This window comes from Psychrobacillus sp. MER TA 171 (genome assembly GCF_023713305.1).
Lineage (GTDB): Bacteria > Bacillota > Bacilli > Bacillales_A > Planococcaceae > Psychrobacillus.
Genome location: NZ_JAMAWN010000016.1, coordinates 1 through 57671 on the forward strand (window position 1 = coordinate 1; position 57671 = coordinate 57671).

Annotated in this window: 56 protein-coding genes, 1 pseudogene and 1 riboswitch (1 of these 58 running past the window's edge); of the genes and pseudogenes, 17 read left to right on the forward strand and 40 right to left on the reverse strand. The window is 37.4% G+C overall.

The window, feature by feature from the left end:
- Positions 1-226, forward strand: a 226-nt coding sequence (locus M3627_RS14260; protein WP_251556205.1) for a hypothetical protein, incomplete at its 5' end; no start/stop codon positions are given.
- 226 nt (positions 227-452) lie between these two features.
- On the opposite strand, the gene M3627_RS14265 is transcribed toward M3627_RS14260, so the two are convergent.
- The 10 genes from M3627_RS14265 to M3627_RS14310 form a co-directional block, all read right to left on the reverse strand.
- Positions 453-1256, reverse strand: coding sequence for a MetQ/NlpA family ABC transporter substrate-binding protein (locus M3627_RS14265; RefSeq protein ID WP_251556206.1), 804 nt, complete (start codon positions 1254-1256; stop codon positions 453-455).
- 13 nt (positions 1257-1269) lie between these two features.
- Entirely contained in the window at positions 1270-1938 is a 669-nt protein-coding gene (locus M3627_RS14270; protein WP_251556207.1) for a methionine ABC transporter permease, read from the reverse strand.
- Positions 1931-2956: a methionine ABC transporter ATP-binding protein gene (locus M3627_RS14275; protein ID WP_251556208.1), complete on the reverse strand. Its 1026-nt coding sequence runs from the start codon at positions 2954-2956 to the stop codon at positions 1931-1933. The genes M3627_RS14270 and M3627_RS14275 overlap by 8 nt, the downstream gene beginning before the upstream one ends.
- A 91-nt stretch (positions 2957-3047) precedes the next feature.
- Positions 3048-3152: riboswitch (SAM riboswitch) on the reverse strand.
- A 39-nt stretch (positions 3153-3191) separates the two neighbouring features.
- Positions 3192-3512: a thioredoxin family protein gene (locus M3627_RS14280; RefSeq protein ID WP_251556209.1), complete on the reverse strand. Its 321-nt coding sequence runs from the start codon at positions 3510-3512 to the stop codon at positions 3192-3194.
- A 10-nt stretch (positions 3513-3522) separates the two neighbouring features.
- Positions 3523-3873 carry a toprim domain-containing protein gene (locus tag M3627_RS14285; RefSeq protein WP_169359622.1) on the reverse strand — a complete coding sequence of 117 codons (351 nt, stop codon included), beginning with the start codon at positions 3871-3873 and terminating at the stop codon, positions 3523-3525.
- A gap of 74 nt (positions 3874-3947) precedes the next feature.
- On the reverse strand, positions 3948-4328 hold the full coding sequence (gcvH, locus tag M3627_RS14290) for a glycine cleavage system protein GcvH (RefSeq protein WP_169359621.1): 381 nt from the start codon (positions 4326-4328) through the stop codon (positions 3948-3950).
- 73 nt (positions 4329-4401) lie between these two features.
- On the reverse strand, positions 4402-4764 hold the full coding sequence (locus M3627_RS14295; protein ID WP_251556211.1) for an arsenate reductase family protein: 363 nt from the start codon (positions 4762-4764) through the stop codon (positions 4402-4404).
- Between the two features lie 233 nt (positions 4765-4997).
- Positions 4998-6779 carry an acyl-CoA dehydrogenase family protein gene (locus M3627_RS14300; RefSeq protein ID WP_251556213.1) on the reverse strand — a complete coding sequence of 594 codons (1782 nt, stop codon included), beginning with the start codon at positions 6777-6779 and terminating at the stop codon, positions 4998-5000.
- An 85-nt stretch (positions 6780-6864) separates the two neighbouring features.
- Complete coding sequence (locus M3627_RS14305; RefSeq protein WP_169359618.1) at positions 6865-8040, reverse strand: acetyl-CoA C-acetyltransferase; 1176 nt, start codon at positions 8038-8040, stop codon at positions 6865-6867.
- Between the two features lie 28 nt (positions 8041-8068).
- Positions 8069-10408 carry a 3-hydroxyacyl-CoA dehydrogenase/enoyl-CoA hydratase family protein gene (locus tag M3627_RS14310; RefSeq protein WP_285841718.1) on the reverse strand — a complete coding sequence of 780 codons (2340 nt, stop codon included), beginning with the start codon at positions 10406-10408 and terminating at the stop codon, positions 8069-8071.
- 243 nt (positions 10409-10651) lie between these two features.
- Between M3627_RS14310 and M3627_RS14315 the strand changes: the two genes are divergently transcribed.
- Both M3627_RS14315 and M3627_RS14320 read left to right on the forward strand, forming a co-directional pair.
- Complete coding sequence (locus M3627_RS14315; protein ID WP_251556217.1) at positions 10652-10972, forward strand: thioredoxin family protein; 321 nt, start codon at positions 10652-10654, stop codon at positions 10970-10972.
- A gap of 173 nt (positions 10973-11145) precedes the next feature.
- The gene (locus M3627_RS14320; RefSeq protein ID WP_169359615.1) at positions 11146-11610 is read left to right on the forward strand and encodes an STAS domain-containing protein; all 465 of its coding nucleotides are present in this window, start codon (positions 11146-11148) and stop codon (positions 11608-11610) included.
- 97 nt (positions 11611-11707) lie between these two features.
- On the opposite strand, the gene M3627_RS14325 is transcribed toward M3627_RS14320, so the two are convergent.
- On the reverse strand, positions 11708-12964 hold the full coding sequence (locus M3627_RS14325; RefSeq protein ID WP_251556219.1) for a GNAT family N-acetyltransferase: 1257 nt from the start codon (positions 12962-12964) through the stop codon (positions 11708-11710).
- A 273-nt stretch (positions 12965-13237) separates the two neighbouring features.
- Here M3627_RS14325 and M3627_RS14330 point away from each other — a divergent pair, with 273 nt between their 5' ends.
- Positions 13238-13777, forward strand: coding sequence for a C39 family peptidase (locus tag M3627_RS14330; protein WP_251556221.1), 540 nt, complete (start codon positions 13238-13240; stop codon positions 13775-13777).
- Here M3627_RS14330 and M3627_RS14335 read toward each other — a convergent pair.
- Positions 13725-14624: a 5'-3' exonuclease gene (locus M3627_RS14335; RefSeq protein ID WP_251556222.1), complete on the reverse strand. Its 900-nt coding sequence runs from the start codon at positions 14622-14624 to the stop codon at positions 13725-13727. The genes M3627_RS14330 and M3627_RS14335 overlap by 53 nt on opposite strands.
- Positions 14625-14754: 130 nt before the next feature.
- Here M3627_RS14335 and M3627_RS14340 point away from each other — a divergent pair, with 130 nt between their 5' ends.
- On the forward strand, positions 14755-15981 hold the full coding sequence (locus tag M3627_RS14340) for an NAD(P)/FAD-dependent oxidoreductase (protein ID WP_251556223.1): 1227 nt from the start codon (positions 14755-14757) through the stop codon (positions 15979-15981).
- 212 nt (positions 15982-16193) lie between these two features.
- Here M3627_RS14340 and M3627_RS14345 read toward each other — a convergent pair whose 3' ends face one another.
- The 4 genes from M3627_RS14345 to M3627_RS14360 form a co-directional block, all read right to left on the reverse strand.
- On the reverse strand, positions 16194-17531 hold the full coding sequence (locus tag M3627_RS14345; RefSeq protein ID WP_251556224.1) for a GNAT family N-acetyltransferase: 1338 nt from the start codon (positions 17529-17531) through the stop codon (positions 16194-16196).
- A gap of 221 nt (positions 17532-17752) precedes the next feature.
- Positions 17753-18241: an MgtC/SapB family protein gene (locus tag M3627_RS14350; RefSeq protein ID WP_169359609.1), complete on the reverse strand. Its 489-nt coding sequence runs from the start codon at positions 18239-18241 to the stop codon at positions 17753-17755.
- 56 nt (positions 18242-18297) lie between these two features.
- On the reverse strand, positions 18298-18648 hold the full coding sequence (locus M3627_RS14355; RefSeq protein ID WP_251556225.1) for a VOC family protein: 351 nt from the start codon (positions 18646-18648) through the stop codon (positions 18298-18300).
- Positions 18649-18717: 69 nt separating this feature from the next.
- Complete coding sequence (locus M3627_RS14360; RefSeq protein ID WP_251556226.1) at positions 18718-19182, reverse strand: SAM-dependent methyltransferase; 465 nt, start codon at positions 19180-19182, stop codon at positions 18718-18720.
- A gap of 149 nt (positions 19183-19331) precedes the next feature.
- Here M3627_RS14360 and M3627_RS14365 point away from each other — a divergent pair, with 149 nt between their 5' ends.
- The 4 genes from M3627_RS14365 to M3627_RS14380 all read left to right on the forward strand — a co-directional run bounded on the left by M3627_RS14365 (position 19332) and on the right by M3627_RS14380 (position 23645).
- Positions 19332-19760, forward strand: coding sequence for a GNAT family N-acetyltransferase (locus tag M3627_RS14365; protein WP_169359911.1), 429 nt, complete (start codon positions 19332-19334; stop codon positions 19758-19760).
- A gap of 270 nt (positions 19761-20030) precedes the next feature.
- Positions 20031-23048, forward strand: a complete 3018-nt coding sequence (locus M3627_RS14370) for an efflux RND transporter permease subunit (protein ID WP_251556228.1) — start codon at positions 20031-20033, stop codon at positions 23046-23048.
- A gap of 181 nt (positions 23049-23229) precedes the next feature.
- Positions 23230-23433, forward strand: a complete 204-nt coding sequence (locus M3627_RS14375; RefSeq protein WP_251556230.1) for a hypothetical protein — start codon at positions 23230-23232, stop codon at positions 23431-23433.
- A 2-nt stretch (positions 23434-23435) separates the two neighbouring features.
- Positions 23436-23645 carry a YhfM domain-containing protein gene (locus tag M3627_RS14380; protein ID WP_251556231.1) on the forward strand — a complete coding sequence of 70 codons (210 nt, stop codon included), beginning with the start codon at positions 23436-23438 and terminating at the stop codon, positions 23643-23645.
- Positions 23646-23757: 112 nt separating this feature from the next.
- Here M3627_RS14380 and M3627_RS14385 read toward each other — a convergent pair whose 3' ends face one another.
- The 4 genes from M3627_RS14385 to M3627_RS14400 form a co-directional block, all read right to left on the reverse strand.
- On the reverse strand, positions 23758-24603 hold the full coding sequence (locus M3627_RS14385; RefSeq protein WP_251556232.1) for a hypothetical protein: 846 nt from the start codon (positions 24601-24603) through the stop codon (positions 23758-23760).
- Positions 24604-24818: 215 nt separating this feature from the next.
- A complete protein-coding gene (locus tag M3627_RS14390; RefSeq protein WP_169359914.1) occupies positions 24819-25028 on the reverse strand; it encodes a hypothetical protein in 210 nt (69 codons plus the stop codon).
- Positions 25029-25160: 132 nt separating this feature from the next.
- Positions 25161-25706 carry a hypothetical protein gene (locus tag M3627_RS14395; RefSeq protein WP_251556233.1) on the reverse strand — a complete coding sequence of 182 codons (546 nt, stop codon included), beginning with the start codon at positions 25704-25706 and terminating at the stop codon, positions 25161-25163.
- Between the two features lie 34 nt (positions 25707-25740).
- A complete protein-coding gene (locus tag M3627_RS14400) occupies positions 25741-26253 on the reverse strand; it encodes a hypothetical protein (protein WP_251556234.1) in 513 nt (170 codons plus the stop codon).
- 1285 nt (positions 26254-27538) lie between these two features.
- Between M3627_RS14400 and qoxA the strand changes: the two genes are divergently transcribed.
- The 4 genes from qoxA to qoxD all read left to right on the forward strand — a co-directional run bounded on the left by qoxA (position 27539) and on the right by qoxD (position 31370).
- Complete coding sequence (gene qoxA / locus M3627_RS14405) at positions 27539-28483, forward strand: cytochrome aa3 quinol oxidase subunit II (protein ID WP_251556235.1); 945 nt, start codon at positions 27539-27541, stop codon at positions 28481-28483.
- Between the two features lie 61 nt (positions 28484-28544).
- A complete protein-coding gene (gene qoxB / locus M3627_RS14410; protein WP_251556236.1) occupies positions 28545-30494 on the forward strand; it encodes a cytochrome aa3 quinol oxidase subunit I in 1950 nt (649 codons plus the stop codon).
- Positions 30491-31087, forward strand: coding sequence for a cytochrome aa3 quinol oxidase subunit III (gene qoxC / locus M3627_RS14415; RefSeq protein WP_251556238.1), 597 nt, complete (start codon positions 30491-30493; stop codon positions 31085-31087). Before qoxB ends, qoxC begins: the two co-directional genes overlap by 4 nt.
- A gap of 1 nt (position 31088) precedes the next feature.
- Positions 31089-31370 carry a cytochrome aa3 quinol oxidase subunit IV gene (gene qoxD / locus M3627_RS14420; RefSeq protein ID WP_251556239.1) on the forward strand — a complete coding sequence of 94 codons (282 nt, stop codon included), beginning with the start codon at positions 31089-31091 and terminating at the stop codon, positions 31368-31370.
- Positions 31371-31567: 197 nt separating this feature from the next.
- On the opposite strand, the gene M3627_RS14425 is transcribed toward qoxD, so the two are convergent.
- The 8 genes from M3627_RS14425 to M3627_RS14460 all read right to left on the reverse strand — a co-directional run bounded on the left by M3627_RS14425 (position 31568) and on the right by M3627_RS14460 (position 38403).
- Positions 31568-31795, reverse strand: a complete 228-nt coding sequence (locus M3627_RS14425) for a hypothetical protein (protein ID WP_251556240.1) — start codon at positions 31793-31795, stop codon at positions 31568-31570.
- A 349-nt stretch (positions 31796-32144) separates the two neighbouring features.
- Entirely contained in the window at positions 32145-32879 is a 735-nt protein-coding gene (locus tag M3627_RS14430; RefSeq protein WP_251556241.1) for a glucose 1-dehydrogenase, read from the reverse strand.
- A 204-nt stretch (positions 32880-33083) separates the two neighbouring features.
- Positions 33084-34187 (reverse strand): Ger(x)C family spore germination protein, encoded by a 1104-nt coding sequence (locus M3627_RS14435; protein ID WP_251556242.1) that lies wholly within the window; start codon positions 34185-34187, stop codon positions 33084-33086.
- The gene (locus tag M3627_RS14440) at positions 34174-35280 is read right to left on the reverse strand and encodes a GerAB/ArcD/ProY family transporter (RefSeq protein WP_251556244.1); all 1107 of its coding nucleotides are present in this window, start codon (positions 35278-35280) and stop codon (positions 34174-34176) included. Before M3627_RS14440 ends, M3627_RS14435 begins: the two co-directional genes overlap by 14 nt.
- Complete coding sequence (locus M3627_RS14445) at positions 35277-36605, reverse strand: spore germination protein (RefSeq protein ID WP_251556245.1); 1329 nt, start codon at positions 36603-36605, stop codon at positions 35277-35279. Before M3627_RS14445 ends, M3627_RS14440 begins: the two co-directional genes overlap by 4 nt.
- A 175-nt stretch (positions 36606-36780) precedes the next feature.
- Positions 36781-37614 (reverse strand): hypothetical protein, encoded by an 834-nt coding sequence (locus M3627_RS14450; protein ID WP_251556246.1) that lies wholly within the window; start codon positions 37612-37614, stop codon positions 36781-36783.
- 166 nt (positions 37615-37780) lie between these two features.
- The gene (locus tag M3627_RS14455; RefSeq protein ID WP_251556247.1) at positions 37781-38209 is read right to left on the reverse strand and encodes a hypothetical protein; all 429 of its coding nucleotides are present in this window, start codon (positions 38207-38209) and stop codon (positions 37781-37783) included.
- Positions 38210-38211: 2 nt separating this feature from the next.
- A complete protein-coding gene (locus M3627_RS14460; protein ID WP_251556248.1) occupies positions 38212-38403 on the reverse strand; it encodes a helix-turn-helix transcriptional regulator in 192 nt (63 codons plus the stop codon).
- Between the two features lie 224 nt (positions 38404-38627).
- Between M3627_RS14460 and M3627_RS14465 the strand changes: the two genes are divergently transcribed.
- Positions 38628-39557, forward strand: coding sequence for a hypothetical protein (locus M3627_RS14465; protein ID WP_251556249.1), 930 nt, complete (start codon positions 38628-38630; stop codon positions 39555-39557).
- 356 nt (positions 39558-39913) lie between these two features.
- Here the strand turns inward: M3627_RS14465 and M3627_RS14470 are convergent, their stop codons facing one another.
- A complete protein-coding gene (locus tag M3627_RS14470) occupies positions 39914-42319 on the reverse strand; it encodes an ATP-binding cassette domain-containing protein (RefSeq protein ID WP_251556250.1) in 2406 nt (801 codons plus the stop codon).
- 291 nt (positions 42320-42610) lie between these two features.
- On the opposite strand from M3627_RS14470, the gene M3627_RS14475 reads away from it, so the two are divergent.
- A complete protein-coding gene (locus M3627_RS14475) occupies positions 42611-43252 on the forward strand; it encodes a 2OG-Fe(II) oxygenase (protein ID WP_251556252.1) in 642 nt (213 codons plus the stop codon).
- 230 nt (positions 43253-43482) lie between these two features.
- On the opposite strand, the gene M3627_RS14480 is transcribed toward M3627_RS14475, so the two are convergent.
- The gene (locus tag M3627_RS14480; protein ID WP_251556254.1) at positions 43483-43731 is read right to left on the reverse strand and encodes a hypothetical protein; all 249 of its coding nucleotides are present in this window, start codon (positions 43729-43731) and stop codon (positions 43483-43485) included.
- A 117-nt stretch (positions 43732-43848) separates the two neighbouring features.
- Here M3627_RS14480 and M3627_RS14485 point away from each other — a divergent pair, with 117 nt between their 5' ends.
- Both M3627_RS14485 and M3627_RS14490 read left to right on the forward strand, forming a co-directional pair.
- Positions 43849-44835 carry a DnaB-like helicase C-terminal domain-containing protein gene (locus M3627_RS14485; RefSeq protein WP_251556255.1) on the forward strand — a complete coding sequence of 329 codons (987 nt, stop codon included), beginning with the start codon at positions 43849-43851 and terminating at the stop codon, positions 44833-44835.
- Between the two features lie 90 nt (positions 44836-44925).
- A pseudogene (locus M3627_RS14490) lies at positions 44926-45099 on the forward strand (2OG-Fe(II) oxygenase); the annotation flags it as partial.
- A 142-nt stretch (positions 45100-45241) separates the two neighbouring features.
- On the opposite strand, the gene M3627_RS14495 reads toward M3627_RS14490, so the two are convergent.
- From M3627_RS14495 to M3627_RS21100, 10 genes are all read right to left on the reverse strand, one after another.
- Positions 45242-46318: a PDDEXK family nuclease gene (locus M3627_RS14495; RefSeq protein ID WP_251556256.1), complete on the reverse strand. Its 1077-nt coding sequence runs from the start codon at positions 46316-46318 to the stop codon at positions 45242-45244.
- Positions 46319-46411: 93 nt separating this feature from the next.
- Positions 46412-49024 (reverse strand): DEAD/DEAH box helicase, encoded by a 2613-nt coding sequence (locus M3627_RS14500; RefSeq protein WP_251556257.1) that lies wholly within the window; start codon positions 49022-49024, stop codon positions 46412-46414.
- Entirely contained in the window at positions 48984-50252 is a 1269-nt protein-coding gene (locus M3627_RS14505; protein WP_251556258.1) for a hypothetical protein, read from the reverse strand. The genes M3627_RS14500 and M3627_RS14505 overlap by 41 nt, the downstream gene beginning before the upstream one ends.
- A complete protein-coding gene (locus tag M3627_RS14510; RefSeq protein ID WP_251556259.1) occupies positions 50242-50922 on the reverse strand; it encodes an OmpA/MotB family protein in 681 nt (226 codons plus the stop codon). Before M3627_RS14510 ends, M3627_RS14505 begins: the two co-directional genes overlap by 11 nt.
- Before the next feature lie 2 nt (positions 50923-50924).
- Positions 50925-52853 (reverse strand): MotA/TolQ/ExbB proton channel family protein, encoded by a 1929-nt coding sequence (locus M3627_RS14515; protein WP_251556262.1) that lies wholly within the window; start codon positions 52851-52853, stop codon positions 50925-50927.
- A gap of 148 nt (positions 52854-53001) precedes the next feature.
- Positions 53002-54120: a DUF4145 domain-containing protein gene (locus M3627_RS14520; protein WP_251556264.1), complete on the reverse strand. Its 1119-nt coding sequence runs from the start codon at positions 54118-54120 to the stop codon at positions 53002-53004.
- Between the two features lie 97 nt (positions 54121-54217).
- Positions 54218-54361 carry a hypothetical protein gene (locus tag M3627_RS14525; protein WP_251556266.1) on the reverse strand — a complete coding sequence of 48 codons (144 nt, stop codon included), beginning with the start codon at positions 54359-54361 and terminating at the stop codon, positions 54218-54220.
- 48 nt (positions 54362-54409) lie between these two features.
- Positions 54410-54997: a hypothetical protein gene (locus M3627_RS14530; RefSeq protein WP_251556268.1), complete on the reverse strand. Its 588-nt coding sequence runs from the start codon at positions 54995-54997 to the stop codon at positions 54410-54412.
- 342 nt (positions 54998-55339) lie between these two features.
- A complete protein-coding gene (locus tag M3627_RS14535) occupies positions 55340-56905 on the reverse strand; it encodes an IS1182 family transposase (RefSeq protein WP_251556270.1) in 1566 nt (521 codons plus the stop codon).
- A gap of 264 nt (positions 56906-57169) precedes the next feature.
- Positions 57170-57671, reverse strand: the 3' portion of a protein-coding gene (locus M3627_RS21100; RefSeq protein WP_251556271.1) for a GIY-YIG nuclease family protein. 338 nt of this gene lie beyond the right edge of the window; 502 of the gene's 840 nt are visible here — the last part of the coding sequence; the start codon falls outside the window, past its right edge; the stop codon is at positions 57170-57172.

The window sequence follows — 57671 nt, forward strand, 5'->3', positions numbered from 1 at the left end:
GTTCAACTCATCTGGGGTTATTCGCCCATGGGATTCACGCACAAAAAATGTGAAGTGGGGTTTTTACACTTCTCAAGTAGGTTTGAAAACATTGTATACAATTTTACACAATACTATGGACTTGACTGCGGGTGTCTCACGTTTATGGGCGCTTTTCTTTCATTTATGGGTCAGTTTCAACTGGTTTATGGGCGCTTCCCCCCCTTTATGGGACACTTTGCACTAGTTTATGGGCGGGTCTCACGCTTATGGGCGCTTTTCTTTCATTTATGGGTCAGTTTCAACTAGTTTATGGGCGGTTTCCACCCCTTTATGGGACAATTTCCGCTAGTTTATGGGCGGGTCTCACGTTTATGGGCGCTTCTCACGTTTACGGGCTTTCTTCCCCTCAATCCACCCCACAAAAAAAAGCAAGCACACCAGGTGCTTGCTTCACTCTACAACTATATCAATTATTTCACCGGAACTACTGATCCGCCCCATTCTTCTAAGATGAAATCTTGAATTTCCTGGGATTTTAGGGCTTCTACTAGTGCTTTGATGCGCTCGTCTTTTTCGTCACCTGCGTTTACCGCTACTAGGTTTACGTATGGAGATTCTGAGTCTTCAATTGCGATTGCATCCTCTAGTGGGTTTAAGCCAGCGTCGATTGCGTAGTTGGAGTTGATTAGCAATGCGTCGCCTTCATTGTTTTCATATAGCTGAACCATTAAAGCAGCTTCGTAGTTTGGATCGAATTCTAGGTTCTTCGGGTTGTCTATAATGTCATCAATTTCTGCTTTTGTTTTATCTATTCCCTCAGCAAGCGTAATTAGCCCTTCTGCTTCTAGCATTGCTAGTACGCGGCCATGGTCAGCAACCGAGTTACTCATTAAGATCGTTGCTCCTTCTGGAAGCTCTTCAATCGAATCATACTTTTGAGAGTAAAGACCAATCGGCTCGATATGGATGCCACCAGCATTTACGAAGTCATAATCGAAATCATTCATTTGTGATTCTAGATAAGGAGCATGTTGAAAATAATTGGCATCTAAGTCGCCATTATTTAAGTCTTTATTTGGTAGTACGTAATCTTGGTACGTTTCAATTTGAAGCTCAATGCCTTGTTCTTCTAAAATAGGTACTACCTGCTCTAAAATTTCTGCGTGCGGTACGTTAGAGGCACCAACAACTAATTTGTCGCTATCCTCATCGCCACATGCAGCAAGTGTTAATGCACTAACAGATAATAAAACCCCAGCCAATAATTTTTTCATACTCAATCTCTCCCTATCTTTTATCAATTTTTGTAGTAATAATATCGCCAATCCATTGTAGAATAAAGACGATGATTAATATTAAAATAGTAGCTATAAACGTTACATCCTCGCGACTACGTTGGAATCCATCTTGAAATGCTAGATTTCCAAGTCCTCCAGCTCCAATAATACCTGCCATCGCTGTGTACCCAACTAGTGAAATACAGGTTACGGTAATACCAGATACTAAGGCGGGCATCGATTCTGGCAATAAAACCTTCCAAATAATTGTAGAAGTTTTAGCACCCATAGATTTAGCTGCCTCTAGTACACCCTTGTCGATTTCTCGTAGTGCGATTAAAACCATACGGGCATAAAATGGAGCAGCTCCAATTACTAATGCAGGGATGGCCGCATTCGGACCACGCATCGATCCCGTCAACAACGTTGTAAATGGTATCAATAAAATGATTAAAATAATAAACGGTATAGAACGGAAAATATTGACTACTCCACTGGTCAACCAGTTTGCTATTTTATTTGCCCATGCTTGGTGTGGACTTGTCAAAAATAATAATAGTCCTAATATTAGTCCAAAGATTGCTGTTAGGACTGTAGAAATTGCAGTCATATAAAGGGTTTCTATAGTGGCTTCCCACATTTTAGGCCAATCAACATTTGGAAATAACGATTCAATCATTGTTGATCACCTCAGTTTTAACTTTTTGCGCGTGGATAAATTCAATTGCCTCTTCCACTGCTTGTTCATTTCCATCTATTTGAAGGATTAGTGTCCCGAACGCTCCACTTTTCGTGTGTGATATATTTCCTTGCACGATGTTTACTTCTAAATCGAACTGTTTGATTAATCTTGAAAGAATTGGTTGCTCTGTAGTATCTCCAACGAAAACGAGCTTAACTAGCTTGCCGTTTGGATAAAGCTTAACTAGATTTTGAATGGTTTGAATTGGCTCTTTAGAATCTGAAATTTGAGAAACGAAACGCTTTGTAATAGGCTGTTGTGGCTTTTGGAATACCTCAAGCACATCTCCCTCTTCTACAACTTGCCCATTTTCCATAACCGCTACTCGGTTACAGATCTTTTGAATAACTTGCATCTCATGTGTGATTAATACAATGGTTAATCCGAGTTTTTCATTAATGCTTACGAGCAAGTCTAAAATGGAGTCGGTTGTTTCAGGGTCAAGAGCTGATGTTGCCTCATCACAAAGCAATACCTCTGGACCATTAGCCAACGCTCTTGCAATTCCTACGCGTTGCTTTTGTCCTCCAGATAATTGAGATGGGTAAGAGTCTCCTCTTCCTTCCAATCCAACAAGGCTTAAAAGCTCCTCTACTCTAGCTTTTCTTTTTTCCTTTGGAACTCCTGCAATTTCTAATGGGAATGCTATATTTTCAGCGACAGTTCGCGACCATAGTAAATTGAAATGCTGGAAGATCATGCTTACTTTTTGACGAAAGCTTCGAAGCTTGTCCTCATTAATAGATGTAATTTCCTGGCCATTCACTGTAATATGACCGTCAGATGGCTTTTCTAGCCCATTCAACAAACGTATTAGCGTACTCTTGCCCGCTCCGCTGTATCCAATAATCCCGAAAATTTCTCCACGCTGTATGTCCAGATTTACACTATCAACTGCAACGATTTCTCCTTGCTTTGTAATAAATCTTTTCGAAACGTCTTTTAAACTAATCAAGTAAATCTGACCACCTTTCCTAATAAAAAACCCCTTCTGCAAAAGAGCAGAAGGGGTGTATGTTATCTATTTAAAATAACGTTCATCCATTCTCTCATTTCCCAAAGCTATAGCTTTGCGTGACTTGGCACCATTTCACTTTCATGACGGTTGCCGGGCTTCAAAGGGCACTTCCCTCCACCTCTCTTAATAAGAGCGACACTATTAAATTGTGTTTTCAACATAACGAATATTATCATAGGTTTTCATCTTCGTCAATAGCCTTTATTGTTTCCAATAAGTAAGGAACTGATTGAAAAGCATAGATTTTCTTTTCCACTTTCCCATGTTTTGTAATAAGAAGACAAGGTACGCTTTCAATTTCCTGTTCTATCGCCAAATCACCTAGAAAATTAATATTTGCCTGACCAATTGGATAGGTAACCATTTCTTTAATAACATTCATCATTTTACTTGCTACCTGACACGTTCCACACATAGGCGTATAGATATAAAACAAGGTAAGTGTTGAATTGTTTTTAGCGCTATCCCATTGTTCTCTAGTCCATTCATTCATACACATCATCCTAAGGTAAAAATTCTTTTTTCACCTTAATATTAACACGTTTTAATATAGATGCCAAAACCTTCGCCGGTGTGTTTGCTACTTCGCCATACGTCGGGTTCGTATACAAATGAATTGCCTCTGGATACTCCTTCCTAACGACCGATCGAATTTGTTCCCCGGATTTGTCTGCATCTAGAAAAGCATAAATCGGCAAGCCATCATAAGGGCTTAATAGCTCCTCCAATTTTACATCGGATATCGTTCCATTAGTACATATAATTTCTGGAGATTCATCGAGAAGGCTTAATAATTGCAGCTTATCAGACCTACCCTCAACGATAATTATTTTATCACTAAATACATGTGCCATTTAGCTTCTCTCCCAACTTATCCTTTCCTTTATTATATGAAAAAAACGCCGATTATTAACCGGCGTTTTCATTATTACTCTGCTATTAATTCTTCGTACTTTTCAGGAGATAATAAGCTGTCCACTTCTGATACGTCAGAAGGCTCAACCACGATCATCCATGCATTTTCATAAGGTGATTCATTAACAAATTCGGGGCTATCTTCTAGCTCAGTATTTACTTCTACTACTTTACCACTGATAGGTGCATATAATTCTGAAACAGTTTTTACGGATTCAACGCTACCAAAAGCGTCTCCTGCCTTGATCTCATCGCCAACTTGTGGAAGTTCAACGAATACGATATCTCCAAGTTCAGATTGTGCAAAATGAGTAATTCCAATACGGACATTTCCGTCCTCATTTTTTACCCATTCATGTTCAGCTGAGTACTTAAAATCTTTAGGTACGCTCATAAATAAACCCCTCTCAAATAATTAATCCATTCTATTTAATATTCACATATTTTCATAGTAAATACAAGGTGCTTTAAGAGGTTTTCCACATGTCTTCAAACTGCTCTTCTTTAAAACCAAGCGTTAGCTTATGTCCATTATATACAAGAGGTCGTTTAATCAATTTTCCATCCGAAGCAAGCAGCTCTAACTGCTCATCCTCCGACATTGTAGGAAGCTTGTCCTTCAATTGTAATTCACGATATTTTACGCCGCTAGTATTAAAGAATTTTTTCAGTTCATAATCGCCTTGTGCCACCATTTCCTTTAAAAGTTCCTTTGAAGGCGGTGCGTCAACGATATGATGGTTCTCAAATGGGATATCGTTATCTTTCAGCCATTTGCTTGCTTTGTTGCATGTACTACATTTTGGATATCCATAAAATTGGATTGTCATTTATATCTCACCTTTTTCTTTTTATCATAATAATATTTTGTTACTCATGCAAGAGAGAACAGTGAAATGCTCTCTTCTTAACTTTAAAAATATCCTTGTTTTTGCTTAGCGGTGATAAATTCCCGTGAGCGGTCATAAATCTCGCTAAACGGTTATAAACTCATTCCCCTTCATGGCAATATCGTTTTTCGGACAAAAAAGCCATCTGGAGTTCCAGATGGCCAATGCTATTATTAAACTACAAATTTTTCAGCTTCGATTAGCTTAACGGAAGCTTCGCGTTTTTTCTCGATCACGTTATATGGTGTGTAGCGAGTTAGCTTGCGAAGTGCAGAAATCATCATGCGTAAGTTATCGCCATCAACTGAAGCAATTAGTGTTTCTTTTGCTGCTGCTTCGATTTCATTGAAGGCTTCTTGGCAGAAGATTTGAGTGTAAAGAAGCTTTTGTGCTGCTTTTTCTTCTCCACTGCGTGCGATTGCTTTTTCTGTACGTAGTACTGCTGATTCCATTGCAAAGATGTTGTTCGCAATGTTTGCGATGTGTACAAGTACTTCTTGCTCTGCTTCTAATTTTGTACCGAAGCGTTGAGCAGCCATACCAGCAGCTAAAATACCGATTTTCTTAGCGTTTGCAACTAGCACTTTTTCTTGAGCTAATGCTTCATCGCCAACTTCCTCTGGCATCATCATTAATAGCTCTTCCTGCAGACCTTGTGCTTTTTGAAGAAGTGGTAATTCACCCTTCATTGCTTTTTTCAGGAATGTTCCTGGAACGATTAAGCGGTTGATTTCATTTGTACCTTCGAAAATACGGTTAATACGTGAGTCGCGGTAAATGCGCTCTACTTCATATTCTTGCATGAAGCCGTACCCGCCATGTAATTGAACCGCTTCGTCCGCGATGTAATCTAGAACCTCAGAACCTACTACTTTGTTAATAGAGCATTCAATTGCATACTCAGCAATTGCAGCTGCAATTTTTGTTCCGTCTTTTTGATCTTCTTCGCTCATTTGGCTCATGCGATCCTCGAAGTAACCAACTGTACGGTAAATTAAGCTTTCTGTCGCATATAGCTTAGACGCCATTGTTGCTAGCTTTTGCTTCGTTAAATTGAATGAAGAAATAGGCGTTTTAAATTGTTGGCGTTGATTAGAATAAGTAATTGCTAGCTCTAATGCACGTTTAGAACCACCTATCGTACCTACACCTAATTTGTAACGACCGATGTTCAGGATGTTGAATGCAATAATATGACCACGGCCAATTTCACCTAATAGGTTTTCAACTGGAACCTGTGCGTCTTCAAGGATCAATGTACGTGTAGAAGAAGATTTGATACCCATTTTCTTCTCTTCTGCACCTACAGATACTCCTGGGAATGTTCTTTCTACGATAAATGCAGAGAATTTGTCACCGTCTACTTTTGCGTAAACAACGAATACGTCTGCAAAGCCTGCGTTAGTGATCCATTGCTTTTCACCATTAAGGACATAGTGAGTTCCTGCTTCATTTAATTTAGCAGTTGTTTTTGCTCCTAGAGCATCTGAACCTGAGCCTGGCTCTGTTAAAGCGTATGCAGAGATTTTTTCTCCTGACGCTGAGTTTGGAAGGTATTTTTTCTTCTGCTCTTCATTACCGAAAAGAACGATTGGAAGCGTACCGATTCCTACATGCGCTCCGTGAGTGATGGAGAATCCACCTGCTACTGATAGCTTTTCAGCGATTAATGCAGAAGAGATTTTGTCTAATCCTAGGCCATCATATGCCTCTGGAATATCAGCTGCTAAAAGACCTAAGTCACCAGCAGATTTCAATAAACGTACAGAGTGATCAAACTCATGATTTTCTAGGTTTTCCACAACAGGTAATACTTCGTTTTTAACATAGTCTTCTGCTGTTTTAGCAATCATTTTTTGCTCATCATTGAAATCCTCTGGTGTAAATACGCGGCTTGCCTCAATATCTTCTACTAAAAAGCTTCCACCTTTAATTGCATCTTGAACTTGTGTCATTTCCTTCTCCTCCTATTGTGTGTAAACGTTTGTTTAATTGATTGTGAAATGCGCCCTTTAATCAAAGCGCATTTCCCTCTTAAAATTAAAGAAGTTCAAATACTCCAGCTGCTCCCATGCCTCCACCAATACACATCGTCACAACACCGAATTGCTTCCCTTGTCTTCTAAGTTCGCTCATCATTTTTAGAGTTAAGATAGAACCCGTTGCTCCAAGTGGATGCCCTAGTGCGATAGCTCCACCATTTACATTTACTTTATCTAGATCGATACCTAAATGACGAACGACTTGGATGGATTGAGAAGCGAATGCTTCATTGATCTCCCATAGGTCGATATCTTCAATAGATAGACCTGCAATTTTCAATGCTTTAGGTACCGCAACAATTGGTCCGATCCCCATTACGTCCGGAGCCACTCCACCAACTGCGAATGAACGGAATTTTGCTATCGGCTTTAAGCCCTGTGCCTCTGCAACTTCACGGTCCATCACTAATACTGCGCCTGCACCGTCCGATGTTTGAGATGCATTACCTGCAGTTACAGAACCACGCACGTTGAATGCTGGACGTAATTTTGCAAGTGTTTCTACTGTTGTTCCTGGACGTACACCCTCATCCATTTCGAACATAAATTTTTTCGATTGCGCTTTGTTGTTTTCATCTACGAAATGCTTGATCACTTCAACCGGAACGATATCATCGTTAAATTTACCAGCTGCAATTGCCGCTGCAGCAAGCTGATGTGAACGAACAGCAAATGCATCCTGGTCTTCACGGCTCACATTATACTTATTCGCCACCTGCTCTGCTGTATGACCCATTCCCATATAATATTGAGGCGCTGTTTCTGCTAAATGAGCATTTGGTCGAATGACATTACCCATCATTGGAACCATACTCATAGACTCTACTCCTCCGGCAATAATTGCCTCGGAGTGACCTAGCATAATACGTTCAGCCGCATATGCGATGGATTGTAAGCCAGAGGAACAGAAACGATTGATTGTGATTGCTGGTGTTGTATCTGGAAGTCCAGCAAGTGCACCGATATTACGAGCTACGTTCATTCCTTGCTCTGCTTCTGGCATTGCACATCCTAAGATTAAATCATCTATTGGGCCATCGTATCCGCCCGCTCTTTTTAATGTCTCTTTTACTACCAATGCTCCGAAATCATCTGGGCGTACATTGGCTAGAGATCCTTTTTTCGCTTTACCAACTGGTGTTCTTGCACCTGCTACGATAACTGCTTCACGCATGAGTTCTCCTCCTTTTACCTAACGCAGTCTAGTTGCGTAATGGTTTACCTTTCACTAACATGTGCTGCATTCTTGCCTGGGATTTAGGGTCTGCAACTAAACTTAAGAAAGCTTCACGCTCTAAGTTCAATAAATATTGCTCATCTACTAACGTACCGTATGGAACCTCTCCACCAGCAATCACATAGGCAAGCTTTTTAGCAATTTTCAAATCATGCTCACTAATATATCCTGATAAGAACATGCCTTCAGCTCCTAATAAAAGTGCTGCATATCCCGGGGATCCTACAACTGGTACCTTTTCACGAATCGGCGCCTTATAGCCTGCTTCTGCTAGGGCTAGTGCAGCTTGCTTCGCATCATAGATTAAGTGATCTGGGTTAACGCTAATGCCGTCAGCCATGCTTAAGAAATTGTTCTCACGTGCCTCTTCACCCGAAGTGGATACCTTAGCCATAGCGATTGTTTCAAAAACCTTGCTAGCTACATTTAAGTAATCTATTTGCACTCCGTTTGGAATTCCTTTTAGGTGTTTCATGTAAAGCTCTTTATTACCCCCACCACCAGGGATTAGACCAACGCCCGCTTCCACAAGTCCCATATAAGTTTCAGAAGATGCTTGAATATGAGCTGCTGGTAGAGTTACCTCTGCTCCTCCACCTAATGTCATTCCAAATGGAGCAACTACTACTGGCTTGGCAGAGTATTTAATTTTCATCGTTGCGTTTTGGAATTGTCGAACAACGAAATCTAGTTCAAAAATATTATCATCCTGAGCTTCCATTAGAATCATGCCAAGGTTTGCCCCAACGCTGAAGTTTTTACCTTGGTTACTAATGACAAGACCTTTAAAGTTTTTCTCTACTTCATCAACCGCAAAGTTAATCATTTGAAGAATATCTAATCCAATGGAATTGGACTTAGAGTGGAATTCAAGTAACGCAATTCCGTCTCCTAAATCGATTAAGCTAGCTCCTGAATTCGACTTGATAACACCATGCTTTTTCTTGTAGCTCTTTAAGTTAATCATTTTTTCATTTACTGGTACTGCTTGGTAGTCCGATCCGTCAAAGTAGAACAACTCTCCGTTATCCTCTTTATAGAAGGAACTAAAACCTTTATCTAGTAAAGACTGAACGAAAGCAGGGATCTCATATCCTTCAGACGTCATTTTTTCAACAGAGTCTTTTACTCCGATTGCATCCCAAATTTCAAAAGGTCCTTGCTGCCAGCCGAAGCCCCATTTCATTGCATTGTCAATTGCAACGATATCATCTGCAATTTCACCGTGAAGCTGAGCAGAGTAGATAAGTGTTGGACTTAAAATACTCCATAAAAGCTCTCCCGTGCGATCCTTTGCATATGTTAACGTTTTCACTTTAGCGGCTAAGCCTTTTTGTTGCTTTGCCATTTCCATGGAAGGAGTTTTCAGCTTCTTCATTGGTCCATATTCTAAAGTTTCCGGATCTAATTCTTTAATTTCTTTGCCTTCTTTTAAGAAGAAGCCTTGCCCTGTTTTAGCACCAAGCCACTTGTTTTCAAGCATTTTTTGCATGAAAGCGGGGACTTCAAATACTTTTTGCTCTTCCCCTGTTGTTTGGTCATATACGTTTTTTGCTACGTGAGCAAATGTATCAAGACCTACTACATCAAGCGTACGGAACGTTGCAGACTTCGGACGGCCAATAAGTGGACCAGTAACAGAATCTACCTCTCCAACTGAGTAGCCTCTTGCTTGCATCTCACGAAGGGTTACAAGTAAACCGTATGTTCCAATTCGGTTGGCTATGAAGTTAGGCGTATCTTTTGCAAGAACAACACCTTTTCCAAGCACATCCTCACCAAAGGTTTGCATGAATTCCACTACTTCAGGAGCAGTCGTATTAGCAGGAATCACTTCCAATAGCTTCAAATAACGAGGTGGATTGAAGAAATGAGTGCCAAGGAAATGCTTGCCAAAGTCTTCTGATCTACCTTCTACCATTGCATTGATACTGATTCCTGATGTGTTAGAGCTTATAATTGTGCCTGGCTTACGAACTGCATCTATTTTGTCATATAAATTTTTCTTAATATCTAAGTTTTCTACTACTACTTCAATAATCCAGTCCACATCTTTTAGCTTTTCAAGATCATCCTCTAAATTCCCTGCCGTGATTAGTTGCAGGTTCTTTTTCGATGTTAATGGTGCTGGTTTTTGCTTTAATAATTTCTGTACGGCAGTTTCCGCAAAACGATTACGTACGGAAGGATGCTCCAATGTAAGTCCTTTTGCTTCATCCTCTTTACTAACTTCTTTTGGTACGATATCCAGCAAAAGTGTTGGTATACCGATGTTTGTTAAGTGAGCTGCAATCCCAGATCCCATTACCCCTGAACCAAGTACAGCTGCTTTTTTAATTTGATATGTCACGTGCAAAGCCTCCCCTTCATCTTGAATGAACGCTCATTCATTTTAATTACAAAAAAAATAGAAGCAATCTCTATATCTATTATTCTAGTGCAATGTTTAAATTTTCGCAATAATAAAATGAATAATTTAATACATTTTTCTTTCTCCTATTTGGGAAACAGTGTAAACTGTATGTATTATCATTGGAGGTATCTTATAATGAAAAAAATTACTACAACTGAGCAATTTAATGAAATCATTTCTGGTGATCAAGAGGTATTAGTAAAATTTGAAGCAGGCTGGTGTCCTGATTGTCGTCGCATGGAAATGTTTATCGATCCTATCATGGAAAAGTATAATAATTACGCATGGTATGAAGTAAATCGTGACGAGCTACCTGAAATCGCTGAAAAGTATCAAGTAATGGGGATTCCTAGCCTACTTATATACCAAAACGGCGAGAAAAAAGCTCACCTGCATAGTGCAAATGCGAAAACACCGGACCAGGTAGAAGAATTTTTACAAGCGCAAACTAAATAGATATTATTTAGAACAGCTACATATAGGCATAATATTCAAACTGAATAGTCTATACTTTCTTTAGAACACATAAGCCAAGGTAACCTTAGAAAGTATGAAAGGAAATAGGACTGCTCTTAACGACAGTCCTCTTCTACTTTCTTACCATAATAAGAAAAACAGAGGTGTTATATTTGTCGCAAGAAAACGAAATTCTGGAATTAAAAGAGAAAGTCGCTTACTATGAACGAATTATAAAAGCAATGTCCACCCCAATCATTCCATCTATTGTGCCTAAAACAATTTTGATGCCGATTGCCGGCTATATGTATAAGGAACGCTTTGAAAATATTGAGACGGAAACACTACAATATATTGGCGAGCATAAAGAAGTAGAACACGCTATTTTCGATTTTACCGGGGTAACTGTGGAGCATATTGAGGAATTCGATTACAATGAATTGGCCATTTCTATATCCCGACTGAATAGCTCTCTTCGTTTAATGGGAATCCGTCCAATCTATGTTGGCTTTAACCCGAAATTTATTCGTGAAATTGTCCATGCAGATCTACATGTTAATATCGAAACATATAAAAATTTCCGAGAAGCATTGAACCGCCTACTGCAAGAATCCAATAAAACAATCGCTTCTAAATAAAAAAAGGATTAGGGATTTCTCCTAAACCTTTTTTCTAGCGACAAAGGAAACGAGAAATTGTTCTCGCATCTCCCTTTGTCTTTTTTATCATGTTAACTTAAAAATTTGTCATACAAATTGGTGCTTTTCGTGGCTTAAACCAGTCATCTAAATCCTCTGGGCTACAACCCTTCACTACTACTTCACCATAGCTATCCAAATCCTTAATCGATACACAGCCCATCCACCATGCACTTAAATCTTGAATTCCTATTTCGATGTTCACCTGACCGATATTCTCTCCAACTTTTTCAATATTCCATTCTCCACCCAAAAATGAAAGCTTATAAAAGCCTGACTGCTCCTCGATAAAGGTATCCTCGACCTTCACAATAATTTCTGGTTGGCCGGCTGGCTTGCGAAGTGCTTGAAAATGCATCTGCTTAAAAAAGAGTGGAATATCTGAAATCCGATACATTAAACCCGATCCAGTGGTGGCCACCTCATGATAGACACTAGGTATTAAGTGATTAGAGTCATTTGGTGGATTGTTTAAGCTATAAACAAATGCCGGGTTGTTTGTTCCATATATGATTCGGTCGACCTGGTCCTGCTGGGAATCAACCCATGCCTCTAGCTGCTTAAAGCCCTTCTGGCTACTCCATACCCACTCATGAATCATCATATTTTGATGCAGGAAGTGACTATCCTTCACTGGCTGAAGGCTAAAAGCCAAGGCACCAATCAGCTTGCCGTCTTCTCGGACCCCTACATAACGAGATGCTGCATTTTTAATATGCTGACGCTCACTCCATGTCCGTTTGATCATACCATGATGCATTTGGGCAAAGTGGTTAAATAAGACTGTAATTTCTTCTACATCTGTAGGAGATAACAGCTCTACCAAGTCCTTCTGCCCATTACTATTTAAAGCACCTGGTTTTATCCTAAACTCGTACTTTAATGGTCCGTAGCCATAGCCCATTTTGCGGTAAAAACTAGAGCTAAAAGGATAAAGAGCAACAAGGGCAACATTTTCCTTTCTTGCCTCTTGGTGAAAATGGTTCAACAGCTCAAAAGCTACCTTTTCCTTCTTATGTAAAATATGTACTGCCACCATGCCTATCCCAAATAGACGTTGAAACTCACCATTAATATTACATTCAAAATCACTTCGTCGGTAGATTCCTACTAATTCTTCTTTTGCGTTAAAGCTTCCATAAAAAAGAATGCCGTTTTCTTCCCTTTGCTCTCGTTTCAGTCTTTCCTCATATTCCTTCTTCTTTTCCTCTGACTGAATGCCCATTCCTGGATATGCCATAGACGCTAGGTCAGCTGCTGCCTCAAAATCCTTTTCCCCTAATACTCTAATCAAACCATCCATCCCCTTAGTAATTAAATTAGAATTGCTATTTATATAAAAAACACGAACAATAATTGATTTTAGCTACTGGAAACCGGTCTGCTAGCAACTGATACACAAGTCTAATTGCAACGCCTTGTCTCTCATGCCGCATTCAATCAAATAATTGTTCGTGTTTAAAATGGAAAACATTATTTAGGAAATTAACTTAATTTAATGCTTTTAGTAAAAACTTTTAGGGTAATATAAACGTACTGTATATAGTAACCAGAAAGGAGAATTAACTTGAAAATCCAATTGGCGGTTAAAGGCTTTTCCCAGTACGATGTTTCCATTAATCCGAAGCTACAATCATCTGCATGTGGACCGGTCACAGTATACGTGCTCCTAAACTATCTTTTACCGAACCACTCCTACATTCCTAACGATTTGTATAAACATTTAAAAGGAACAAGAATCGGTCTATTTACATATCGATTTATTAGGCGATTAAAAAAGCTTCTTGGTCCTGGTTGGACAATCCAAAAATGCTCCATAGAGGAGTCCTTAGGTGAGCTGCAACAAGGTAGACCAGTGGCATTAAAGTTTGATAAATATTTTTCTTTTAAATGGAAACAGAAATTCTCTTTTTCCTACCACTGGGTACCATTAATTGGGTATGAAAAAAATAACGATGAACTCTATTTAATCGTTCATGATAATGGTGGAAGAGGACGAGAAAGTTCTATACGCAAGATAAAATATACGGAAAATGCTCCTATCCTCACATTTATTAAAGTTGTCCCACCGGCTTCTGTTTCCCTTGCAGCTGACGAGCTAAAATAGTATAGCCATGCTCATATAAAAAATCGAATTTGTTCGTATCAATATTCGGTATGACTAAATGATCCAGCTCCGCTTCAATTGGTACATCTCTACTGATGGTAGCAAGCTGCTTCGATAAGTGAAGCATTTCTAAATCAGCTTCAATTTTTGTTCGCTGACCCTTTGTTAGGAGATGCAGTGAGTCTATTACCTTTTCAACTGAACCATAGGCTTGTATAAGCTGAAGAGCAGTTTTCGGTCCAATACCCTTCACTCCTGCATAGCCATCACTGGAATCTCCCATAAAGGCCTTCACATCCGGGAACTGCAGTGGAGAGATACCGTATTCCTCTGTGAATCTTTCATGATTATAGTAGTCATATATCGTAAAGCCCTTTTTCGTGAATGCAATTTCAGTAGAAGGATCTAAAAGCTGAAGTAAATCCTTATCGCCACTGACAATCGTGAAATGGGCTTCGTCTTTCCATTTATGTGTGATAGATGCAATCGTATCGTCTGCTTCCATTCCAACTATCCCAAAGTTTTGCCATCCTAAATGCTCCGACAGCTCCTGGGCCATATCAAATTGAGGAATCATCTCCTCTGCCGGCTTTGGTCGAATCGCCTTATACCCATCAAATAGATCATTTCTAAACGTCTTCATTCCTTTATCCCAGCAAACCGCCATATGAGTAGGGTTCATTAGCTCCTGTGCTGCCAATACGTGACGAGCAAAGCCCTGTACTGCATTCGTTGGAATACCCTTTTCATTTTTAAAATAGTTTCCTGACATAGCAGTTGCAAAGAAAGAACGGAATAATAATGCCATACCATCTATAACTAATACACGAGGTTTTTCCTGTGTCATATACATCATCCTTTAGTTTATTAAAAGCACCTAAACAAGCAGTTTAAAACTTTTATCACATATTATTATAACATGGATTGAAAATAAAAATTAAGGGTATATAATTCTAAAAAACTCTTTGGAGGTACATATGAATCTACATAACGGGTCTCTTTATTGGCCAACTACAACAAAACCATTTACTCCAACATTCATTGAGCCTTTAGATATATACGATGTCGTTATTGTCGGTGGAGGAATGTCTGGCTCCTTAACTGCGCTATCGCTTGCGAAGGCCGGATTGAAGGTTGCAGTATTAGATAAACGTATGATGGGTACCGGCAGCACTAGCGCAAATACAGGATTACTTCAGTATTCAAATGACATTATGCTTCATGAACTAATTGACCAAATCGGCGAAAAGGATGCTGTTCGCTTTTATCAGCTCTGTTATGAAGCAATGGATGATTTAGAGCTTGTAGCTAAAAGTCTCGATGAGGATTCAGATTTTATACGACGCCCTAGCCTGTGTTTTGCTAGCGAAGAAAATGATGTGGAGAAGCTAAAGGCGGAATACATAACACTTCAAAAATATAACTTCCCTTGTGATTATTTAGGAAGGAACGAGATAGCCAAAAAATTTTCCTTTTCCAAGGATGGCGCCCTACTAACTTTAGGTGACGCAGAGGTTAACCCGTTAAAGTTTGTACAAGGGGTTCTTCGAAAAGCGGAAGAGCTAGGAGTTCATCTATATCCATATACAGAAGTTATAAATGTGATAGATAGAGATGATGATCTGGAAGTTCGAACAACTGGAAAATCGTTCTATGCTAAAAAAGTTGTATATACGACTGGATATGAGGATGTCCCTGTTGGAAAACGTAGGGGAGCTGATATCAATCATTCTTATGTGTTCGTCAGCAATCCTATTAGTAATTTAAGTGGCTGGCATGAAAAAGCTTTAATATGGGAGACAAAGCGACCTTACTTATACGCTCGTACATGCAAAGAAGGTAGATTAATTATAGGTGGTATGGACAAAGACCAACCTGAGGCACCACAATCGGAAGAGCTGATGATGAAGAGAGTAGAAAATCTTCTTTTCCAAGCAAAAGAACTATTCCCCCAATACGATATAAGCATTGATTATGCATATGCTGCGACTTTTGGAGAATCTACTGATAATCTTCCATTCATTGGAGAACATCCAACGAAAGAAAATCATTATTACCTATTAGGTTATGGTGGAAACGGAACCGTTTATAGTATGCTCGGATCTCATATATTGAGAGATTTAATAACCGGTCATAAGAATGAGGATGCTCAGATTGTACAGTTGAATAGGCTAAGTAAAAGCAAAGAAGCGACTAATCAATAATTAGTCGCTCCAAACTTTAGATAAACACCATGAATTGTGATGTTTTGTCTAAAGTTTTTTCTATTAAAGTAACGATATGTGCTCTCCTGGATCTTCAGCTCGTACTATTCTCGTTGAAAGTCTCCACTCTTCCCTCCAATCAAAAGTCGACTCCTTCTATTTGTGGGTCAAGCCTAGTAATTAGACGTTGCACGCAGAGAAAAAACCTTCTCCTAGCTAGGAATCAAAAACTTATCTCTAATTTGAAATCCAAAAAGCATTAATTTTTTGATTTGATTTTTGTTGTCTTTATTAACACGTACTAATATATTCCGTACTCTGTAGTTTGTTTGTGTAAAGCATAGTATCTTTTCTAGCTCCTCAGACTCCCACCCTTCTATAAATAGAGTTCCTTCAGATAGCTTTTCTTTATGATTTAGTTCATCTATATAAAGCGATGTTGAATTGATCCAAAAAGTGTTTTGGGGATTTCCAGAATGATAGCCCTCGAAACCTCGAAGGTAATTGAGAAGGAATCTTTGTCGGTTACCTGACCATATCTCTGTGTTAGAAATACTTTTAAAGTTACAATTGGGGGCTTTGATGTGGATATCGTTGAGCTCAGCAATAAGAATAGAATGCTTTTTCTTAAATGCCTTCTTCTTAGTAGGATTCAATTGTTTTCTTTCATATTTTGCTATATGACGCTTTTCCAGGATAAGACCAAGCTTACCCCTAAAATTTTTAGTTGAAAATAGGATAGACACAGTGCCTGGAGCATGTATGGGCATAGCCTCGCCAAGCAGTTTCTCAGCATGAAAAATATCCTTTAGTTTTCCGTTTCCGTACTCCATGTATTTATCCAGCCACTGAAAACCATAAGAAAACGCTATTAATTCATTATTAAGATGTATTACCTTTGCACTGACATGAGGCCGATCACCTTCAAACTTTTTCATAAAATCCAATCTATCGTTACTGGAGTGATTAAATTTGTCCATGTTTCCCTCTAATAAAGACTGCAATTGGTCAAATGTCACTACCTCTTCCTGTAGATCACCTAGTGCCCTTAGCTTTGCTTCCATCATTGGAGTTATAACATGTAAAATTTCTACTGGATTGTTTTTCTTTTCTATACATTTGTAGCTTCTAGCATTCATGTAATTCCTTAATTTTAGATGTGTATGATTGTCATAACTTAACGAATTAATCAAGAATACAGCCTGCTGCTTATCTAAAATAATTCCGTCCATCACAAACATAAGCACCCTATCTAAATCTCTCTTCTTTACTACGAAGTCTGTATAGGGACAGGATTGGATAGCTAACGTTTGCACAATCTTAACATTGTTCTTTTTACTCACTATAAAGGGAAAAAAAGCAATGACTTTCTGGTTTTCTCTAACACTATAAATCTCAATTTTCTTATCGTCTGAAAAATATCTCCACCAATTGTATATAAAATGAAATTCTAGAAATGGATTAGCATTTTGATTTGCTGCTAAAATAGTGGACCATTCTTTTTCATACAAACTAAGATGTTTAAATGACTTGATAAGGAATAGCTCCAAATAATACTCCTTTCTTTTATCATATAGTCGTTATAGCAAAGAAGTCTTGTACTAAAAATTAGTTTATCCGCAAACGATTCTGTTCAAAGAATCCTCTCTAAAATAATATTATTAGGCAGGCTGTTTCATTCCTATTTGCTGCGAATTAAACAATATAGATTATACAAAGAAAAAGCCATCACTCCAGTAGCTGAACTGGTAGCGTGGCTTTGTTCCACCTTTTATTCCCCATCACTATCAACCTCATGCGCTTCCTTCTCTTTCCCTCTTGGAGGTAGAAGTCTCATCTTCTCTAATACCCTTGGAAGGTTCATGGCGATAAACATGAGGAAAACTGTGAGTATTGCTAAATCATATGCGCCATAACCGATTGTTAATCCTACGCATGCGGTAATCCAAAGATTTGCTGCTGTTGTTAGACCTCGTTTCACGTTATCCTTATCCACCCAAATAACTCCTGCGCCTAGAAATCCGATACCGCTAATAACTTGAGCTGCTAATCGCATGGGATCCATATAAGGCCCTTGGTTTAAGGTAGATAAGCTCATCGCCAGTGTAGAGCCGAGACATACTAAAATATGCGTACGGATACCTGCAGGCTTGTGCTTAATAGCCCTCTCTAGTCCTATTAACAGACCTATGAATGTGGCTACTGCTAATCTTATATATAGATCATAATGTGAGTTAAATAATGATGTGACAAAGTCCAATGTGCATTCCACCCTTTAAAAGTTGTTCTTTTTACTATATGTCCTTTAGAGCATCCTTATTTCCAGTAACAAATTTGAGATTTGTTCCCATCTACGTCGAACAGCTCAAAATAGGTGTTTAGGCCATCCTGCTGTATATCTGTGACCGTTACTCCTCGACTGGATAATGTTTTATGCGCTTCATCTATAGAAGAAGAGAAAAAGATTGGATATGTACTATTTCCTCCACCATTTGGCTCTCCCTTTTCAAGCGTTAAGGGTACACCACTTTCTCCAATTTTCAAAATGGCATAGTGTTCCTCCCTATATTGTTCCTCCAGTCCTAGCATCTCCTGATACCAGCTGCTAGCGGTATTAATATCCCGCACCTTTAAGCAGACCGTATCAATTCGTTCGATTATACTCATATGCTCCCTCCTAAATAAACTGTACTCTTTCTTTTATTCGCTATCGGACGCTTAAGTCCTTTTTAAAGCTTACTCCCAATAATTCATCATTAATTCGGTTGCCCATTTTGGTTGCTTCACTTTCCCCTTCGGTAGAAATTCGCTCATCACGGGCTTAATGTCTAGCACTGGAGTCCCATCTATCGCATCTAACCCTTTGACAAAGATCGATAGCCCATCCCGTTCAATCAACTCAACCGTTGTAAGTCCTATTTTATTTGGTCGATTCTTACCTCGCTGCGCTAATATACCTACCTTCGGATAAGTCGTATTGTTTCTTGGATGCCTAGCAGTATATTGTACTTGATCGTCAGAAACAAGGTGAAACAAGAAAATGATTTCCACATGACTAAAAGCATCAATACCATCTAGACTGCTCTCGTCCCAATCATTGTTTAACCTAATTTCAGAAACTACCTCCCCCCAATAATCATCCTCCGGAGTTTTTCTAGTGTTATGTACTGTTCCAATAGAGCTAACGTGAAATGTATGCATAAATACGCCCCCTTTAAACAAGCATAACAAACTATACATAAGTGATACATTACTAATTTGTTATGTGAGGTGATAGTTATTTTAAATGAGTGCATTAAAGGATTATGACCAAATCTTGTGGAAATAAAATAGGATAAAGGGGGATTTATATGATTACAAAAGCAACGAAAGAGGATGTCTCATTTATTCTTTCTCATGCAGTAAGCTCTGCATATGATGCAACGCAACTGAAAATTTCTGAGGAGAAGGCAATAGCCATGTTTCAAGGCGTTATAGATAAAGGTGGCTTCTACTTAGTGATTAAAGAAGAGGAAGCTATTCAAGGCTGGATCATGTTAGGTGAAAATACAGACTATTTTACTGACAACAAGTATGGGTTTATATATGAAATCTATGTAATGCCCGCCCATAGAGGAAAGGGACTTTCTAAAATCCTGATCAATGAAGGAAACTCCTATTTTAAAGAACAAGGCTATGAAGCGGTCCGATTAAATGTGTTTGCCTCCAACTTTGCCAAAGAGATTTATAAGAAGGTTGGATTCCAAGAGGTTAATTGTATAATGGAAGTTAAATTATGACGTATTGTTAAACTAAATCACCTAAAGCTCCAAGCGATCCATGCTTGGAGCTTTTTGCATCTCACCGACTTACCATACTAGAGGCCGAGAATCTTTCTGCTCACTTTTCGGCTCACTCACCTTAAGTATGACATCCTTTTCAGCCCCTGGTCTTAGTAACAATTCATCCTCACGAACAATGTGACATTCTTGCCATTTTTATACAATTAGAAAGAAATTACATCAAGAGCACTCATACACATTGTTTTCATTTAAAAGGAGGAGTCAAGTGTGTCATTGTTAACCAGGTGGGCATTTAGCAACAAAGCAGCAATAGCTGTATTGACTGTATTAGTTTTAGTAATTGGGGTGATTAGTTACTTTCGTTTGCCAATGGAGTTCTTACCTTCAGCGGATAATCCACAGGTCACCATTATAACGATGGGTTCGGGAACAGATGCAAAAACAATGGAAACTGAAGTAACAAGTCCGATTGAAAGCGCAATAAACGGTCTAAATGGGAAGTCTTCCATCTATTCCAGAACAGGGGATGGATATTCACATGTAGACATCGTCTATGAATCTGGATATGATATGAAGCTGGCAAAACAGGAGGTACAAGAGGCTTTAGCACACATTTCCTTCCCTTCCGGTATAGCGAAGCCAGTGGTTTCCCAGCTGCATACGTCTATGATCCCTATTGTGAATATCGCTGTTATGTTTGAGGATGGACTTTCCTCTGAAAATGTGGAGTTTGCAAGGAACACGCTCATCTCACGCTATCAACAAATCAAAGGGATTTCCAACGTAGATTTATACGGGGCACATGATACAACCATTTCAGTTCAATTGGATATGGAAAAAATGCAGGAGAATCAAATTCCCATTGAATCAGTATTAACTATACTTCAAGGACAAAATGTTGCGGTGTCTGTTGGAGAGAAGACGGTAAACGGTCAAGTCAGTAATATTAAGGTCATCGGCGATGTAACTAGCTTAGATAAGTTAAAGCAAATGACCATTGTACCTGAAGTAACACTGGAGGACATTGCTAATATTCAGGAAGCAACCGATTCAGCTTTTATGAGTCACTTTAATGGCAAGGATACACTGGATATTAGTATTACAAAGGATAGCACATCCAATGCAGTGACGATCAGTAAGGAAGTGGAAAGAGTAACAAAGGAATTAAACGAAAAGTATACGCAGCAAGAATCCGTCATTTATGTATCTTCCTCGGACTTGGTTCAAAATTCTGTCCACACGATGATGAAGGAAGTTTTACTCGGAGCATTGTTTGCAACTATTGTAATCATGATATTCCTTCGTAACATTCGGTCTACCTTTATTACGATTATTTCGATTCCTCTATCGCTATGCCTGACTTTATTTTTACTATCGCTATCTGGTGTGACATTGAACATCTTGACGCTTGGTGGTGTCGCGGTTGCAGTTGGGAGATTAGTGGATGACAGCATAGTAGTCATAGAGAATATTTTTCGGAAGATGCAGTCCGAAAAGTTTAGTGTTCAAATGGTGATTGATGCCACAAAACAGGTTGGAGTCGCCATTACAGCATCGACATTAACGACTGTAGCAGTTTTTCTTCCCATGAGCTTGTTAAATGGTTCCTTACAGGACTTTTTACTTCCCTTTGCTCTAACGGTTACCTATTCGCTATTAGCCTCTCTATTAGTTGCTTTAACAGTGGTCCCTATCATGAGTGCTAGCTTATTGAAGAACACGAAGTTACCGGAGCATAAGGCTGCTACTCGTTTTCCAAAGCTTGTCACCTGGTCGTTGAATCATAAGTGGGTCATCTTTTTGATTTCCGCAGCATTATTTTTCGGTTCCATTGGCACATACTTTTTAATACCAAAAGGAGCAGTCAATAGTTCCTCTTCGGATTATATTACCGTCACGCTAACCTATCCAACGAGCACAGCTGCCGAGGAAGTGCAGTCAAACATGATGGATATGGAAGCTTTTATTCTTGAAATGGATGAGGTAGAACATGTTTTTGCGCAAGTAGGTACCCCTTCGGAGGCAGCACAATATGGAGCGGTGGGCTCTTCAACGGAAGCTTACTTCAGTATTTTATTACATGATAAGAATGATATCCCAATAGTAATGGAGTCAATTGAAGGAAAAAGAGAAATGTTTTCAGATGCCGCATTTGAAATGACAGAAGCCTCATTTATGATGGGTGGCTCCAGTACTAATATCAATATTGATTTAGTCGGAGAGAATATCGAAAGCTTAGAAAAGCTTGCGCCGACTATTCAAGAAAAAATTCAACCTATTACTGGCGTAAATAAAGTCACTACAAATCAAGATGAAAAGAAAACGGTCTACTCACTTATTGTTGACCCTTCCAAAGGTAATACAGAGCAAATTGCTCAACAATTAGGTGTAATGTTAAATAAAACACCGATCGGAACCATTAATATAGATGGCAAGGAAAAAGCAGTTATGCTCGAGCCACTGTTAAATATAGAAAAACCAAATGATTTAGAATCTATCCAGATCATGACTAACGAGGGAGCTGTTCCGGTAGCTTCTGTGGCAACCCTACAGTCTGAAAAGCTTGCCACTACCCTACTGCACAAGGATGGGGAAACCTATCTAAGAATTACTGCAGATGTCGATCCAGCTAGACTTTCTGAAATTGCTAGTGAAATAAACGTGGCGATATTCGGAAATGGTGAGGGCGAAAAAGGAATAGAAATATCAAAGGATATAGAAGTATTTGTAGGTGGCTCTAGTAGTCAGCAGGCAGATGAATTTGAGGATCTCTTTTTAGTGATGCTCGTCTCCATTGGATTAGTATTTTTAATCATGGTGATAACCTTCAAATCCATTCGCACACCAATTGCAATTCTCTTCTCGCTACCATTAGCAGCAATTGGAGCTGTACTTGGAATCGTAATAAGTGGTATTTCCATTGATATAACTGCTCTACTTGGTGCACTTATGCTAATTGGAGTTGTTGTAACGAATGCCATTGTCTTGCTAGACAGAGTGAAGCAAAATGAACAGAAAATGACGATACGGGAATCATTGGTTGAAGCTGCCACAACTAGAATGCGACCAATTTTTATGACAGCCATCGCGACCATCTGTGCCATGCTCCCACTGTTACTTAAGCAAGCCGAGTCAGGTATCCTTGTATCACAAAGTCTTGCAATCGTTGTAATTGGAGGATTGGCAATGGCTACCCTACTAACCTTAATCGTAATTCCATGTATTTATGAGCTTCTCTACTTTAGAAAATCTAAAAAGCAAAGACTGGCTAATACTGTGGATTGAGCAAATCCAGCTGTCCATAAATTAAGATAGGATGCATCTAAATAAACCGGTCACTTAGGCTGTAGACGAGTTGTCTATGGCCTTTTATTTATTGTAAATCTATTAAATTGCCTGTTTAGTAAATCATTTGAGACTCTTTTTAAGCGAAAACGTCTAATTTTGTAAAGGGGGGAAATAACTCTTGAGAATCACTAAATCTTTCATTATTTTCATAGGATTCATTTCACTATTTATAATGGGTTGTTCGAATGCTACAAAAGACGAAGTTCAAAATATAGAAGGTCAAAAAATAGAAGTTCAAAAGCGTGTTGGGGATGAAAATAAATACGAGGTTTTCAAAGATATCACGAATGATGAGGATGTTGAGAAAGTTAAAGAATTATAGATATGATGGGTTGGGAAAATGCAAAAGTAGAAATGGTACGTCCTCCCGATTACCGATTTTCTTTTCTAACTCCAAAAGCAAAAGGATTAGTTTATAGCATGTGGATCAGCCCAAACTCTACAGTGGAAATTATTATTTACGGAGAACATAAGTATTCTCAACTAGACAAGAGTAAGTCAACAGAACTGATTGAAATCCTTTCTAGGGAGTGAGGCTACGAGAAAAGTATCTCTTACTGTGACTATACACATTTCAATTAATCCATTTTTCTAGAAACAATAAGAAAAGCCAGACCATCTGAATTCGCTTGGTCTGGCTGTTATATTATTTGAAAGAAATTAATTCAGCGTCTAAGATTCCATCGCTGCCTATCATTTTAATAATTCCAACACCAGGAGCTAAGTAATAAGTGTAACCCGCGTTAGTTTTGAATATCACAACATTTTGGAAGGTACCTGCCTTTACTGTGACAGTGCTAGTTGTACTTATTACATTGATATTATAAATTATTCTATCATTTCCATCATAGTCTATCTCTTTTGTTTGCTTTCCTTCAATTAAAGGATATTGTACATTAAATAGACCCCAATCTGTATAATTTACACCAAATGTTATAGTAGAATCTCCCTCGTCAGAAGTAAATTCGTTATACACATATCCACCAATTTCCTGGCCCGGTATCGTCAGAAGAGTACGATTTGCACCAAATTCATTTTCAACTTTTGTAATAAACTCTCTCTTTGTAGGCTCCGTAAAGCTTGGTGAATACGTAAGCTTCATACCAGCTTTTGGGGTGATTCCACCGTGTACTTCCTTGTTCAACAAGGCAAGCTTGCTTTTAGATGGTGTTTCGTATTTTAACTTTGTACTTTTTTGCACGAAGCTACTTGCACCTAATCCATATAAGCCGCCGTTTGTCCCCTTATACGTGTAAACTCTATATTCATCGCCCTTTTTAAGAGTGCGAACCTTGCTAAGTGATCCATTTGAACCGATTTTAACTAAATCCGTGTCTGCTAAAATGGTTACCTTACCAATTTGTCCTGCCTTCAATTCTGTTTTGCCCCACATAACCTTATGTGTAGCTGCTTCAGCAGATATGTTAACGGTCGCCGTAATTCCCAATGCCAACACACCTACTAATACTAATTTAATCATTTTTTTAATCATTTTTAATCTCTCCCTTTCCTCTCTACTCTAACATAATTACTGTAAAATAGTATTCATTATTGGATGAATAGGTAATAAAATGTATTTAGAAAATATTTTTGTATTTATTTAACATTAAATGTTAAAATACACTTTCATCCTACCCGTAAATTTTTTACTGTATAGACTTTTTATCCATAAAAAAAGAACTGCCAATAAAGCAGCTCTCTTTCTAATTAACGTGATGGTTTTATTGGGGCACAGTCTGTACAGCTTTTCTGGTTACTCCCTTTAAACTTTGTTAAAGTCTTTTCAAAGACATTTCCACAGGAACATTTAAACTGTAATTTTTGAGAGAAACCTTTATATTCTGTCGACAGTAATTCACTGGTTGAATTCTTTTTCACATACTCACGGATTTCTTCAATCGTCCATCTTTTATTCATCATGACACCTCCGACATAGCTTCCGAATAAACATAAAGGAAGAAGCTTCGGAAACTTCCTTTCAACCGGGATCATCTGCTCCTAATCTACCTAAGGCTCCTATTATAGCATAGAACGTGCTTTCTTCACTACTTATACTAGCTCAAATACTGCCCCTTTTGGATATAAGGATACATAGCTTCCTTCATCAGTTTCAAAAGCTATTTCCACGCCTTCTGTTAGCTTTTTTTCTGATAATAGCTTCCATATGGAATTAAACGCAATCTCTATATCTAAAACTTGAAATGTGCTTGTTCCTGCTCCTGCTCCGATTTCCGATCCATAGGCATACCCGTTGCCAGTGTACATTAGTTCTTCTTCCACTATTTCTTCAACCATCAGGCTTTTGTCCTCTGTCATCTCAAACTCTTCCTCGTTCTCCTCATTGTATCGATATTGAATATAAACTTTCTTTAAATCCTTTTCTTCCACCAGTTGATAGCCTTGATTAGCCTTCTCATCTGCTAGGCTTTTCATGAACTTTTTACGATTCTCCCAAAATCTTAACTTCTGCTCTTCTCCCTTACCTTGGATTCCAAGTGTGCCACTCACAATAGTAATTGGACCTCTAAATAGATATTCGGATATATTCCAAAATAGCGTTTTGTTTCCGGACTTCTTAATCATTAAAATTTTCATTTGTCTCCATCCCCTTTGTATATAGTCGCCAAAACTATCCCCTTGTTTTTAATAGATTGATATCTTCTACGTTCCTTTCATATAAGAAGATATCATTATTATCTATTAGCTTCTGCACTGAAATTACACTTCGAATTTTTTCAACTGCTATATCCAAATCATCTACCATGCAAAATATATTCACCATCTGATCGTCACCTATACCCACACCATCGGTAAATCCAACACCAGTTTCATCTAGCTCTTTTTCTATCAGCTTACAAAGCTCCATACTCGCATTTTGTAAATCTTCATGTGACCAACTTCCATTATTATAGATATGAATGATAAGCTCCTCTGGCCCCATGCTATCCACAAACCCTTGATTTCTTTTTTCCTCTACTAATCTTTCAAGACGCTTCTTACCATTTTCAAAAAGTCCAAGCTGAATCTCTTCCTTATTCTTATTAACCCCAATGATTCCAGATTCCACATACATTTTCTTTCGATACACCCATGCCTTCCAATAATGGGTATCATGCGCACTCTTTTTATGTAGCTCAGCCATTCCTTAAACCTCCTAACAAAATAATAAAAACCTTATAACAATTATATCCTTTTTTTGCATTTGGTGATTATATATGAGTGACTTATTTCCGAATGGCAGCGATCCATACTTAGTTAGAAATACGACTATTTTTTACTCGAAAATTATGGCTGGCCTTACGGGTATGGGCGGTTTTCATTGCTTTATGGGACACTTCTAACCTATTTATGGGCACTTTCCACCCTCTTTATGGGACACTTCCAGCCTGGTTATGGGCGCTTTATTACTTTTACGGGCGCTTTTCTTTGATTTATGGGACACCTTCAGGTAGTTTATGGGCGGTACTCATTGGTATGGGCGCTTTCCATAACTTTATGGGGCACTTCTAACCTATTTATGGGCACTTTCCACCCTCTTTATGGGACACTTCTAGCCTGGTTATGGGCGCTTTATTACTTTTACGGGCGCTTTTCTTTGATTTATGGGACACTTTTAGTCTGTTTATGGGCGGTACTCACTGGTATGGGGGCTTTCCATAACTTTATGGGACACTTCTAACCTATTTATGGGCACTTTCCACCCTCTTTATGGGACACTTCTAGCCTGGGTATGGGCGCTTTATTACTTTTATGGGCGCTTTTCTTTGGTTTATGGGACACTTTTAGTCTGTTTATGGGCGGTACTCACTGGTATGGGCGCTTTCTATAGCTTTATGGGACACTTCTGACCTATTTATGGGCACTTTTCACCCTCTTTACGGGACATTTCTAGCCTGGTTATGGGCGCTTTATTACTTTTACGGGCGCTTTTCTTTGGTTTATGGGACACTTTCAGGTAGTTTATGGGCGGAACTCATTGGTATGGGCGCTTTCCATAACTTTATGGGGCACTTCTAATCTATTTATGGGCACTTTCCACCCTCTTTATGGGACATTTCTTGCCTGGTTATGGGCGCTTTATTACTTTTACGGGCGCTTTTCTTTTGTTTATGGGACACCTTCAGGTAGTTTATGGGCTCAACTCAATAACCCCTTCCAAGAAAACCCTTTCCCTAGCTGCCACCCAAGCCTAAAGCGTCAACTTTCATCTACTAATCCTTTATGGTTTCCACCGCTTTTTTGAATAAATTTGTCACATTTACAATTGTGTAAAAGAACGTTCAAATCTTCTTGAAGAATTTGTGAAGTCCGGTTTTATTGTTCGTTTTTTTAAATGGAAGGTAATAAGATAGAGGCACAGAGAGAAATTCTTTGAACCAATACTAGTTATTTGAGCTTTTTATAATAGATTGGAAAGGAGTACAACAATGAAATTAAAATGGAAGTGGGCTCTTTTGACGATGGTTTTCACTATTGTCACTGTGTTAACAGGTTGCGAGCCATTACTTGTTTTAGATCCTAAAGGTCCACAGGCCGAAACACAGGCAAATGATATTATGCTATCTATTTTCCTGATGTCAGGGATCGTAATTATCGTTTTAGCTATTTTAGTGTTTGTGTTAATAAAATATCGTGCTTCTAAGCAAAGTGAGGATTATGAGCCACCTCATATAGAAGGAAATCCAATTGTGGAAGCAATTTGTGTCGGGGTTCCTATTTTAATCGTTATTTTTCTTTCCATCGTATCGGTAAGAAGTAACTATATCGTTGAGTCGACACCTCAAGGCTATGAGGATCAAGAGCCGTTAATCATTTATGCTTCTTCCTCCAACTGGAAATGGCATTTTAGTTATCCAGAACAAGATATCGAAACAGTTAACTACTTATATATTCCGGCAAACCGTGCGATTGAGTTTAAACTATATTCCCACGGACCAATAACTAGCTTCTGGATTCCACAGCTAGGCGGACAAAAGTATGCAATGTCTGACATGGTTACTACCTTACACTTAGCAGCAGATGTGGAAGGAGAATTCATGGGAAGAAATGCAAACTTCAGTGGATCTGGGTTTGCAGAAAACATTTTTGACGTTACCTCTATGTCTCATGCTGATTTTGAGGAATGGGTAGAGGAAGTACATGAAACTGCACCAGCACTTACAGAAGACAAGTTTGAAGAATTATTAGAGCCAGGACATCTTGGGCGCTCTACTTATACAGGAACACATTTAGAATTCTCGCCTGCTCCTAGTCACGACCATGGTACAGACGAAGAGGATTCAGATCACGAGCATCATGACATGGAAGAGTCCGAGCATGAGAATCATGAACAAACGAATGCTGATGAAGAATCCGAGCATTCTCATCATTAATAGAAGGTTTACCAGATTACTATAGTCCAAGCTATAGATTCCTGAAAGGAGAAACAAAAGTATGGATTTCTTTGATCGCTTTGCCGTACCACATCCAAGCTTTTTGATATATGCATCCATGGTCGGTATCGGCCTTACGATGCTTGCGATAGTTTTAGGTATTACCTACTTCAAGAAATGGGGATACCTGTGGCGCGAATGGATCACTACTGTAGACCATAAGCGTATTGGTATTATGTACTTGCTATCTGCATTACTAATGCTTTTCCGCGGAGGCGTAGACGCAATTATGATGCGCTATCAGCTTTCGATGCCAGAAAACACATTTTTAGATTCACAGCATTACAATGAAGTCTTCTCCACGCACGGAGTAGTAATGATTTTATTCATGGCAATGCCGTTTATCATCTTTTTCTTTAACTATGTTATTCCATTACAAATCGGAGCTAGAGATGTTGCGTTTCCACGTTTAAATGCACTTAGCTTCTGGTTGTTCTTTATGGGTATGGGATTATTCAACATTTCCTTCATCGTAGGTGGATCACCTGATGCAGGATGGACTTCCTACTTCCCACTAGCAGGTAACGAGTTCAGTGCCTCTGTTGGTACGAACTATTATATGATCGCAATACAAATAGCTGGTCTTGGTACGTTAATGACTGGTATTAACTTTATTACAACGATACTGAAAATGAGAGCACCTGGTATGACGCTAATGAAGATGCCAATGTTCACATGGTCAGCATTTATCGCTAACGTAATTATCGTGTTTGCTTTCCCTGTATTAACTGTATTACTTGCAATGGGAACGATGGACCGACTGTTTGGAACGAACTTCTTTACAACAGACAATGGTGGTATGGATATGCTCTGGGCCAACCTGTTCTGGGTTTGGGGACATCCAGAGGTATACATTCTAATCCTGCCGGCATTCGGTATATTCAGTGAGATTATTTCCACCTTTGCACGACGCAATCTATACGGCTATAAGTCGATGGTTGCCTCTATGGTAGTTATCTCGCTTCTATCCTTTGTCGTTTGGGCCCATCACTTCTTTACAATGGGTCAAGGTCCACTGTCAAACAGTATCTTCTCCATCACAACGATGGCAATCGCTGTTCCAACAGGGGTTAAGATCTTTAACTGGCTATTCACCCTTTGGAAAGGGAAAATCGAGTTCACGACACCAATGCTTTACTCAATCATGTTCATTCCACTGTTCACACTAGGTGGGGTAACAGGAGTAATGCTTGCTATGTCAGCAGCCGACTATCAATATCATAATACGATGTTCTTAGTAGCCCATTTCCATAATGTAATTATTCCTGGTGTTGTTTACGCAATGCTAGCTGGTCTTACTTACTATTGGCCGAAAATATTCGGTTTCATGTTAAACGAGCGATTAGGAAAATGGACTGCTTGGTTAATGTCTATTGGATTCGTTCTAGCCTTTATCCCAATGTATATTACGGGATTAGACGGTCAAGCCCGTCGTATGTACACATATTCTGAGTCTACAGGCTTTGGAATGTGGAATATGGTTTCGTTCATCGGAGCCGGTGTAATGGCAATTTCATTCGCGTTACTTGTTTACAACATTTATTGGAGCATACGTTATGCTTCTCGCGATATCGGAGACGATCCATGGGATGCACGTTCATTGGAATGGGCTACTCACACTCCAGTACCTGAGTATAATTTCGCAGTTACACCACAAGTTGATTCAACACAAGCATTTTGGGATTCTAAGAAAAACGGCTATGAGTTATTCCAAGGAAAAGTTGAAAAAATTCACATGCCGAATAATAGCGGTTTACCATTTATTATGAGCTGTATCTTCTTCGTCTTTGGATTTGCGATGGTCTTCAGTATATGGCCACTTGCCATTGTTTCATTGATTGGTATATTAGGCTGTCTGGCTTACCGTTCATTTGAACAGGATCACGGAAGATATATTTCGGTAGAGGAAATCGAAGAAACGGAAAGAAAATTGCGAGGTGCTAAAAAATGAAGGTAGATAAGTCACTTCCACTAGAATACAGCACAGAAGAAAATAGCTTAAAAATCTTAGGCTTTTGGATTTTCATCGGAGCGGAAATTATGCTTTTCGCAACACTTTTCGCCTCCTACTTCACCCTAGAGAACCGCGTAGGTAGCGGTCCCTCTGGTGCAGAAATTTTTGAAATAACACCAGTGTTAATCGAGACACTTTTACTTTTAACGAGTAGCTTTACAATCGGACTTGCGATTCATGCGATGCGATTGAACCGTACGAAAGCAACGATGACTTTCTTTGGAATCACCCTTCTTCTAGGAGCAGCATTCCTTGGAGTAGAGATCTATGAGTTTGTTCACTATGTGCATGTTGGAGCTGGGCTTCAAACTAGTGCCTTCACTGCGATACTACTTACGACACTAGGAACTCACGGCTTGCACGTAACATTCGGTTTGTTCTGGGGATTGTTTATTCTTCTACAAATCAAGAAACGTGGCTTGACTCCGGAAACAGCTAATAAGTCGTTTATCTTCTCACTATATTGGCATTTCCTAGATGTGATTTGGATCTTCATCTTCAGCTTCATCTACTTGAAAGGAATGATGTAATATGAAAGAATTATTCCCTCTTAAACAAGTAATGGGCTTTGCGTTTTCATTAGTGCTTACAGCAGTAGCACTGTTGGTGTACTTCATGGATATGTCGTTCGGAGTTGGAATGACTGTCTTACTACTAACTGCGTTTACACAGGCCGGCTTACAGCTTGTCGTATTCATGCATGCCGGTGAAACGGAAGACAAAAAATCCATTTACGTTAATGTGTATTATGGCTTGCTACTCGCACTATTCACGATTTTAGGTACACTCCTCGTTATGGTGTGGGATATGTAATAAAGGAAAGAGCGTCTATTAGGCGCTCTTTTTTTATTTGTAAATTTTAAGTGTGGGAAAGGACCATAGGTAAGACAAAGATATAAGTGCTGATGACATAAATAAAGCCTAGCAATAAATATCCAAGCTCCACTTTGCTCATGAAAAAAAGGCATCTAGAGTGAATCCTCTAAATACCTTTTACGAGCATCTCTTGTTTAGATACTCTCTTTTTTCAATTGTTTGGAGATCATTTCCTCTGAAGCAACCAATATCATGCCGATGATAAATGTGAAAACTGCTCCCATGACGATTCCGATACCAACGCCCATTATCGTGCTATATTCACTTACGAATGTTCCATATAAAAAGACAGCAATTCCTATAGTTAACAAGGCTGCACCTACAACTTTTGTAGCGTGTAACATTTTTACGTATGATTCCATTTGAAATACACCCCTCTTAACTATTATTATTCACCTCGTTCACATTTTTGTCAATACTTTTTGTCCGAAATGTGAACAAACTGGTTGTGAAGAAGGGTTTGGCTTTATTAATGAAAGAGTTAGTTTGAGGTTGTACTTCTAAATCATTGAATCGGTCGGTTTTAGGCGATAATCGGTCGGTTATCCTAAATAATCGGTCGGTTCTTCCCCATAATCGGTCGGTCGAGCCAGATAATCGGTTGGTCAAGCCTAATAATCGGTCGGTCACCCGAATGATATGCCCCCTAGCGTATGCACAAGCAGAAAAAAACTCCCCAGTAGGCTACTGGAGAGTTCTCTTTATCATTTATTATTGTGCAGTTAATCCGCCATCGATGACGAATTCAGATCCTGTTGAGTAGCTTGATTCGTCAGATGCTAGGAAAAGGACTAGATTAGAAACCTCTTCTGATTGGGCTACGCGTTTAAGTGGAATGTGCTTAGCGAACTCTTTAATAAGCTCCACTGCATCTCCTTGGCTAACCATTGGTGTTTCGATGACGCCTGGATGCACTGAGTTCACGCGAATGCCAAGGTGAGCTAATTGTAGAGCTGCAGCTTTCGTCATACCACGTACTGCGAATTTAGTGTCTGTGTATCCAACTGCTCCGCCAACTAATCCGTTCATGGAAGAGATGTTCACGATTGAGCCACCACCAGCTTTTTCCATAGAAGGAACAACTGCCTTTGTTCCAAGGAATACGGATACTTGGTTGATGTCTACGATTTTACGGTAATCCGCTTCTGTCATTTCCATTAGAGGAGTGGACAGGCTAATACCTGCATTGTTAACTAAAATGTTAGCTGGACCAAATGCTTTTTCTGTTTCTTCGATTACAGTTGTCCAGTCTGCTGCCTTAGTTACGTCTTGCTTGACGAACAATACGTTTTCTCCTAATTCTTTTGCTAAAGCTTGTCCGCCTTCTTCGTTTAAGTCAGTGAAAACAACCTTCGCACCTTCTCTAACAAACGTACGTACGTGTGATTCACCCATTCCACGTGCTCCACCTGTAATAATAGCTACTTTATCTGTTAAACGTCCCATGATAAAATCCTCCTGTAAATCATATTTTAAGTAAATCTTTACGAATTTATAGCCCTCTTGAAAATCAGAAGCTATAAACATTATGACAATACAGTATTGGTATTATCCCTTACGTAAAGAAAATACCCGATTTAATACATTAGTTCTAATTCAACTATATACTTATTGTACGTTTCTTTCTATGATATAAATCACACGTCATATTCATTGAATAGTTCCTGTATTTTTTAGTGAAATATTAACGGTCAAATCAATCGGCAGCTCCGGGTAAGCCTTCTCCCATGTTTTAAATATATCCTTTTCATATAACTGCATCGTTCGATACCGGAGTCCAAATCCAAAGGGATCCAGCTTATCTTCCTGTAGCATAGTAAAAAGCTTCTCCAATTCTTTTTTAATCTCGATAGAAGCAAGTTGGTTGTAGTTATCTAGCTTATCTAAATAGAGTCTTTTATTTGACTGACTGATGACACCTGCCATCGTCACATCAACTTTAATAGACGTCGGCTGGTCACCTTCCTTTAAAACTTTGTACTTCATCTTTACCTCTCTCATATTGAGCGACAGATTTAATTCTTCTGTTTCTATCTTAAAACTATAACCACCCATATTATTGGCAAGTGCGTTGAAATTTCTCGTTTGGCTGGAGGATAGCTCAAAGGGCTCCTTTCCTTCCCGCACGATGAGTGACTTATTAACAATGAGCTGAGTCCCCGGCTCGTTTGATTCGATAATAGGGAGCACTACATCTATTCCTTCACCGTAAAAGTCTCTTCTAAATTCGTACAAATATTTGGAAACGATATACGGACTTTCAGTTCCCATATTGCCAAAAAATTTAGTTAGCGGGGAGGCAACAGCTGATTCTCCCTTGGGTTCCGTTCGAAGTATCTCCTCTGCCGAATCCTTTGTGGCACCTACCCAAGCAATGGTCTGGATGTCCCCTCTCCTAAACAAATAATCCATAAAATCCTTTATCTCTTCCTTTAAAAGCTTTTCATTAATAAGAATGACTTTAGCATGGCCGAATTCCAGCACCTTATCTGTATGAGTCTCTAGAATCCGTATGGCGTCTTCTAAATTCTCTCCTTCATGGACCAAATATTGATAGCTCGGCTCCTTTTCTTGTTTAATCGAAGAGACGGGAATGGCTAGCTTCAAGGTCACTTTGTATTTATCGCTATCTTCTTCGGAAGGATCGATACCAATACCCGTAACGAATATTCGATTATCAATATCCTTAAAACCACAGCCTGCTAAAAAGCTACAAACAACCAGAAGGATTACTAAACCTTTAATCTTGTCCATTTGACTTTAACCTCCGTTTAGCTATGAGCAGGCTGCTGATAAGAATAATAAAGAATATCGGAAGGATATTATAAAAGAAAATAGAAAATTTAACGAGCTGGTATTCACTAATCTGTCTCGTTGTGACTAGTCCAACAATCGCAAAAATCAATACAATAACATAAGACGTCAGGTTTCTTTCCTTCCACTTCAAACGTTTCACATGAATGATGCTTTCAAAAAGTTTTAAGGAAACATGCCAGTGAATCAATAAGCTGATGAAAGCCACCCCTAAAAAAATAATGACAAAGATGAAGATCAATCGTTCAATGATTCCAAATTTTAACCGTACGGCATCACTCGTAGTAACCCACGGAAACGTAAGATTATCGATTTGTTCAAACCCATTAAAGCCAATAGGTAGGAAATAGGTTGTAAATAACGTGAATGCCCCAATTATAATAAGGATAATTGCCTCCCTTAAACCTGCCTTCTTAGTAATCTTCATAAATTTATTAAAGATCGTAATATTGACAACCCCTATAAATATATAAGTGGCGGCTGAATAGGAATCATAGCTAGGGAGATTATTGATATGTGTAACGGCCACCTTCACAAAATCCCAATCTAAGCGTTGATCGGTATATACTTTCATAAGTAAAAAGAAAATCACGGGTAGGAACATAACTACTACAATTTCTGTTGTATATAGAACGCTCTTCTCTTTCATTAACACACCGAAGGAGATGATTAGGATGAAAGCAAGCGCAGTAATGGTTATCGACGTCTCGTAGGATATAAAGGTATTAAACAGCTGTACATACGTTACAAGTGTTATCAGACCAGCAAGATACCAGGAAAAAGCAAAGTAAATGAGTAGGGGATAGTAAAACCATTTCGACATACTATTTTTCAATATTTCGGGATAGCTCATCTTTGGAAAATAACGAAACAGGTTAATTACTATTATGGTAAGAAATGTACCAGCAAAAATGGCGATTACCATGGACAGGATAGCCCCATTTTTACCTTCACTCATTAATATCCTTGGTACAGAGGCAATGATATTCGTGACCATGGTGACAATGATGAAGTAGTATAAGTACCTATTCATTTTTTACTTGGCACCTCTATTTCCGTTTTCTCGCCTTTCCAATACATTTTTAAGTAAGGCTCTCCAAAGCTTCTTTTGTTAGCAAGGAACATAATAAGTCCTAAGGACCCTAGTATGAGGCCTAATGTGCCAAAGAGCGTTGTATAGATGATGAGGAGGTATCGACAAATACGAATCGCGAAGCTCATTTCACTAATCGGAATAACAAAGCTGGTAATAGCCACGGCTGACACGATAATAATCATAATATTAGAGGTTAAAGCTGCTTCTGTAGCTGCAGTCCCTAAAATAAGCCCTCCAACTGTCGTCGCTGTCGCACTAATGGCCTTTGGAAGGCGCATACTGGCCTCGATAAGAAACTCCATGAACAATAGCATGAAAATAACCTCGATAAACGATGGATAAGGAACTCCTAGCCTGCTTCCAGCCACAGTAAGTGCTAGCTCCGTCCGAAGAACATCTGGTGTATAAGACGTCACCGCCACATACAGCGCGGGCAATATAAGACAAATGACCAATCCAAAATAACGAAGCACCAATGTAAACGTGGTAATCCAAAATGTGTGATAGCTATCCTCCATGGAAAGCATGAAATCAAAAAAGACGATTGGCGCTATTAGCGCATGGGGGCTACCATTTACCATTAAGACCACTTTACCAGTTGCAAGATTATACGATATTCGGTCCGGTCTTTCGGTTAAGATCAATGTGGGAAATAGAGAAATCTTGGAACCATTGAGATGGAGCTGCAAATCTCCAGCAGACTGGATAAGGGGGACATCTAATTGATTTAACTTCTCCTGAATATTTTTAAGCACAGACTTCTTCACTGTCTTCTCATCATAAATAATGGCTACCTCCTGATGAGTCTTTCCAGGCAGCTTGAGCATTTCAAATTTTAACGTTGGCTCATGATATCGTTGTCTGATAATGTTCAAATTCGTATCGAGATTCTCACTTAAAGCAAGCTGCGGGCCATGTACAGTTGGCTCCATGATGATTTGCTGTACCGAATCTGAATTGACTAGCTTTATATCGAGAAGAAAATACTGCCCCTCTATCGAGAGCAAAACAACACCCTTCGTCAGCTCCACCTGCAGCTCTTCTCCAGCTTTCATGTCTACTAGCTCAGGCAATGAGTCAATATAAGACGTAAAGCTCTTATTTGATTTCATCTCAAAAAAGGGCTTAATGACTAGACTGTGTAGGACTGCACTATCTACAACTGACTTCAAATAGAATAGAAATACTATATTCCCTTCGATTTGCAAAGGCTTAGAAATGATATCACTTGAAGGCTTAAACTTTTCCGAGAGCTCCGTCATCAGGGTAGGAAAATTTGATTTTTCCATGTCATCCAAGTTGATCACCTTCACCTTCGTTTAATACGTTTAGGGTAGCCGAGAGGATGAATTTTTAACCGTATGTTTGTACAAAAAAACACCCGTTCAAAGACGCCTCCATGCTTGCAATGGTCTGCTTTGAATAGGTGGTTATCATTTAATAGATTTCTGGAACACTTGTTAGTCCGATTCCAGTATGATGAAGAAACGCCTTGCCAAAATTTTTCTCCTTTTCAGCGTCCCTCAGTATGTTATCTATAATGCCAGTACCGTACTCCTCTACTACGTATCTGATTGTCAAATGAGCTTGGAGATAACCGTTGCGCTTCGTGTTTTCTTCATCTCCAATACCAGCTATTTTAGCGCTAAGAGAGCTTAACGGGACTGCCTCTACCTCTAAACGAGGAGATACCTCCCCATCATAGCTCATATACTCCCCTAGCCCTACAAAGAACCAGGTTGGAATATAGGTAGAGTCTAGCCTAAGCTCAGACAGTCTTTGAACTAATCTATATTGGGTATAGTCATGTATCACATTCTTGTATAGTAAATCAGACGGCTCCATCTCACTGAAAATCGCCCTCCGATCCTCAGGAAATATAGCAATCGAATCGTACTCAGGAATCCCATTATTTTGGAAGAAATGGCTCAATCCAAACAATTCGAACCTATCCTCCCTATTCGGGAAAATAATCAGATCTACAGACTTATCTAATGGTCCCAGAACCTGTTCATTACGCTCAATACCTTCCTCTAGCGCTAGCTTCGCAGTGGGCAATAAACCCTCGTCTGCATCGACATAATGGATGGTCACATGCGCTACATCCACCTTTTGATAGTCCTTTAAAAATTCAGCTATTCTCTCTTCTTCCTTCTTATCCTGAATATAGCCTGCAACTGCATTAGGGATTAATCCAAATAACGGCTGATGAATATAAAAAGCAACAAAACAAACGAAGACGAGATAGAAAGCATATTTGCGCATCATCATTTAAAATCAGTCCTTTAAATTTTGGTACGGTGAAAGAGTTTTTCCCCCTAAACCAACCTAAAGCAGATGGTATCATGCCATCTATTATTCTATCAGCGCTCAACTTTGTCAATTTTTACAAATAAAAAAACCCCTATCTCAATGGAAACAGGAGTGTGATTTACGTTTATAAGTCGGCATTCTTTTGAACAGACTTTCTAAGAGAGATAGAATTCATCACGAACCATAGTATCCCAGCAATGAGGGGAACCATCACACTATCGAGCATCGATCTTCCCATTAAAATAGAGAGAAGACTCATCCCTACACAAAAGGCTATGGAGCTTAATAGATTCCGCTTTTTAGCAGCCCTTACCTCATCTGCTGTAAAGACATTTGCAAATTCAATGCCTGAAAATATGTACCTAGCTAAAGAATAAAATAGAAAAAATACAAAAGGGATCAGCAGTAAAAATAGAGGCTCCATGTCTGTATATAGATAGACAGCAATCATAACAAATGAAAGGATAAATTGAAGGATTGCCCCCTCTACTAATATCTTGGAAATCACCTTTTGTTTATATTCATCAGTCGAAAGCCATTGTAATATGTGCATATCTATTCCTCCCAAAATAAATCATTTAATGTTTGATCCAGCTCTTTCGCAATCGCAATACATAATTGTAACGTCGGATTATAATCCCCTTTTTCAATTAACCCCACTGTTTGACGAGTTACCCCAATTTTATTTGCTAGCTCAGATTGCGTTAAGCCCTTTTCCATCCGAGCAATTTTCATACGATTAACCATAAATGCCTCCGAATTGAATGTAATATATATCTGTCATTTGTAATTTATATGTTACATTCTGCCGATGGAGAAGTCAATGTATGTTTGTATACTTGGTGGATGCATATTAATAGGAAAGAGATATATTAACGAAAACGCGAATACCTTCCAAAAAATACAAATATAATTATTTTATTTTAAACACTATAATTATTAACTGAGCACATGGAAAGGATTTGTTAAAAATGGACATTGTAGATAAGTATGAAGCGCTTGTTTTGAAAGTTTTTTTTGAATCGTATAATATACCAGAGGAAGTATCTCAGAAAGTAAGTCTAGATATAAAAAATCAACTTTACTCAATTCTAAATATCTGGGAGGACATAGAGAATAGACGAGCCATTTTAACGATTGGTTTGGAAGAAGCTACTTATTTTGAACCTTTCGATGCTTCTGTAGAAATTAAAGCAATGGTTGTAGTTGCAATTAGAAACAGTGAATTTGAAAATTTAGTAAGTACCAATGAAGGTGCAATGATATATGGCTTTAAAAAATCACCACTTACCGATATATCTGTGAAAGAATTAACTATAAAATCTATTCATTTTTTTAAAAATATAGATTTGAATTCTCTCTTAAGTGATTTATCAAAAGAAAACAATTTTTATATGAATTTATTAAACGAGTATCCTAGGACTGCAACAGCATTAAGACATATCGGAACTTGGACTAATAAAGGAATCAGCTTTCCAAAAGTATTATTAGAAAATGAAGTGAAAAGTAACATTATTGACTTTTCTAATATGAAAAATAACATCCTCATCAATCAAAGGGAAAATTCAGATATACAGAGTGGCATAGATCCATCTTTTAGCGAAACTCTATTAAATATACTAAAAGAATTATCATATCAAGAGTTCCCAATATTTCACAGTGATTCATTTAAGCTCATAACCAGAAACATAGAAAAACTTTTTAAAATCATAGAGTATATTTTAAATATTGATGGAATTATTGTAACTAATAATTTTTTCATTTCAAATACATATGTCTCTAAAAGAAAAGAACTACTAAAACCTGCACATAACCACTCAGACCACTTAAAAAATTTGAATAATTTAGAAGGATTAACAAAGACACATTTAAAATATCTTAAATTGTACATTAATAATTGAAATTACAAGATATTAAAAAGTTAATTATTTAACTCTAAGAAAAGAATGACAGCTGTTGTTCTTTTCTTTTTACTATTATTGGATACATGTACTCTTCAACAAATTAAATTATCACGTTAAAGTAGAAATGAAATATCTTCCTCTTTATATTCCCTCAACTTCATGGATTATCCATGAATGTATTTCTTCACTAATAAAGCCGTACTGCTTTGTTATCTGTGTTACGGCTAATAAAGGGGAGAGGGTGACGTCTATCATGCATTTCGATTAAGGAGTTAGACTGCACCTTTGCACAGCAGAATTCACTGAAAATGGAAGCCCTTTACTAGTGTGCTCCCATTTTATCTTATGAAATATTATAAAAAGGCACGAAAGATAGATTCTTCATTCTTTTTAAATTGTGCTGGCGTCCCTGTCGCAATAATATTGCCGCCCTTCACGCCACCTTCTGGACCCATTTCAATGATCCAATCCGCAGCCCTTATGACTTGTTCATTGTGCTCTACAACGATGACGGTATTTCCTGCATTGACTATGCGCTGTAACAGTACTAAAAAATGCTCGATATCAATTGGGTGCAGCCCAGTGGTTGGCTCATCAATTAAGAATAGCTGCTTTCCTTTTTTTACGGTCAGTAGTTCTTTTGCCAGCTTTAATCGTTGCCCCTCCCCGCCAGATAAAGTCGTTAATGGTTGTCCTAATGTGACATAGCCAAGCCCGACCTCTTGTAATAGGTCTAATATTTTCGTTAGCTTTTTATCCGCTTGAAATACCTTGCCCGCCTCTTCAATCGATAAGTCCAGCACCTGAGAAATGGAGTAATCATACAGCGTTACCTCTAATACTTCATCCTTGAATCGCTTACCATTACATGCGGGACAGACGAGTTCTACATTATCAAAAAATAGCATATTGCTCGGTACGACACCTAATCCCTCACAATTTTCACATCGTCCACCTGCTGTATTAAAGCTGAAGTGTTTGTTTGTGAACCCCTTTTCCTTTGCTAAGGGGACTTTGGAAAACAACGTGCGGATGATTGAAAAAGCATCCGTATAGGTAGCAATGTTAGAGCGCTTCATCTTGGTAATGGGTGATTGCTCGACTGTAATGACCTGATTGAATTGGGAGAGGTCACGCTCCATCAATACATCAAATACGAGTGTCGACTTGCCTGATCCCGATGCACCTACAACTGCGGTAAAACAATCCATCGGAAACTGTGCCGTCACATTGTTTAAATTATATTTAGTCACATCTTCTATTACTAACCATTCATTCGGCTGTCTTGTATGTTCATTTACTTTCGCATCCTTCTGCAAATATTGTCCTGTAACAGAGCTTTCCATAGCCTTCATTTCTTCTAGGCTTCCGATGCCGATAACCTCACCGCCGAATTTCCCAGCACCAGGGCCAATATCGATGATCAAGTCTGCAGCTTTCATCACATCTGGATCATGCTCGATAACAATAACTGTATTGCCTAAATCTCGCATATTTTTTAATAGCTCGATCATCCCTTGCGTGTCCTTTGGATGCAGACCGGTTGTAGGTTCATCTAGCAAATAAATAACTCCAGTTAAAGTGGAATCTAATACAGCAGCGAGCTTTATTTTCTGCTGTTCGCCACCTGATAAGGTATTCGTTTGACGGTCTAAGGTTAAATAGCCGACACCCACTTTTAAAATACGTTCTGTTTTGGTTTGGATATCTAAAAGAAAGTTGTCCACATATCGCTTCTGCTGTTCCGAAAGCTGCTTTGACACTTCCTGAATCCATTGGGACAACTGTTCAATCGAATAGCTCACTAATTCCGGCAGACGCTTTTCACAAACGGTAACGCTACGACTTTTTTCATTTAATCGTTCCCCATGGCACGCGGAACAAAGCGTTGTCACAAATTGTTCTGCAGGAACCCCCTCTATTCCTTTATCAGCGAGCTTTCGCCAAAGCATTGGTTCAATCCCTTCAAATCGTCCATCGGTCACATTTTTAGGAACACCCTTTTCCACATCAAGCTGTGCCGCTTCGGCTCCTTTGTAAAGCAATGCTTTATGCTGCAGGGACCATGTAGCAACCGGGCTAGTTAAAACGGCTTCTAATTGATAAAACTGGAACGCGTTTTTTAAAATACCTTGTACATATTTTTGATAGCCCTTATCTAAAAATAATAAAGCTCCATCCATAATCGATTCTGTTTCATCGATAATGGCGTTCCAATTTATTTGAATTTCTTCACCAATGCCTGAGCAGGTTGGACAAGCACCCTCCGACTTATTATAGGAAAAATGCGTTCTTGTAAGTAACGGCTCTTTCGTCTGGCAATTGGGACATTCGACAAGCGATACATATTTGCCATCGATATTTTCGAACGATTCCTTCCCATCATTCTGATAGTAAGCGTGATGACAACTCTCACATATACGACGGCTAATTTTTTCAAACATTACACGTAGATCCGTATAAATATTGGTCATCGTCCCCACAGTGGATCGCGGATTTTTGTTTGTATGGTGCTGATTGATTTGGATAGCTGGCGATAGATTTGATATATGATCTACCCCTGGCTTTTGAATGCCCTGGTAGCCTGTTGCCTCTAAATACTGGCGCTGACATTCCTTGTAGAGAGTATCCATTACGAGCGTCGATTTACCTGACCCCGAAACACCTGTTACACAAACCAATTTGTTTCTCGGAATTTGTAGCGATATATTCTTTAAATTCCCTTCATATGCATTTTCAATTGTAATCACTTGAGTCATGCAAACACCTCGATCATTGTTATTTAACCAATATAACATAAGGATACTCAGGTTTTCGTTGCTGGTGTTATAGTGGAGGGTTACTGAATATTTCCTCCCCTATACCATTAAACTATCTAAAAAATAATCACAATAAAATATTCTGAAATTTTAGATTCATATAAATTATATGATAAAATTGAATAAAATTAATTCCATTAAAAGTAATAAAATGACATATTTATCCTACTTACAAGAAAATAAGAAATTAATTCTATATGTACAAAAATAAATATATGAAGAGGTGTTGTGATGTTAATAACGGAAAAGAAAGAGCAAACGATTTTTGATCACATGGGACATAAAATAATGACAGATAGAGAGATTGATATAGTCGCTAGATTAGAGGAACCGTTAGTAGTGGTATTAGGAAATATGTTAAGCCACGAGGAGTGCGATGAGCTGATCAGATTGTCGATGGACCGAATGAAACGTTCCAAAATTGGAGCAACACGCGAAGTAAATGAGCAGAGAACAAGTAGTGGTACGTTCATTGAAGAAAATGAAAACGCGATTGTTGCTAGAGTCGAAAAAAGAATCTCAGCTGTTATGAATATACCTATTGAACACGGAGAAGGCCTTCAAATCCTTCAGTATACCCCTGGTCAGGAATATAAAGCTCATTTTGATTTCTTTTCATCAACAAGCAAAGCAGCAAATAATAATAGAATTAGTACCCTTGTCATGTACTTAAATGATGTAGAAGAAGGTGGAGAAACCTTTTTCCCTAAGCTGAATTTCACCGTAACTCCTAAAAAAGGGATGGCCGTTTATTTCGAGTACTTCTATAATGATCAAACTTTAAATGAATTGACTTTACATGGGGGCGCACCAGTCATTACTGGTGAGAAGTGGGTTGCTACTCAGTGGATGAGGAAGCAGAAGGTTAGATGAGATTGTTTGAAGAAGTGAAGGTTTCAATGAAAAACAAATATTAAAGGAGCAGTTTAACCGGCTCCTTTATTTATTTTAAGGCGTTTGGATACACCATTGCCATAATAGACAAAGCTTGTATCCTCTAGCTTGAGTCTTATCAAAGTTATTCCATACAAAAAAGACTATGCTTGATAGGTTATTTTCCTATCAAGCATCAACCTTCGCTTTAAATTCATAGAATATCTATTTTATTCTTTCCTCTTTAAATCTTTGTATAGTCCTTCCACGTAGTCACTGACAAGTTTTATATGTTCTGCTGACATTCTATCTATCGATTGGAGTAAGTCTTCTGTCATCACTTTTGTCACACTAAGTTCTTCGCAGTCGTCAATGTACCTTTCCATAACCTCTTTTAGTGTGTATGTTACGAAGTCTGGGCTGTTCTTCTCTATTTCAAACAATCTGAAGTTTTCTAGTTCATCTGCAGTTGGCATCATTATCGAGTTATATAAAAATATTGATTTTCCAAAATACATAGTTAACTGAACCTACGTTTTACAACATCTCTTAGGTTAGGTATCATTAATGCATTAAAAGAATTTGGGGGAATAAAAATGGATGAAATAAAAGAATTGAAGAATAAATATAGTCTTCAAAATATTCTCTTAGAGAAGTTTGATAAAACAAACTTTGGAGGTCACTCCCTAACTGGTATTCCAACAGGTTTTAGCATGTTAGATAGACTACTTAATGGTCTTCAACATGGGGACTTAATTATCATTAGTGGATTATCATCAATGGGGAAAACTTCATTCTCATTAAATATTTGTGCAAATGTAGCCTCAAAGACAAATACATGTGTATCTTATTTCTCACTCGCTACCGATAAAAATAAAGTCATAAATCGTTTGCTTGCTTCAGAGAGCAACTTAGACCTAAATAAAATCCAAAGCAACAGATTTGATAGTGATGAATGGAGAAAACTAACACATGCAATAGGAACATTACAACAATCAAATCTCTTTATTTTTGATAACATCAATACTTGCGTAAGCGATATTGAGCAAAAAGTTAATGAATTAAAAGATAAAACTCCTAATATGCAACAACTCATTGTAATAGATTATCTTTCCCTATTAGATACTGATGATTTGCAAAATCGATATGAACAAACAAGTTTTATAGTAAAACAGCTTAAAAAACTATCTCGCAAGTTAGACTGCCCCATTGTCCTTGTGGCGAATTTGTCCAGAAATTACACTCGCCGCTTAGAAAAAAGTTTCCAAAACCAAAAAACTCCTCGTCTTTCAGACTTAAGGGATAGCGGGACGATTGAAGAGGATTCTGATGTGGTAATTTTCTTGTCTAAAAATACCGATATTAAACAAGACGCAGAAAATTTTTCTAAATTAATTGATATTGTGGTTGCTAAAAATACCGATATTAAACAAGTTGCAGAAAATTCTTCTGAATTAATTGATGTTGTGGTTGCTAAAAATAGAAATGGACATATTGGAACAATTCAACTTATGTACCTTAAAGAATATAGTAAATTCTTAAATCTTGATCCAAATGACTTAAATTCACTCCTTTCAAACTAAAAAAAGACCAATGTAATTTTAGTCCTCTTATCCATTCACCTCAACATTTATTTCGTTAGTAGTTAGTTGATTGTAGTGTAGACTGCGAACTTCTTTCCTAAACTGAATCTTACCGTAACTCCTAAAAAGGGCATGGCCGTGTATTTCGAGTATTTCTATAACGATCCATCTTTAAATGAATTAACTCTATATGGAGGTACACCAGTGATCACTGGTGAGAAGTGGGTTGCCACGCAGTGGATGAGGAAGCAGAAGGTAAGATGAAATAATAAAGCTAATTTGTATTTTTGTAACTCTAAATATTTTTACGATAGGTGTCTGCCTCCCTAAATATTTTGAACTATAATCTATTAGAAACCCCTTTCAGTTATTGAAAGGGGTTTCTATTATAAAATTAGATGTTTTATTAATCATTACTTCCCTTTAATTTGTTAATAAACTCAAAGTATTTAATGAAAACTTCAATATAACTTTGAACACGTTCCTCTAAGGGTATATCCGTATCTAATTGAAATTTTACAATTAGTCTAAACCAGTCTTTATTTTTTACACCTTCACTAAATTCAATAGGGAATCCTAATGTTTGTTGTAATTGTGAGTAGTAGTTTTCTGCTATCCTTTTAATCTCATTTGTTCCTTCAAACTCATGCGATTCCAACGAAATTGTAGCAGTTCCATCTTTTTTATAACCAAAAACGAAATTCCAAGGTAACCCTAAAAACCTATGACCTTTAAAATAATTTCTCCTGCCACCATATCTACCTGAATAATTGGTTTGAGTCGTAATGGATTGTTGAACAGCTTGTAAAAATTCTACAACATTCTTGTCTCCTTGAATGGTTCTTTTCTGCTTTTCCGCTTTTTTCGTAATATAATAGTCCTCTAACTTATAGGGAGGAATAATTTGTTTAGTATCAATAATTAATTCATCATTAAATTTATAAGGCTTTATCGTCACACATTTAATATCAATATTATTTTCATATAACCAAGTACATACAGAAAGAATACGTTTATCAAATTCTTTTCCCACTATAATGATTCGTTGCACACCATTTAACGTGGAATTTAATTCCTCTTCATCTTCCACCTCTAAAAATTCTAATAATGCTTCTTTTGCATTCACATCCTCTTGATGTACAGCTAAATAATCTGTATAAATGTCTAATAAATCTTGTTGACTGAGTCTAGCACAATATGAAGCATACTTTAGTGCTTGGAAATCAACATTACTACCTGACGTATCTCGTTTTACTTCAATTACAACAACATTACCATCTCGATCAAGAGCTAATAAATCTAATCTCTCATTTACTTCGAACTTATCATACTCATGTCCGATAATTAGTAAATCCTCTCCTAAAATTTCAGGATTTTTTCTAATCCATTCTTCAATATGCTGTCGCTCCCTTATCTCATTAGTTGCAAAATTGGTTTCAGGAATTTCCACAAGTTTATTCTCTTGAGCATCTAGTCTATACAACAGTCCCACTCCTCCTATTTCTAATAGTTTTGCGATTTAAATTTATAATGTTATGCTAACTAGTAAAGTCAAATTTCTTGAATGTATTAAATACTATTTCCCGAACGACTCCACAATTTCTTGTTGAAAAGACTTCGTATCAAAAGGAATTATGACGTTTTCTGCTAGCTCTGATTTGTCCGTTAACAATTGATGCATAATTTCTTCTACTGTGCCATTTGGAAAATTATTTTTATCCTGTGTGATGATTTGATATACATAGACGTCTTTTGTTTGTCCAATCCTGTAGGCACGATCCGTTGCTTGGTTTTCTACTGCTGGATTCCACCACCTTGTGTAATGAATAACATGATTGGCGCTTGTTATTGTTAATCCTACTCCTGCAGCTTTTGGTGAAAGTATCATCACTCCAAATCCAGGTTTATTATTAAAGGATTTTACAACTTCAGGTCGATGCTTAGTATCTCCATTAATTATAGGGACTGAAATACCATACTTTTTGGTTAATTCATTTTTTAGTATGGAATGAATTTTACGAAACTCAGTAAATATTAGTACCTTTTCGTCCTTTATTTTTATATCTTCTATATGCTTTAACACTTGTTCTAGTTTGGGTGAGTCATATGTGTTTATTTCTGGAACTACACCTTCAAAAACACCGGGATGAGCATAGAGCATTCTTAAATCACTAATTACATTTAAAATCATTGATTTCCCTGCTTTTACCCCGCTCATCATCGATCCAGCTAATTCTTGTTGAATCGATGATGCTTGCACGTAACTAGGTTCTAGAATATGCTTTCCAGGTAATTTATCCTTTAAAACCTCAGCTTTAGTTCTTCTTAAGTAAAATGGGAAAAGTGTTTCCATTAATAAGTCATAGTTTTGATTTTTAACAAATAAATTTCTAAACTCGCTTAAAGACCGCATAGCGCCTGGTTGAACAAAGTCCATTATTGTCCACAGCTCCTCTAGGGAATTCTCAACTGGTGTTCCTGTCATCGCTAATCTAAAATTCCCCTGCATCGCACGGATTGCTCGCGACCTGTTAGACGAATTTGACTTTACATTTTGAGCCTCATCCGCAATTATGCATTCGAACCGAATCTGTCCAAATATCAATTGATCGATTTTAAGTGTGTCATAGCTAATAAAAATTAACTGTTTTGTCTCTAGTAACGATACATTCCTTATTCTTCCTGATCCTTGATGAACATAAATTTTGTCAGAAAGTATTGGAGCAAATTCACTAATTTCGTTTATCCAGTTATCGATTAAGGCAATCGGTAAAACGATTAGCGTGGGGAAAAGTTTTCCTTGTTCATACTGTCTCAATAAAAACGTAATAACTTGAATTGTTTTTCCTAACCCCATATCATCAGCTAATAGCCCACTCTTCCCACTATCATAAAGCGAACAAATCCAGCTATAACCTTCTACCTGATGGTCAAATAAATTAGCTTTTAATTGATTAGATACTGGCTGCTCTATATATGTTTTTGACTTATCCGCTTCTAGCTGAAACTCTAATTTATCCTCATTTTTTATAATATCTAAAACCATATTAGGAATTTTTTGTTTTTCTTCTTTAGCAAGTAACCCAAGCTCTCTCTTTAGGGTATTATCAGCATAAACCCATGCTTTTTTATAATTTATAAATGACTGATCAGGATATTTAGAAATTTCGTTCCGTAATTCTTCTTCGTTAATATCAAGTTCTTTGCCTGATTCGTCATCAAACCATTTGCGTTTGCCATTAACCATTTGCATTCTAGGTTTAGTAATTTCTACAAAGCCAACCACTCGCTCAGAAAATTTCTCTAAATCAAATAAGAATTCATGGTCTGGAAAAAGTGACAGCGGATTTTGAAAAAACTGAGGTATCTCTTCATTTTTTAAATACTTTTTCTTTTGAAGTATTTGAACATCTTCCCGAACCGCTTTACTTGCTTCGTACCTTTCACGCTTTGTTCCTATTCTTATAGATGATTTCATTGAATTACTGTTAAGGTGTTCCGTCTCTCCCTTCGTCTGACCAACTAACTGTAACTCCATTAGATCATTAGCAATCAGCCTAGGTTGTACTTCATAGGAGTCAATATAATGATAGTTTTCTCTTTTTAGGAAATCGTCTAACTGTATATTTGCTTCAACTGCAAGCTTTCTAATTTTCGCCGTTTTTTCGTATCCACTTTGAAACTCATCGAGTTGTATAGCTTCATAAAGCCTCCAAATTTCTTCTGAGACTATATAGGAAGCATCTTGTGTCTTAATGAAAGGATAATTAGTCTCAGCAATTTGTTCTAAAACTCTGTTTCTCATATCCCTTAGAGTTAATACAAATTTGGGTTCATGTGCAGGAGAGCCTATTATCTCAATTTGTCCGGAAACAGGAAAAACCTCTGTAGGCAAGCCGAAGTTGCCTAAGAGGATACGTTGATCTTCATTATCGAGCATGCTATAAAACGTATCGATTGTCATTTGTTCTTTATAATCGATAAAGTCGCTTTCAAATAGCTCTTCATATACAATATAACTTTCAAACCCTTCAAGTTGGAAATATTCTCTAAATTCCACATCCTCCAAGGGTAGCTCCAAAGTTATTTCATTCTTTCCTTGTTTTTTAAGAATTTGAAGCTGAATACGATTCCCTAATGCAAAATAATTAGATTGTAATGTCGTTTTTGCTTTCTTGAAGAATCGCATCGCGATCAACCTCCCAATTCAAACTTATACGTAAAAAATCATTAAAGTTTTTTTGCCAATTTCCAGTGTGAGTTAACCACCCTCCACTTACTACCTCTTTTTTATCCATCAGCATAGGTCGTCTGAGGTTAAAGTCAAGTCTGCCAAACATTTTAAATGCTCTACTCTCTAGTGCATCTCTATATCTCTCCACTATAGTTCCAAATTTTCTTTCAAAAGTGTTTGCGGTATAAACGTATACGGCACCTTTGTCAAGCACTTCCATTACTACTACATCATCGAAGTAAAATAGAATCGTTTTTTCTTTCTCGATTACAAGTGCATCCTGCATCTTAGGAACAAACTTTTCCCAATAAACAAAGCGTTCATGTTCTTTGTTAATCCCTGAAAAGAACTCTCTAATATTTTTTCTTAAATACCATTGATGAAATTCAATTTTCAATTCCTTCTCCACATTTGTCCATAACATAGGTTGCTTTTTATAGGTCCCCATCTTCTCTAAGATTCGCACACTTATATCCTCAAGCCCATATACACTTCCGGATTTGATAAACCCAGAAACTAGTAACTGGGCTGTTAATGAATCGGATTTATGCAGATATTTCTTAAACAAATCTGCTTCATTGTAGAATAATGTTTTAGAACCTGATGAAAACATCTCTATTATGATATCCTCATAGATTTTATGACTTTCAAGGATAAAATAATCCTGAAGTATATTTGTAAAAGGTCTTTCTCCCTTATTTATAACCTCACATATATGTTTGACATGAGAATTTTCAATTAGAATAAACTTAGACCATACCTCTTCCTTTTCTTCTGACCAATTTCTTCCTATAGAAGTCCTGTTATGTTGAAAAGATAACTTCACTATACTCCAAAATGGTTGAAAATTTCCGCCTCTATAGCATTGCTCGATCAAGTTATAAAACATTTGTCTTTTTAACTGAGCTGTAGATGCCATTTTTACAATTAATTGTTCCTTTTGAAATCTTTTTTGCACCATATTATATACAAAAGGAAGTAATACGCTATCACGAGTATTTAAATCATTAACCCATTTTATGAACTCATTTTCTGGCCTTTCTTTAATTATGCCTATAGCACCACGTAATCGTTCCAATCGATTTTGAATGATATCTGAATCTAAATCATTTGTATCGATTTTTTGTGTAATTTCTTTCCTAACCCATTCTTTAATGTGTGTAGGTCTATATTCAAATCTCATCCTCGCTCACCAACTTTTGGATTTCTTGAATCCTCTCATCTTCTTTTAGACGAAACAGAAACTCTACTCTTCTAGACTTTTCAGGGTCATACTCACCTTGTTCATTTGTAAGTGGTACCGTAAAGCTCCTACCATTTGAAGTAATAAACTCTTTAGAAAGGTCCTTTTCCTTAAAATTTGGGAACTCCTCTGCATAGATAGTTTCTACTACTGAGAATGCCCTGTTTTGAGAAAGCGATAAGTTATATAAATAAGTCCCTTCATTATCAGTATGGCCTTCAATGATTATATTGGAGATTTCATCTTTGAAGCGGTCCTGAAGGATGATCCCGAAGTATTTCGGTACAAATTGTTCTAGGAACTCCTCTCCACTTTCAGAAATATTGTAGGAACCAAATTCATACAAAATACTCCCTGGAAAACGAATTGCTCCTGTTTGTTCATCAACTTCTATTTTTACATTTGAATCTTTAAATTCGTCTGTTAACGCTGCTATGATATCATTCTTTACGTTTGTAACTTCTTCTATTTGCCGTTGTTTTTCAGAAAGATCATCTCGATAATCTAATATGACAACTGCAAGAAGAAGAGTAAATACCATCAATAATGCGCTCATTAAATCTGAATATGACATCCAATAATTTGTTTCTGTTCTTCTTCTGTTTCGCATTATTAAACCTCAACTTTGTGTTCATTCAAGGTATCTATAAATTTCCTCATAGCATCAGTCATTTCATCCTGACTCTCAGTATAAGCCTCTGACATACTCTTGAAGTTATTAACAACCGTTACCAGCTCTTTGTCAAACAATTGGAAGGTAGTTGTAACACCTGATTCAATATTTCTAGTAAATTCTTTCAATGAACCACTTAACTCACTACGTGTTGCCTCAAAATCTCTTGATGTTGATTCCCATTGTTCTTTTGAATATTGAATCTGTTTTGTATTCTCTAACAGGCTTGTTTCTGAAAGACTCACAAAATCCCTTAAGTAATCTAGAACTTCATCATTCCATTTCGATAAGTGAGGAGTTAATTCATTTTGTATTTCTTGCGTATTTCTTAACTCAGCCGATAAATGATCTAAAGAAGAAGCTGCTTCATTCATTTCTTTAACGATTGGCTGCATGGTAATAATAGATTCTTTTGTCAGATCAATGAGAGTATTATTCTCTCTAGAGGATAGGAGATACTGTTGGGATGCATTAGATAATTGTTTTGACAATTCTTCAAAACGACTGGAGACTATCGTTGCTTTTTCAACTAATTCATCTAATAATGTAGACTGCATTTGTTGTAAATCATTTCCGAATTGTTCAAAACTACTTACTAAATTACCCGATTTATTCATGAATTCACTATTCTGCGTCATAATTGCCTGTTGTACCGGTATTTGATCAAGATTTAATTGTTGTATTTCTCTTAGTGTAGAAGCTAGATTACTTAAGTCGCTAAAAGATTGATCATATGATTCTTGTGTAGATTCAATCCCTTTAGAAAGGGAAGAGAATGATTCAACTATATTTTCAGTTCTACTAAATAACTTTTCTTGATTCATAGAAGCTATTTCTAATTTTGCAACCACATGTTGCACGGAATTTAGCATATCTGTTTGTGTTTGTCTTGAAATATTCATCATTTCAGTGAACTGTCCTATAGTTTCCTGTGTCTCATTTGTAATACTTCCAATAAGTTTTTCGGTAACATCATAGCTTTGGTTTTTCAACAATGCTAAATGCTCTTTCGATGTATCTGCTTGTTCTCTCAGTTGTTCGTGCATCTTACCAAAAGATGAATGAATCGTATTGTTTCCCTGCTGGACGGTTTGTACAAAAGGCTGCATCACATGTTCCAGTGCATCTGTTAAAACTGTTTTCAATTGATCCGATTGCTGCTGTGTAATCTTTTCCAATCTGTTCAAAAATATCTCTTCATCATCGGCGTTTAAAAGTAAAGCTAATTCATTGGAGTGCCACTCAATTTCTGCTTCTATTCCTTTAGATATGAAGCGGTCTACAAATATCCAAATTATCGACAAAACTACTCCAAGAACAGAAGTATAAAATGCTACCTGCATCCCCCCTATTAACCCACCAATACCTATACGTAAAGCTTCTGAGTCAAGAACATTTAGTCCAGATAAACCCATAGACAATCCAATAAAAGTACCTAATACCCCTAATGAAGTGTGTATTCCGCCACCGAAGTCTAAAATATGTCGTTGACCAATCGCTGAGTACATGGCCTCTAAACCAAAAAATGGCTCTGTTCTTATTTTTTCTCCTGGTTTCTTCTTTGTAATTCGATCATAATATCTATTCCATTGCTTTGCATAGTTGGAATTAGGAGAAACGGTTTGAAAGATGGAGTTAATTTTTATATTTAAATTCATCTCATCAACATTTTGTTCTCTCAATAGAAGTAGTTCTTTTCTCACAATACCCATCGCTTGTCTTTCTTTATGTTTTGTAAATAAATGTACAGCGATTAAAAGCATAAACACTAAAACTTGAACAGTTAAATATATCCCTGTAAACATACTAACTTCTAGAGACTGAAAGGCCTTAAATATCCCATCAAACAAATAAAATAAAAACTCCAAAATACTCATCCATTCTATTAATTTATATAAGAATATTCTACCATATTAAAAAGTAAAAAAGAATCACCTAGTAACAAAAAAATCCAACATACCCATTGGATAATAGGTATATTGGATTTATTATATTTATTCTAAACCAGGAAATTTTTCACCCACTATGATGTTCTTGTTTCTCCTTGAGCTGTTCAAACAATTTCTCAATAGTACCAATACCAACATTCTCATATTTTGCTAGAATAACTAGTTCCTTTGGTAATTGCCCGACCCAACCCATTTGGTCTTCCTTTAACTGCCTCAGAAGATTTGGCATTCCGGAAAACTCATCAGAAGTTAATGGTATTTTGGATAGCTCTTCCGTAACAACTATATAATCCTCTTTAAAAAAGAAGAATAATTCTCCTGGATAATTTAAAACCAACTGTCTTCTTATTTTCTCTTCCTCAATATACGTTTTTAACTCTTCAAACAAGTTTTCATTATTCTTTTCCGTATATCGCTTAACATGATGGTGTAGACCTTCTAGATTATTTGGTAGCTCACTCATTATTCGAGCTTGCTGCTCTGCTCCAAGCCTAATAAGAAATGTCTCTGATATAGCAAACCTTTGAGGCAACAAGAAAGCATCACGCAGAAAATACGGAATTTCAAGCTTTTGATCCTTATATGTAATTGTACGAATTGTTGTAAAGCCTGGCTGCTCAAATTCTAATTTAGTTGCTGCTACCTCTGCTTCCGGTGTTATTACTGAATCTACCTTAGGTTTTTCCATAGATGATATAAGTAGGTTTTCCAAAGACTTTAGACGCTCTTCAATTTCTGTTATTTCATATGGTTGTTGTGCTTTTAGAGTAGGATCGTGGTATGGAGGAACATTGATGTCAACTGGTCCATAAACCTCCACATACCACTTGACTATTTGATAGACTGACTCCCATGACAATAATGCTTCTGAATAACGAAACATTCTAGTATCGTGAGCAGCTTGATTTCCAGTCTGACGAACAAAGTGTAAAGCATCTCTAATTTCTGTCGTCAAATAACCATTTTGATTCAACAAGTCAATCCTATCTTTCAAATTCGTCCATTGCTCATCAGGCAGTTTTTCCTCTCTAATCACTTGTTGCAGGATATTCTCTACAAATATTCTTGCATGCGTGAGCATTGTTCGAGGGCTTGTGAAAATACTATGTTCAAGTTCGCGTGCAACTAATGCAAGTTCTTTTGAAATGGGTTCAAGAAATTGATAAAAATAAGATGATTTTTCCATTTTAAGTCTCCTGACTTGAATTTCTTTATTAACTAATCAGCATTACTTCATAGTCTATTCTTTATAGGATTAACTATAAAACATAATCAACTTAATTTCACTCTTTTATAAAAACCACCTGTTTCCCTAATTGAACGGATTCGGTCTTATATCCTGCATCCTTCCATGAATGAGCCTGTGTACGAGAACCAATTAATGTGATTACTCCACCATAAGCCTTCCACGTCGATAATTTGCTCATGGCCTTCCCCTTTAGAATGAAATTAAATATCCTGATACTAAATCTACTTTATTTTTTTCGCATTCTCTTCAGACCATGTCTAATATTATTTCCATTCCCTGTTAAAAGCTCATTCCTCTTACGTCCACCATCAGTGTTTTGACTCCAACTGAATCTATTATTATCACATTCTATAAGATCCTTTTTTAGTGCATTCTGATTAGGAGAGGATTTTTTATTCCATCTTTCCATTATTAGTTCTTGGCTGGAGGATAAGGATATATCTATATAAAAATCATTTAGTAAGGGAGACCTAATGTGAGCCCTACTCTCAAAATATCCAGCTGATAACCCATTAAAAGCTTCTCTAAATATTGTTATTACTATCAGCTGTTTGGGGGCATCTACTTTCATTTTAATAAACCCCTTTTTATTAATAACATCTTCAATTTTCACAATTGCTCCCAGTTTATGAATAATATTAATTCGAACATACATCGAATCCATTAAAGGTATAAACCCATCCACCGCCGAACCCTGTTTATAAGTAGAGAAAAATATATTACTCTTATGTAAATCTTCTAATTGATTAAAAAACCCCTGGAAACTAATAGATATTTCAAAAGCATCTTGTTTAGGCATATGTTTTATTTTCATTTCGTTTTCCACCTTCTCACGAAAGAGACTTGTGTAGATTTGAAATAGTTTAATGAAATCTAGTTTCATCTTTTTACAAAATTATCTTAATAAATCTTTTTAATATTTCATACAATCTATTCAACCAAATTAAACTTACATTATTATCCCATATTTTACAGTAAGTAATAGTATAGTACAAATTAATATTTTATTTACATATTATGTTTTATAAATAAACATTTAGATTATTTTTAAGAAATAAAAAAGAGGCTGGGACAAAACTAGCTTCTAATATTGGAAAAGAGAAATTGAGCTCACTCAATTTCTCTTTTTCCTTATTTTTATGTATTTTTTATTCTTCTATCTAGTTTTTACCGTGAACTTACGTAAGTTCACGGCCATTAACGCAAGACCCATTTCATTTTCAACCTTCGGTTTCCCACGTACAGAAAATCGTGAGAAACGCAAATTAGCCTTCAAGAATCCAAAAACTGGTTCCACATCAATTTTTCTTTGACGATAGATAGAACCTGTCTTTTCCTCTGAAAGCTTCGCGCTCACATATTCTTTTTGTTGCTCCCACTTTTCGTTCACCATCAACTTTCTATTATTACCTTCTTTTGCTTTCGTACAGGAGGAGCGGAACGGACAACCTGAACAGTCCTCACATTCATAGATCTTAAACTCCCGTTTGTATCCTGTCTTGTCCTCGCGTATGGAATGATATTTAAAGGACAGCTGTTTCTGGTTCGGGCAGGTGTACGTATCGTTCTCTTCGTCGTACTTCCAATTTGCAGTATTGAACTTATTTTGTTTCTGTTTCTTCTTTTGCTCTTTGATGTACATGTTATAGGTGATCAGAGCTTCGCGTTTACGATTAGATAGTATATCGTCATAATTCTGTTCGCTTCCATAGCCTGCATCTGCCACGATATGCTTCGGTAGCTTAAAGTAATTTTTCTCAATCTCATCCAGGAAGGGGATCAAGGTTTTGGTGTCTGTTGGATTAGAAAACAAACTATAGGCAAGCGTGTATTGACCCTCCGTTGCGATTTGTACATTATAACCAGCCTTCAATTGACCATTTTTCATGTAGTCGTCTTTCATCCTCATAAAGGTTGCATCATGGTCAGTCTTTAAATAGCTGTTCCGGGTTCCAAAGATTTCAAAGTCCCGTTGATATTTCTGTTTACGGTAGATATAATCAATCAACTCTTTACGTACCTGCTTTGGATATTTTCGTTCTCTCCTCAAGCTCTTTCGTTCCAAAGCGTCTGACGACGCTTCTATTTGTTGGTCATATTCGGTGATGACATCCTCTACTTTTTGAACCATTTGAGTTAGTTCTTCCAGTGACAGGTGCTCTTCTCGTTCCATTTGAGGGATGATCTCCTTTTCAAGCAGTTCGTTATATAGCTGGTTCGATTTTTCTATCAATCCTTTGTTATATTTCTCTACGGATTTTCTCCAGACAAACGTGAACTTGTTAGCGTTTGCTTCAATCTTTGTACCATCAATAAAGATTGCCTCTTGGTCAATGAGTTTTTCTTGGACCAACTGACAGCGGAATTGTACGAAACATTGACGGATTAATTCGCTCACCTCTGGCTGCACACGAAATCGATTGATTGTGCGGTAGCTTGGTTGATAGCCCTGGGCCAGCCACATTATCCGGACACTATCGTATAAGAGTCCTTCAATTTTTCGACCTGAAAAAACAGACTGGGAGTAAGCACAAAGGATGATTTTCATCATCATGCGGGGATGATAGGCAGGGCAACCCGTATTTCGAAGAAATACTTTAAACGCTTCGTCAGGGATGCTTTCAACTAAATGGTGAATATGGAAGGCAATATCGTTTTCTTGTAATTTTACTTCTAAATCTAAAGGCAATACCACTTGATTCATGTTATAATCTTTAAACATAAGGACACTTCTTTCTGTTGGATTTGGTGTGGTAACTTAATTTTATCAGAAAGTGTCCTTTGTTTATGACAAAAAATATAAAGCCGGTGAAATTTTACTTATTGTAAAATTTCATCGGCTTTTTCATTTAAGAGGATGGTTTTGTCCCAGTCTCTACATCATAAACAGTTTAATTAAAAAATGTTAAGATTTTTCTTTTATCAATGATATCCCATATATAATCTTACAAATTTAACTCTTGAGTAAATCGTCAAACAGTATTTATTAAACTATGTCTTTCAAACTCTTTCCATATCTATCCTTCCATTCTGTCAACCCGTTCGCACTTCTTCCCATGACAATTGCGGCTGCTAATGACGGACTAGAGAACAATAAATCTTCCATGACTGTATACTCATCATTTATTAATTGTATTTTCTCTGACTGAATTAAATCTTCTCTCTTGGTTACTAAACGTTCTACAAAAGAGTCTACAGTGCTAGATGCAATTTTCGATCCTTTCAAAACAACAAACCCTTCTTGTGTTTGAATGCCTTTTGCTTTTGCCCCACGAGCTGCATTGATATACCAGAATTCGCTATTAATTGTATCCGCATTATCTTTAATCTCTTCAAATACTTTATGACCTAATGTATTTACTATCATGATAAGATTACTAATGAATTCATCCATTTCTGCACGATCAGATTCTGATATAGAAGGCATAGGTGGAATATTTCCATTTAGTACTTCATAACGGTTAGTAACCTTAGCTTTTTCATGTAGT

Coding starts and splice junctions, on each gene's coding strand:
- M3627_RS14265 (WP_251556206.1), bottom strand. CDS start 1,256: ATGAAAAAATTATTGGCTGGGGTTTTATTATCTGTTAGTGCATTAACA.
- M3627_RS14270 (WP_251556207.1), bottom strand. CDS start 1,938: ATGATTGAATCGTTATTTCCAAATGTTGATTGGCCTAAAATGTGGGAA.
- M3627_RS14280 (WP_251556209.1), bottom strand. CDS start 3,512: ATGAATGAATGGACTAGAGAACAATGGGATAGCGCTAAAAACAATTCA.
- M3627_RS14285 (WP_169359622.1), bottom strand. CDS start 3,873: ATGGCACATGTATTTAGTGATAAAATAATTATCGTTGAGGGTAGGTCT.
- gcvH (WP_169359621.1), bottom strand. CDS start 4,328: ATGAGCGTACCTAAAGATTTTAAGTACTCAGCTGAACATGAATGGGTA.
- M3627_RS14295 (WP_251556211.1), bottom strand. CDS start 4,764: ATGACAATCCAATTTTATGGATATCCAAAATGTAGTACATGCAACAAA.
- M3627_RS14300 (WP_251556213.1), bottom strand. CDS start 6,779: ATGACACAAGTTCAAGATGCAATTAAAGGTGGAAGCTTTTTAGTAGAA.
- M3627_RS14305 (WP_169359618.1), bottom strand. CDS start 8,040: ATGCGTGAAGCAGTTATCGTAGCAGGTGCAAGAACACCAGTTGGTAAA.
- M3627_RS14310 (WP_285841718.1), bottom strand. CDS start 10,408: ATGGGATCTGGGATTGCAGCTCACTTAACAAACATCGGTATACCAACA.
- M3627_RS14315 (WP_251556217.1), top strand. CDS start 10,652: ATGAAAAAAATTACTACAACTGAGCAATTTAATGAAATCATTTCTGGT.
- M3627_RS14335 (WP_251556222.1), bottom strand. CDS start 14,624: ATGACACAGGAAAAACCTCGTGTATTAGTTATAGATGGTATGGCATTA.
- M3627_RS14340 (WP_251556223.1), top strand. CDS start 14,755: ATGAATCTACATAACGGGTCTCTTTATTGGCCAACTACAACAAAACCA.
- M3627_RS14355 (WP_251556225.1), bottom strand. CDS start 18,648: ATGAGTATAATCGAACGAATTGATACGGTCTGCTTAAAGGTGCGGGAT.
- M3627_RS14360 (WP_251556226.1), bottom strand. CDS start 19,182: ATGCATACATTTCACGTTAGCTCTATTGGAACAGTACATAACACTAGA.
- M3627_RS14365 (WP_169359911.1), top strand. CDS start 19,332: ATGATTACAAAAGCAACGAAAGAGGATGTCTCATTTATTCTTTCTCAT.
- M3627_RS14380 (WP_251556231.1), top strand. CDS start 23,436: ATGATGGGTTGGGAAAATGCAAAAGTAGAAATGGTACGTCCTCCCGAT.
- M3627_RS14385 (WP_251556232.1), bottom strand. CDS start 24,603: ATGATTAAAAAAATGATTAAATTAGTATTAGTAGGTGTGTTGGCATTG.
- M3627_RS14390 (WP_169359914.1), bottom strand. CDS start 25,028: ATGAATAAAAGATGGACGATTGAAGAAATCCGTGAGTATGTGAAAAAG.
- M3627_RS14395 (WP_251556233.1), bottom strand. CDS start 25,706: ATGAAAATTTTAATGATTAAGAAGTCCGGAAACAAAACGCTATTTTGG.
- M3627_RS14400 (WP_251556234.1), bottom strand. CDS start 26,253: ATGGCTGAGCTACATAAAAAGAGTGCGCATGATACCCATTATTGGAAG.
- qoxA (WP_251556235.1), top strand. CDS start 27,539: ATGAAATTAAAATGGAAGTGGGCTCTTTTGACGATGGTTTTCACTATT.
- qoxB (WP_251556236.1), top strand. CDS start 28,545: ATGGATTTCTTTGATCGCTTTGCCGTACCACATCCAAGCTTTTTGATA.
- qoxC (WP_251556238.1), top strand. CDS start 30,491: ATGAAGGTAGATAAGTCACTTCCACTAGAATACAGCACAGAAGAAAAT.
- qoxD (WP_251556239.1), top strand. CDS start 31,089: ATGAAAGAATTATTCCCTCTTAAACAAGTAATGGGCTTTGCGTTTTCA.
- M3627_RS14425 (WP_251556240.1), bottom strand. CDS start 31,795: ATGGAATCATACGTAAAAATGTTACACGCTACAAAAGTTGTAGGTGCA.
- M3627_RS14430 (WP_251556241.1), bottom strand. CDS start 32,879: ATGGGACGTTTAACAGATAAAGTAGCTATTATTACAGGTGGAGCACGT.
- M3627_RS14435 (WP_251556242.1), bottom strand. CDS start 34,187: ATGGACAAGATTAAAGGTTTAGTAATCCTTCTGGTTGTTTGTAGCTTT.
- M3627_RS14440 (WP_251556244.1), bottom strand. CDS start 35,280: ATGAATAGGTACTTATACTACTTCATCATTGTCACCATGGTCACGAAT.
- M3627_RS14445 (WP_251556245.1), bottom strand. CDS start 36,605: ATGACGGAGCTCTCGGAAAAGTTTAAGCCTTCAAGTGATATCATTTCT.
- M3627_RS14450 (WP_251556246.1), bottom strand. CDS start 37,614: ATGATGATGCGCAAATATGCTTTCTATCTCGTCTTCGTTTGTTTTGTT.
- M3627_RS14455 (WP_251556247.1), bottom strand. CDS start 38,209: ATGCACATATTACAATGGCTTTCGACTGATGAATATAAACAAAAGGTG.
- M3627_RS14460 (WP_251556248.1), bottom strand. CDS start 38,403: ATGGTTAATCGTATGAAAATTGCTCGGATGGAAAAGGGCTTAACGCAA.
- M3627_RS14465 (WP_251556249.1), top strand. CDS start 38,628: ATGGACATTGTAGATAAGTATGAAGCGCTTGTTTTGAAAGTTTTTTTT.
- M3627_RS14470 (WP_251556250.1), bottom strand. CDS start 42,319: ATGACTCAAGTGATTACAATTGAAAATGCATATGAAGGGAATTTAAAG.
- M3627_RS14475 (WP_251556252.1), top strand. CDS start 42,611: ATGTTAATAACGGAAAAGAAAGAGCAAACGATTTTTGATCACATGGGA.
- M3627_RS14480 (WP_251556254.1), bottom strand. CDS start 43,731: ATGATGCCAACTGCAGATGAACTAGAAAACTTCAGATTGTTTGAAATA.
- M3627_RS14485 (WP_251556255.1), top strand. CDS start 43,849: ATGGATGAAATAAAAGAATTGAAGAATAAATATAGTCTTCAAAATATT.
- M3627_RS14500 (WP_251556257.1), bottom strand. CDS start 49,024: ATGCGATTCTTCAAGAAAGCAAAAACGACATTACAATCTAATTATTTT.
- M3627_RS14505 (WP_251556258.1), bottom strand. CDS start 50,252: ATGAGATTTGAATATAGACCTACACACATTAAAGAATGGGTTAGGAAA.
- M3627_RS14510 (WP_251556259.1), bottom strand. CDS start 50,922: ATGCGAAACAGAAGAAGAACAGAAACAAATTATTGGATGTCATATTCA.
- M3627_RS14520 (WP_251556264.1), bottom strand. CDS start 54,120: ATGGAAAAATCATCTTATTTTTATCAATTTCTTGAACCCATTTCAAAA.
- M3627_RS14525 (WP_251556266.1), bottom strand. CDS start 54,361: ATGAGCAAATTATCGACGTGGAAGGCTTATGGTGGAGTAATCACATTA.
- M3627_RS14530 (WP_251556268.1), bottom strand. CDS start 54,997: ATGAAAATAAAACATATGCCTAAACAAGATGCTTTTGAAATATCTATT.
- M3627_RS14535 (WP_251556270.1), bottom strand. CDS start 56,905: ATGTTTAAAGATTATAACATGAATCAAGTGGTATTGCCTTTAGATTTA.